Source organism: Streptomyces sp. NPDC049915 (genome assembly GCF_040656475.1).
Lineage (GTDB): Bacteria > Actinomycetota > Actinomycetes > Streptomycetales > Streptomycetaceae > Streptomyces.
Genome location: NZ_JBFAMH010000021.1, coordinates 2,060 through 58,772, shown reverse-complemented (window position 1 = coordinate 58,772; position 56,713 = coordinate 2,060). Strand labels below are relative to the sequence as shown.

Annotated in this window: 50 protein-coding genes; 25 read left to right on the top strand and 25 right to left on the bottom strand. The window is 71.6% G+C overall.

Annotation, left to right across the window (positions count from 1 at the left end; all coding sequences use genetic code 11):
• Positions 1-363: 363 nt before the first annotated feature.
• The 5 genes from AB0J12_RS28905 to AB0J12_RS28885 all read left to right on the top strand — a co-directional run bounded on the left by AB0J12_RS28905 (position 364) and on the right by AB0J12_RS28885 (position 6,163).
• The gene (locus tag AB0J12_RS28905; protein WP_363267435.1) at positions 364-978 is read left to right on the top strand and encodes a hypothetical protein; all 615 of its coding nucleotides are present in this window, start codon (positions 364-366) and stop codon (positions 976-978) included.
• 128 nt (positions 979-1,106) lie between these two features.
• Positions 1,107-1,880 carry an isoprenyl transferase gene (locus AB0J12_RS28900; protein ID WP_363267434.1) on the top strand — a complete coding sequence of 258 codons (774 nt, stop codon included), beginning with the start codon at positions 1,107-1,109 and terminating at the stop codon, positions 1,878-1,880.
• 367 nt (positions 1,881-2,247) lie between these two features.
• Entirely contained in the window at positions 2,248-3,573 is a 1,326-nt protein-coding gene (locus AB0J12_RS28895) for a PhoH family protein (RefSeq protein ID WP_363267433.1), read from the top strand.
• A 389-nt stretch (positions 3,574-3,962) separates the two neighbouring features.
• Positions 3,963-4,676 (top strand): transglycosylase SLT domain-containing protein, encoded by a 714-nt coding sequence (locus AB0J12_RS28890; protein WP_363267432.1) that lies wholly within the window; start codon positions 3,963-3,965, stop codon positions 4,674-4,676.
• A 140-nt stretch (positions 4,677-4,816) separates the two neighbouring features.
• Positions 4,817-6,163 carry an AI-2E family transporter gene (locus tag AB0J12_RS28885; protein WP_363267431.1) on the top strand — a complete coding sequence of 449 codons (1,347 nt, stop codon included), beginning with the start codon at positions 4,817-4,819 and terminating at the stop codon, positions 6,161-6,163.
• A gap of 69 nt (positions 6,164-6,232) precedes the next feature.
• On the opposite strand, the gene AB0J12_RS28880 is transcribed toward AB0J12_RS28885, so the two are convergent.
• Both AB0J12_RS28880 and AB0J12_RS28875 read right to left on the bottom strand, forming a co-directional pair.
• Positions 6,233-6,766: an alkyl hydroperoxide reductase gene (locus tag AB0J12_RS28880; protein WP_363267430.1), complete on the bottom strand. Its 534-nt coding sequence runs from the start codon at positions 6,764-6,766 to the stop codon at positions 6,233-6,235.
• A 3-nt stretch (positions 6,767-6,769) separates the two neighbouring features.
• Entirely contained in the window at positions 6,770-7,324 is a 555-nt protein-coding gene (locus AB0J12_RS28875; protein WP_363267429.1) for a peroxiredoxin, read from the bottom strand.
• Between the two features lie 148 nt (positions 7,325-7,472).
• On the opposite strand from AB0J12_RS28875, the gene AB0J12_RS28870 reads away from it, so the two are divergent.
• Positions 7,473-8,429: a LysR substrate-binding domain-containing protein gene (locus AB0J12_RS28870; RefSeq protein ID WP_363267518.1), complete on the top strand. Its 957-nt coding sequence runs from the start codon at positions 7,473-7,475 to the stop codon at positions 8,427-8,429.
• Positions 8,430-8,752: 323 nt separating this feature from the next.
• On the opposite strand, the gene AB0J12_RS28865 is transcribed toward AB0J12_RS28870, so the two are convergent.
• From AB0J12_RS28865 to AB0J12_RS28845, 5 genes are all read right to left on the bottom strand, one after another.
• Positions 8,753-11,083, bottom strand: coding sequence for an FtsX-like permease family protein (locus AB0J12_RS28865; protein WP_363267428.1), 2,331 nt, complete (start codon positions 11,081-11,083; stop codon positions 8,753-8,755).
• Positions 11,080-11,769, bottom strand: coding sequence for an ABC transporter ATP-binding protein (locus AB0J12_RS28860; protein WP_363267427.1), 690 nt, complete (start codon positions 11,767-11,769; stop codon positions 11,080-11,082). Before AB0J12_RS28860 ends, AB0J12_RS28865 begins: the two co-directional genes overlap by 4 nt.
• Complete coding sequence (locus AB0J12_RS28855; protein WP_361634454.1) at positions 11,766-12,293, bottom strand: PadR family transcriptional regulator; 528 nt, start codon at positions 12,291-12,293, stop codon at positions 11,766-11,768. The genes AB0J12_RS28860 and AB0J12_RS28855 overlap by 4 nt, the downstream gene beginning before the upstream one ends.
• 525 nt (positions 12,294-12,818) lie before the next feature.
• The gene (locus AB0J12_RS28850; RefSeq protein WP_363267426.1) at positions 12,819-13,037 is read right to left on the bottom strand and encodes a hypothetical protein; all 219 of its coding nucleotides are present in this window, start codon (positions 13,035-13,037) and stop codon (positions 12,819-12,821) included.
• 77 nt (positions 13,038-13,114) lie between these two features.
• The gene (locus tag AB0J12_RS28845; protein ID WP_363267425.1) at positions 13,115-14,044 is read right to left on the bottom strand and encodes an SPFH domain-containing protein; all 930 of its coding nucleotides are present in this window, start codon (positions 14,042-14,044) and stop codon (positions 13,115-13,117) included.
• 220 nt (positions 14,045-14,264) lie between these two features.
• Here AB0J12_RS28845 and AB0J12_RS28840 point away from each other — a divergent pair, with 220 nt between their 5' ends.
• Complete coding sequence (locus AB0J12_RS28840) at positions 14,265-16,565, top strand: transglycosylase domain-containing protein (RefSeq protein ID WP_363267424.1); 2,301 nt, start codon at positions 14,265-14,267, stop codon at positions 16,563-16,565.
• Positions 16,566-16,622: 57 nt separating this feature from the next.
• Here AB0J12_RS28840 and AB0J12_RS28835 read toward each other — a convergent pair whose 3' ends face one another.
• The 4 genes from AB0J12_RS28835 to AB0J12_RS28820 form a co-directional block, all read right to left on the bottom strand.
• Entirely contained in the window at positions 16,623-18,713 is a 2,091-nt protein-coding gene (locus tag AB0J12_RS28835) for a SpoIIE family protein phosphatase (RefSeq protein ID WP_363267423.1), read from the bottom strand.
• Positions 18,714-18,940: 227 nt separating this feature from the next.
• Complete coding sequence (locus tag AB0J12_RS28830) at positions 18,941-19,639, bottom strand: DUF402 domain-containing protein (RefSeq protein ID WP_363267422.1); 699 nt, start codon at positions 19,637-19,639, stop codon at positions 18,941-18,943.
• Between the two features lie 72 nt (positions 19,640-19,711).
• Positions 19,712-21,118, bottom strand: coding sequence for a class II fumarate hydratase (locus tag AB0J12_RS28825; protein WP_363267421.1), 1,407 nt, complete (start codon positions 21,116-21,118; stop codon positions 19,712-19,714).
• 40 nt (positions 21,119-21,158) lie between these two features.
• Positions 21,159-21,854: a TetR/AcrR family transcriptional regulator gene (locus AB0J12_RS28820; RefSeq protein WP_363267420.1), complete on the bottom strand. Its 696-nt coding sequence runs from the start codon at positions 21,852-21,854 to the stop codon at positions 21,159-21,161.
• Positions 21,855-21,964: 110 nt separating this feature from the next.
• Between AB0J12_RS28820 and AB0J12_RS28815 the strand changes: the two genes are divergently transcribed.
• Positions 21,965-22,357, top strand: coding sequence for a cupin domain-containing protein (locus AB0J12_RS28815; RefSeq protein WP_363267418.1), 393 nt, complete (start codon positions 21,965-21,967; stop codon positions 22,355-22,357).
• Between the two features lie 68 nt (positions 22,358-22,425).
• On the opposite strand, the gene AB0J12_RS28810 is transcribed toward AB0J12_RS28815, so the two are convergent.
• The gene (locus AB0J12_RS28810) at positions 22,426-24,096 is read right to left on the bottom strand and encodes a fumarate hydratase (protein WP_363267417.1); all 1,671 of its coding nucleotides are present in this window, start codon (positions 24,094-24,096) and stop codon (positions 22,426-22,428) included.
• A gap of 167 nt (positions 24,097-24,263) precedes the next feature.
• Between AB0J12_RS28810 and AB0J12_RS28805 the strand changes: the two genes are divergently transcribed.
• Positions 24,264-24,977: a DUF1707 domain-containing protein gene (locus AB0J12_RS28805; RefSeq protein ID WP_363267416.1), complete on the top strand. Its 714-nt coding sequence runs from the start codon at positions 24,264-24,266 to the stop codon at positions 24,975-24,977.
• A 125-nt stretch (positions 24,978-25,102) separates the two neighbouring features.
• Positions 25,103-25,474 carry a WhiB family transcriptional regulator gene (locus AB0J12_RS28800; protein WP_363267415.1) on the top strand — a complete coding sequence of 124 codons (372 nt, stop codon included), beginning with the start codon at positions 25,103-25,105 and terminating at the stop codon, positions 25,472-25,474.
• Positions 25,475-25,554: 80 nt separating this feature from the next.
• On the opposite strand, the gene glpX is transcribed toward AB0J12_RS28800, so the two are convergent.
• Positions 25,555-26,589, bottom strand: coding sequence for a class II fructose-bisphosphatase (gene glpX / locus AB0J12_RS28795; RefSeq protein ID WP_361638860.1), 1,035 nt, complete (start codon positions 26,587-26,589; stop codon positions 25,555-25,557).
• 128 nt (positions 26,590-26,717) lie between these two features.
• Between glpX and AB0J12_RS28790 the strand changes: the two genes are divergently transcribed.
• Positions 26,718-27,248, top strand: a complete 531-nt coding sequence (locus AB0J12_RS28790; RefSeq protein WP_363267414.1) for a DUF4245 domain-containing protein — start codon at positions 26,718-26,720, stop codon at positions 27,246-27,248.
• A gap of 79 nt (positions 27,249-27,327) precedes the next feature.
• Here AB0J12_RS28790 and AB0J12_RS28785 read toward each other — a convergent pair whose 3' ends face one another.
• The 4 genes from AB0J12_RS28785 to AB0J12_RS28770 form a co-directional block, all read right to left on the bottom strand.
• A complete protein-coding gene (locus tag AB0J12_RS28785; RefSeq protein WP_363267412.1) occupies positions 27,328-27,918 on the bottom strand; it encodes a malonic semialdehyde reductase in 591 nt (196 codons plus the stop codon).
• 126 nt (positions 27,919-28,044) lie between these two features.
• Positions 28,045-28,266, bottom strand: coding sequence for an exodeoxyribonuclease VII small subunit (locus AB0J12_RS28780; protein WP_363267411.1), 222 nt, complete (start codon positions 28,264-28,266; stop codon positions 28,045-28,047).
• Positions 28,267-28,275: 9 nt separating this feature from the next.
• The gene (gene xseA / locus AB0J12_RS28775) at positions 28,276-29,484 is read right to left on the bottom strand and encodes an exodeoxyribonuclease VII large subunit (protein WP_363267410.1); all 1,209 of its coding nucleotides are present in this window, start codon (positions 29,482-29,484) and stop codon (positions 28,276-28,278) included.
• Between the two features lie 54 nt (positions 29,485-29,538).
• Positions 29,539-30,903, bottom strand: coding sequence for an APC family permease (locus AB0J12_RS28770; protein ID WP_363267409.1), 1,365 nt, complete (start codon positions 30,901-30,903; stop codon positions 29,539-29,541).
• Between the two features lie 65 nt (positions 30,904-30,968).
• On the opposite strand from AB0J12_RS28770, the gene AB0J12_RS28765 reads away from it, so the two are divergent.
• Both AB0J12_RS28765 and ppgK read left to right on the top strand, forming a co-directional pair.
• Positions 30,969-31,985 carry a 4-hydroxy-3-methylbut-2-enyl diphosphate reductase gene (locus AB0J12_RS28765; protein ID WP_363267407.1) on the top strand — a complete coding sequence of 339 codons (1,017 nt, stop codon included), beginning with the start codon at positions 30,969-30,971 and terminating at the stop codon, positions 31,983-31,985.
• Positions 31,986-32,043: 58 nt separating this feature from the next.
• Positions 32,044-32,790 (top strand): polyphosphate--glucose phosphotransferase, encoded by a 747-nt coding sequence (gene ppgK, locus AB0J12_RS28760; protein ID WP_363267405.1) that lies wholly within the window; start codon positions 32,044-32,046, stop codon positions 32,788-32,790.
• A 15-nt stretch (positions 32,791-32,805) separates the two neighbouring features.
• Here the strand turns inward: ppgK and AB0J12_RS28755 are convergent, their stop codons facing one another.
• On the bottom strand, positions 32,806-33,459 hold the full coding sequence (locus tag AB0J12_RS28755; RefSeq protein WP_363267403.1) for a DUF6542 domain-containing protein: 654 nt from the start codon (positions 33,457-33,459) through the stop codon (positions 32,806-32,808).
• Between the two features lie 176 nt (positions 33,460-33,635).
• Between AB0J12_RS28755 and ychF the strand changes: the two genes are divergently transcribed.
• Entirely contained in the window at positions 33,636-34,724 is a 1,089-nt protein-coding gene (gene ychF / locus AB0J12_RS28750) for a redox-regulated ATPase YchF (protein WP_363267402.1), read from the top strand.
• Positions 34,725-34,784: 60 nt separating this feature from the next.
• On the opposite strand, the gene AB0J12_RS28745 is transcribed toward ychF, so the two are convergent.
• Positions 34,785-35,366 (bottom strand): Uma2 family endonuclease, encoded by a 582-nt coding sequence (locus tag AB0J12_RS28745; protein ID WP_363267400.1) that lies wholly within the window; start codon positions 35,364-35,366, stop codon positions 34,785-34,787.
• A 43-nt stretch (positions 35,367-35,409) separates the two neighbouring features.
• Positions 35,410-36,339, bottom strand: coding sequence for a LysR family transcriptional regulator (locus AB0J12_RS28740; protein ID WP_363267399.1), 930 nt, complete (start codon positions 36,337-36,339; stop codon positions 35,410-35,412).
• Positions 36,340-36,416: 77 nt separating this feature from the next.
• Here AB0J12_RS28740 and AB0J12_RS28735 point away from each other — a divergent pair, with 77 nt between their 5' ends.
• The 7 genes from AB0J12_RS28735 (at position 36,417) to AB0J12_RS28705 (ending at position 44,491) form a co-directional block, all read left to right on the top strand.
• Positions 36,417-37,247 (top strand): oxidoreductase, encoded by an 831-nt coding sequence (locus AB0J12_RS28735; RefSeq protein WP_363267398.1) that lies wholly within the window; start codon positions 36,417-36,419, stop codon positions 37,245-37,247.
• A gap of 433 nt (positions 37,248-37,680) precedes the next feature.
• A complete protein-coding gene (locus AB0J12_RS28730) occupies positions 37,681-38,916 on the top strand; it encodes a DUF4190 domain-containing protein (RefSeq protein ID WP_363267397.1) in 1,236 nt (411 codons plus the stop codon).
• Positions 38,917-39,098: 182 nt separating this feature from the next.
• Positions 39,099-39,851, top strand: coding sequence for a GntR family transcriptional regulator (locus AB0J12_RS28725; RefSeq protein ID WP_363267396.1), 753 nt, complete (start codon positions 39,099-39,101; stop codon positions 39,849-39,851).
• A gap of 369 nt (positions 39,852-40,220) precedes the next feature.
• A complete protein-coding gene (locus AB0J12_RS28720; protein ID WP_363267394.1) occupies positions 40,221-40,421 on the top strand; it encodes an SPOR domain-containing protein in 201 nt (66 codons plus the stop codon).
• A gap of 30 nt (positions 40,422-40,451) precedes the next feature.
• Positions 40,452-40,862, top strand: coding sequence for a (deoxy)nucleoside triphosphate pyrophosphohydrolase (locus tag AB0J12_RS28715; RefSeq protein WP_363267393.1), 411 nt, complete (start codon positions 40,452-40,454; stop codon positions 40,860-40,862).
• Positions 40,863-41,151: 289 nt separating this feature from the next.
• On the top strand, positions 41,152-41,577 hold the full coding sequence (locus AB0J12_RS28710) for an ATP-binding protein (RefSeq protein WP_363267517.1): 426 nt from the start codon (positions 41,152-41,154) through the stop codon (positions 41,575-41,577).
• 265 nt (positions 41,578-41,842) lie between these two features.
• The gene (locus AB0J12_RS28705) at positions 41,843-44,491 is read left to right on the top strand and encodes a SpoIIE family protein phosphatase (protein WP_363267392.1); all 2,649 of its coding nucleotides are present in this window, start codon (positions 41,843-41,845) and stop codon (positions 44,489-44,491) included.
• 224 nt (positions 44,492-44,715) lie between these two features.
• Here the strand turns inward: AB0J12_RS28705 and AB0J12_RS28700 are convergent, their stop codons facing one another.
• Positions 44,716-46,257: a hypothetical protein gene (locus tag AB0J12_RS28700; protein WP_363267391.1), complete on the bottom strand. Its 1,542-nt coding sequence runs from the start codon at positions 46,255-46,257 to the stop codon at positions 44,716-44,718.
• Positions 46,258-46,339: 82 nt separating this feature from the next.
• Between AB0J12_RS28700 and AB0J12_RS28695 the strand changes: the two genes are divergently transcribed.
• Entirely contained in the window at positions 46,340-47,431 is a 1,092-nt protein-coding gene (locus AB0J12_RS28695; protein ID WP_363267390.1) for a hypothetical protein, read from the top strand.
• 17 nt (positions 47,432-47,448) lie between these two features.
• Positions 47,449-47,754: a hypothetical protein gene (locus tag AB0J12_RS28690; RefSeq protein WP_363267389.1), complete on the top strand. Its 306-nt coding sequence runs from the start codon at positions 47,449-47,451 to the stop codon at positions 47,752-47,754.
• Here AB0J12_RS28690 and AB0J12_RS28685 read toward each other — a convergent pair.
• From AB0J12_RS28685 to AB0J12_RS28670, 4 genes are read right to left on the bottom strand one after another with little or no spacing between them, the layout of a single operon-like run.
• Entirely contained in the window at positions 47,735-48,505 is a 771-nt protein-coding gene (locus AB0J12_RS28685; RefSeq protein WP_363267388.1) for a succinate dehydrogenase/fumarate reductase iron-sulfur subunit, read from the bottom strand. The genes AB0J12_RS28690 and AB0J12_RS28685 overlap by 20 nt on opposite strands.
• Entirely contained in the window at positions 48,502-50,433 is a 1,932-nt protein-coding gene (locus tag AB0J12_RS28680; RefSeq protein WP_363267386.1) for a fumarate reductase/succinate dehydrogenase flavoprotein subunit, read from the bottom strand. The genes AB0J12_RS28685 and AB0J12_RS28680 overlap by 4 nt, the downstream gene beginning before the upstream one ends.
• Before the next feature lie 22 nt (positions 50,434-50,455).
• Positions 50,456-51,280, bottom strand: a complete 825-nt coding sequence (locus AB0J12_RS28675) for a hypothetical protein (RefSeq protein ID WP_363267385.1) — start codon at positions 51,278-51,280, stop codon at positions 50,456-50,458.
• 20 nt (positions 51,281-51,300) lie between these two features.
• The gene (locus AB0J12_RS28670) at positions 51,301-51,588 is read right to left on the bottom strand and encodes a hypothetical protein (protein ID WP_363267384.1); all 288 of its coding nucleotides are present in this window, start codon (positions 51,586-51,588) and stop codon (positions 51,301-51,303) included.
• 301 nt (positions 51,589-51,889) lie between these two features.
• Between AB0J12_RS28670 and AB0J12_RS28665 the strand changes: the two genes are divergently transcribed.
• Together AB0J12_RS28665 and typA are read left to right on the top strand one after the other, a co-directional pair.
• A complete protein-coding gene (locus AB0J12_RS28665; protein WP_363267383.1) occupies positions 51,890-54,100 on the top strand; it encodes an ABC transporter family substrate-binding protein in 2,211 nt (736 codons plus the stop codon).
• A gap of 616 nt (positions 54,101-54,716) precedes the next feature.
• Positions 54,717-56,624, top strand: coding sequence for a translational GTPase TypA (gene typA, locus AB0J12_RS28660; RefSeq protein WP_363267382.1), 1,908 nt, complete (start codon positions 54,717-54,719; stop codon positions 56,622-56,624).
• Positions 56,625-56,713: the final 89 nt, after the last annotated feature.

The window sequence follows — 56,713 nt, the reverse complement described above, 5'->3', positions numbered from 1 at the left end:
CAGGTGCCTCACATAGGTTCAGACCAAGGCGATTCGCGTGAGCAAAGCTGCGCGGGCGGTACCGCGCAGTGGAGGGGGCTGCGCGGTACCGGCGCCGTCAAGGGCGGGGACACGCCGGTTCGCCCATCGGAGGGACGGCCGCAGAGATGTTCGCCACCGTCCCGAAAACACCGCCCACCACGCCTTCGTCCGCCAGCCGCCTGTTGCCGGGTGGATTCGGAGAGTAGTTGTGGCACGCCGATGCACACACCTGCCCTTACGAAGGGTTATGGTGGAAACCCCCCCTCGGGCCGGTCCGTATCCCCCCCACGGACCGGCCCGTTTTCTTTTCCCCCATCGCCCGCCCTGGCTAGAGTCCGGCCCATGTCGAACGATCATCCGACACCGCCCGGCTCCTACGGCCCACCCGGCGGACCCCAGGGCCATCCCGCCCAGCCCGGGCCCTACGGCCACCCCGCCCCGCAGCCAGGCCCCTACGGCGGGCCCGCCCCGTCGCCGTCCGGCCCCTACGGCGGACCCGCCCCGCCGCCGCCCGGGCCCTACGGCCACCCGGGGATGCCGCACGGCTACCCCTACGCCCCGCCCGTGCCGTACGCCATGCCCGGAGCCGTCCGGGCCGCACAGGTGCTGAACTTCGTCATGGGCGGCCTCGGCATTCTCTTCACGGTCCTCGCCGGCGCCCTCGTCAGCGGCTACGCGGCAGGGCGGGTCCTCGCGCCGTTCCTCACCGCCTGTGTGCTGTTCGTACTGGCGTTCCTCTACCCCAAGGCCGGCAACGGCGTGAGAATCGCCTCCCTTGTGCTGGCCGGCGTGCAGATCCTTATCGCCCTCGGCGCCACCGCGAACGGCACCCCCGGCGGCATCGTCCCGCTCGGCGGTGCCATCGCCGTCATCGTGCTGCTCAGCCGGCGTTCCGCGACCCAGTGGTTCGGGCGCCCGCGCACCCCCGCGGTGCCGCCGCAGCCGCCGTACGCGTGACACCCGTTGGCGGTCCTCCACGCCGGCGGGGGTAGGCTTCGCCATCGGGGACCGCCATACGGACAGGTGTCGCGCCCGGCCGAGCCCGGCGCGCATGTCCGATCCGCACCGGAGGGGCTGACAATCACGTGAACCTGCGCGACAAGCTGCGCGGCCTGCTCGTCAAGCTGTACGCGCGGCGGGTGGAAGGCCACCTGGACCACGCTCAGGTGCCCAAGCACATCGGCGTCATCATGGACGGCAACCGGCGCTGGGCGAAGGCCGCGGGCTCCACCACCGCGCAGGGCCACCAGGCCGGGGCGGACAAGATCGAGGAATTCCTCGGCTGGTGCAGTGAGACCGATGTCGAGGTGGTCACCCTCTGGCTGCTGTCCACGGACAACCTCAGCCGTCCGGAGGACGAGCTCGGCCCGCTGCTCGGCATCATCGAGGGCGTCGTGCGCACCCTCGCCGCCGACGGCCGCTGGCGCGTGCACCACGTCGGCACCTCCGACATCCTCCCGGCCGGCATGCAGCGCACCCTGAAGGAGGCCGAGGAGGGTACCGCGCACGTCGACGGGATAGTGGTCAACGTCGCCATCGGCTACGGCGGCCGCCAGGAGATCGCCGACGCCGTCCGCTCCATGCTCTTCGACGCCCACGAGCGCGGCGTGGCGATGGACGACCTCGCCGAGCAGGTCGACGTCGACATGATCGGCCGTCATCTGTACACCAGCGCCCAGCCCGACCCCGACCTCGTCATCCGCACCAGCGGCGAGCAGCGGCTGTCCGGTTTCATGCTGTGGCAGACCGCGCACTCGGAGTACTACTTCTGCGAGGTCTTCTGGCCGGCCTTCCGCAAGGTCGACTTCCTGCGCGCCCTGCGCGATTACGCGGCCCGCCACCGCCGTTACGGCGGCTGACACGGCAACACGCCACCGACCCCCCCGGGGAAACTCCCCGTGTACCCCGTTCCTCGCGGAAGTAACACGGAGTTCACCGCTGCGCCGCCCTGTCTTGTGGCATGGCGGCGCATTTTCGAGGGCATAAGGCAAGCAGGTCGACACCCGAACCACGGGCGTCGTATCTCAGCGGACGGCTCGGGGCCGTCCGCCCGGGAGGCCCTTTGCACCAGCCCGACCGTGCGGTGACGGCACGGAAGCAGCCGCGGCGGGCCGGTTCCCGGCCCTCCGCACGCGGAGGCCGGCCACCGGCCGTATTTGCCCCGCCCTCCCGGCCCGGCATCCACCTCGTCGCTCCCCGACCTCATCCGAGGGGGTACGTCCTTCCGTGGTGACCAGCACAAAGCGCCCCAAGCCAGACCGGCGCACCTATGTTCTCGACACCAGCGTCCTGCTGGCCGACCCGAACGCCCTGAGCCGCTTCGACGAGCACGAGGTCGTGCTCCCCATCGTCGTGGTCACGGAGCTGGAGGCGAAGCGGCACCATCCCGAACTCGGGTACTTCGCCCGGCAGGCCCTGCGTCTGCTCGACGACTTCCGGGTCCGGCACGGCCGCCTCGACGCCCCCATTCCCACCGGGGACCTCGGCGGGACGGTACGGGTCGAGCTCAACCACTCGGACCCCAGCGTGCTGCCCTCCGGCTACCGCCTGGGGGACAACGACTCCCGCATCCTGGCGGTGGCACGCAACCTGCAGGCCGAGGGGTTCGACGTCACCGTCGTCTCGAAGGACCTCCCGCTGAGGATCAAGGCGTCCTCGGTGGGCCTGCTCGCCGAGGAGTACCGGGCCGAACTGGCCATCACGGAGAACTCCGGCTGGACCGGGATGAGCGAACTCACCCTGCCGGCCGAGCAGGTGGACATCCTCTTCGAGGAAGGGCATCTGTACGTCCCGCAGGCGGCCGACCTGCCCGTGCACACTGGGCTGACCGTCCACTCCGAGCGCGGCAAGGCCCTCGGTCGCGTCACGCCGGAGGGCAACGTCCGTCTGGTGCGCGGTGACCGGGAGGCGTTCGGCATCAAGGGCCGCAGCGCCGAGCAGCGCATCGCGCTGGACCTGCTGCTCGACCCGGACGTCGGGATCGTGTCCATGGGCGGCCGGGCCGGCACCGGCAAGTCGGCGCTCGCGCTGTGCGCCGGCCTGGAGGCGGTCCTGGAGCGCCGCCAGCACCAGAAGGTGATGGTCTTCCGCCCGCTGTACGCGGTCGGCGGCCAGGAACTGGGCTATCTGCCCGGCTCCGAGGCGGAGAAGATGAGTCCGTGGGCGCAGGCCGTCTTCGACACGCTGTCGGCGGTCACCTCGCGCGAGGTCATCGAGGAGGTCACCGCGCGCGGGATGCTCGAGGTCCTGCCGCTCACCCACATCCGCGGCCGCTCGCTGCACGACGCGTTCGTGATCGTCGATGAGGCCCAGTCGCTCGAACGGAACGTCCTGCTGACCGTGTTGTCCCGGATCGGGGCGAATTCCCGGGTCGTACTGACCCATGACGTGGCACAGCGGGACAATCTGCGGGTCGGGCGCTACGACGGTGTGGTCGCCGTCGTGGAGAAGCTGAAGGGGCATCCGCTCTTCGCGCACGTCACGCTGAACCGGTCCGAGAGGTCCCAGATCGCGGCGCTTGTGACCGAAATGCTCGAAGACACCGGTATCTGACCGTCCGGCAGACTATCGCCGTCAACCGGCGCCGTCCCGCAAAGGCGAAGAGCCTAGCGGGGCGGCGCCGCCGTATGTGGGCGTTCGATGAAATCCCAGGGGCCAAACGGGATGTGAGCTTTCACACGCAACGCAGAATTGCGGTGTGGCGTCGGGTTACGGCAGAGTCTCACTCCTGTCAGGCCCCGCATACGACACATCTGTACCGCCAGCGGTATGGCACCACAGCAGGACACCAACTCCATAGCAGCCGTCGTATGCCGCCCGAGCACCTCGCGGCGCTCCCGAACAGGGAGTTGCCCACCGGGCCCGCGCCTCCCGTGACCCCGCAGTTGGGGAGGCCAGTGTCAGGGGCACGATTGCGTCCGCCAGGGTCACCGAAGCGGGCGATGCTGGAAGGAAACCGTGTGAGCCGGATTTCGGTCCGGGGATTCGCAGTGGCCTCCGCCACCGCGGTCACCGCTGTCGGAAGCGTCGTCGGCGTTGCCTCGGGCAGCACCGCGCAGCCCAACGACGCCGAGGCGGTGGCATCCGACGTCACGCTTCTCGCGGACATACCCGCGGGTCAGCAGGCGCAGGTGCAGACCGCGTCCCTCGCGCAGCAGGCCGACGCACAGGCCATCGCCGCCGACGCGAGCGCCAAGAAGACCGCCGAGGAGGCGGCCCGCAAGGCGGCCGCCGAGACCGCGATCGCGAAGAAGGAAGCCGCCGAGAAGGCGGCGAAGGAAGCCAAGGAGCGCGAGGAGGCCAAGAAGGCCGCCAGCCGCAGCGCCATCCGGGACGCCTCCACCTTCGCCGTGCAGAGCTCGTACACGGTCTCCCAGATCCAGGCGATGGCGCGTCAGATGGTCGGCGGCGGCCAGTTCCAGTGCTTCAGCAACATCGTGGACCACGAGTCCAGCTGGAACTACCAGGCCGTCAACGCCTCCTCCGGTGCCTACGGTCTCTTCCAGGCCCTGCCCGGTTCCAAGATGTCGTCCGTCGGAGCCGACTGGCAGACCAACCCGGCCACCCAGATCAAGTGGGGCCTGAACTACATGAACAGCCGGTACGGCAGCCCGTGCGACGCGTGGTCGTTCTGGCAGGCCAACCACTGGTACTAGGCCCCCGCCCCGCCAACCGGCCTTCGCTCAACCTCGCGCAGCCCCTCCCCGTCCTAGGGGGAGGGGCTTTCGCCCTGTACGGTCGTACGCGACGGCTCCAGGGGGGAGTGGTGAGGAGAGACGGGGGAAGAGGACGGATCATGTCGCGAGTGCCAGGGTGGCTCGGTCGGCTCGGCGCCGGACTGACCGGGATAAGCGAGCGGCTCGACGAGCGCCGCGCCGAGTTCGAGCGGGAAGACGCCGACCACGAACCCGTCGCACCGCCCGAGCACGTACCGGCGCCCCCCGACTACGCGCCCGATGTCCCGGCCCGCCCGGACCCCGCGCAGGCCGTTCCCTGGGGCGTCCGCGTCGCCGCCGAGGCCGGCTGGCGGCTGCTCATCCTCGCGGGCACGCTCTGGGTGCTGATGAAGGTGATCAGCGCCGTCCAGCTCGTCGTCCTCGCGTTCGTCGCCGCCCTGCTCATCACCGCGCTGCTCCAGCCGACGGTGGCCCGGCTGACCCGCATGGGCGTGCCGCGCGGCCTCGCCACGTCGATGACGGCGATCCTCGGCTTCGTCATCATGGGGCTGATCGGCTGGTTCGTGAGCTGGCAGGTCATGGAGAACATCGACAACCTCTCCGACCAGATCCAGGACGGCATCGACGAGCTGCGCAAGTGGCTGCTCAACAGCCCCTTCCACGTCACCGACAAACAGATCAACCAGATCGCCAAGAACCTGCGCGAGGCGATCGGCGCCAACACCGACCAGATCACCTCGGCCGGCCTGGAGGGCGTACAGGTCGTGGTGGAGGCCCTCACCGGCATCCTGCTGACCGTCTTCTCCACGCTGTTCCTGCTCTACGACGGCCGCCGCATCTGGGAGTGGACGCTGAAGCTGGTCCCGGCCGCCGCCCGCCCGGGCGTCGCCGGCGCCGGCCCGCGCGCCTGGCGCACCCTCACCGCGTACGTGCGCGGCACGGTGATCGTCGCCCTCATCGACGCGATCTTCATCGGCCTCGGCATCTACTTCCTCAACGTGCCGATGGCCGTGCCGCTCGCGGTGTTCATCTTCCTGTTCGCCTTCATCCCGCTCGTCGGCGCGGTCGTCTCGGGCGCCCTCGCGGTCGTGGTGGCGCTCGTCACGCAGGGCGTGTTCACGGCCGTGATGACGCTCGTCGTCGTGCTCGCCGTGCAGCAGATCGAGGGGCACATCCTGCAGCCGTTCATCCTCGGGCGGGCCGTGCGGGTGCATCCCCTCGCGGTGGTGCTGTCGGTGGCGGCCGGCGGCATGATCGCCGGGATCGGCGGCGCGGTGGTGGCGGTGCCGCTGGTGGCGGTGACCAACGCGGTGGCCGGGTATCTGCGGGCGTACTCCCGTGAGGCGGCGCTGCGGCACACGCCGCGGCCGCGCGGGGCGACGGCGTCGGACGTGGCGGCGGCGAAGGCGGCTGCCGCGGAGCCGGCCGCCACGCAGGAGCCCGCGCAGGAGACGCCGTCGGTCTGAGCCGGGCGAAGGCGAAGGCCCCGCCCACCCGATGGTGGACGGGGCCTTGCAACAGGCGCGGTGCGGGCCCTACTCGGCCAGGACCGCCTCCGCCTCCAGCGTGACGCCGACGGCCTGGACGACCGAGGCGATCTTGAAGGCCTCCTGGACGACCTCGCGCTCGACACCGGCCTTGCGCAGCACCTGCTCGTGCGAGTCCAGGCACATGCCGCAGCCGTTGATCGCGGAGACCGCGAAGGACCACAGCTCGAAGTCGGTCTTGTCGACACCGGGGTTGCCGATGACGTTCATCCGCAGGCCCGCGCGCAGGTTGCCGTACTCGTGGTCCGACAGCAGGTGGCGGGTGCGGTAGAAGACGTTGTTCATCGCCATGACGGCGGCGGCCGACTTCGCGGCCTGGTACGCCTCCGGCGTCAGGTTCGCCTTGGCCTCCGGCTCCAGCTCACGCAGCACGATCGGGGAGCGCGAGGCGATGGCGGTCGCCAGCACCGTGCCCCACAGCTGCTGCGCGGGCAGGTCGGAGTTGCCGATGACCGAGCCCAGGTTGAGCTTCAGGTCCTTGGCGTAGTCCGGTACGCGGGACTTCAGGGAGTCGAGGGACATGCCTCACTCACCAGCCAGCAGCTTGACCGGGTCCAGGGTCTCTTCGCCCTTGCTCCAGTTGCACGGGCACAGCTCGTCGGTCTGCAGGGCGTCCAGGACCCGCAGGACCTCCTTCGGGTTCCGGCCGACGGAGCCCGCGGTCACCATGGTGAACTGGATCTCGTTGTTCGGGTCGACGATGAAGACGGCGCGCTGGGCGAAGCCGTCCTCGCCCTCGATGCCGAGGTCGCGCATCAGCTCGTGCTTGGAGTCCGCCATCATCGGGAACGGCAGGTCCGTCAGGTCCGGGTGGTCCTTGCGCCAGGCGTGGTGGACGAACTCGGAGTCACCGGAGAAGCCGAGGATCTGCGCGTCGCGGTCGGCGAACTCGTCGTTCAGCTTGCCGAACGCGGCGATCTCGGTGGGGCACACGAAGGTGAAGTCCTTGGGCCACGCAAAGACGACCTTCCACTTGCCCTCGTAGGTCTTGTGGTTGATCGTGTCGAACTCCTTGCCCTTCTCCAGCGAGACGCAGGCGGTCAGTTCGAACTCGGGGAACTTGTCACCGACAGTGAGCACACGCTCTCCTTGCAGCGAAGAAACACCCCTTTTGAGGGCGTTTCCCATGGGTTGGACGCTGTTGATGTTGGCACACCGTGCATTGATTACGGAAATAGCTACACTCGGTCGAGTTGATCGGAGGGAGCTATCAGTGAGCGTCACCAGCGTGACCGGCGGCGCCGGGGGCAAACGGAAGCAGCCCAGCCTGGCGCAGTTGCGGGCGTTCGCCGCCGTCGCGGAGCATCTGCACTTCCGGGACGCCGCCGCGGCGATCGGCATGAGCCAGCCCGCCCTCTCGGGCGCCGTCTCGGCCCTGGAAGAGACACTCGGTGTCACCCTCCTCGAGCGTACGACGCGCAAGGTGCTGCTCTCGTCGGCCGGTGAACGGCTCGCGGTGCGCGCCAAGGCCGTCCTCGACGAGGTCGGGGCGCTGCTGGAGGAGGCCGAGGCGGTGCGCGCGCCGTTCACCGGGGTGCTGCGGCTCGGGGTGATCCCGACGGTCGCGCCGTATCTGCTGCCGACGGTGCTCCGGCTGGTGCACGACCGGTACCCCGACCTCGACCTGCAGGTCCACGAGGAGCAGACCGCGAACCTCGTGGAGGGCCTGGGCTCCGGGCGGCTGGACCTGCTGCTGCTCGCGGTGCCGCTCGGGGTGCCCGGGGTGGTGGAACTCCCACTGTTCGACGAGGACTTCGTGCTGGTCACGCCCATGGACCACGGGCTCGGCGGGCGGGAGGGGATTCCCCGCGAGGCGCTGAAGGAGCTGAACCTGCTGCTGCTGGACGAGGGGCACTGTCTGCGGGACCAGGCGCTCGACATCTGCCGCGAGGCGGGGCGCGAGGACGCGCCGGTGACGACGACGGCGGCCGGACTGTCCACGCTGGTGCAACTGGTCGCCGGGGGACTGGGCTGCACGCTGCTGCCGCGGACGGCGCTGAAACTGGAGACGGCTCGCAGCAGTCAGCTGCTCACCGGGTACTTCGCCTCCCCGGCGCCTACGCGGAGGGTGGGGCTGACGATGCGGGCCGGGGCGGCTCGCTCCGCGGAGTACGAGGAGCTGGCCGGGGCGTTGCAGGGGGCTCTGGGGGCGTTGCCGGTGCGGGTTGTCTCCGACGGGGACTAGCGTCTGCGGGTGGTTTTTGGCGCGGGTCAGCGTCTGCGGGTGGCTTTTGGCGGGGTCAGCGTCTGCCGGGCTGGGGTTGTCGGGTCTGTGCGGGTTCGTTGTGGCTCGTCGCGCAGTTTCCCGCGCCCCTTGAATGCCTGCGGCGGCCCGTTGCTGTCCGGTGGACGGTTGCGGTAGCGCCTGCGGTTTCGTTGTGGGGCGGGGCCGGGGTGGGGGGTGTCCGTCCTCGGTCCGGCCGCCCGTTTCCGACGGTCTCACCGTGTGCCGGTGCCGGCCGCTGCGGGCGGACACCCCCCACCCCGTCCCCTTCCCGCCGCGGGCGGCTATTCCGTGCGCAGGCCGTCCGGGCGCATCAGTTTCCACAGGGGTGGGAGGCTGAGCAGGGTCACCGCCAGGACGATGGCCGCGCCCACGCCGGTCATCGACAGGACGCTGGGCCAGTCGAGGTGGATCGGGGTGGCCGTCATCCGGAGCAGGACCGCGCCCAGGGTCATCCCCACCGCCGCTGCCAGCAGCAGGCCGAGGGCGATCGGGATCGCCGTCTGCCACAGCACCGACAGGCTGAGGGTGCGGCGCCGGGTGCCGAAGGCGACCAGGGACGACAGCAGTTTGCGGCGCTCGCGCAACTGCTCCAGCTGGGAGACCAGCAGGCTCGCCCCGATCAGGGCCAGCACGCAGGTCGCGCCGACGAAGAGGCCGGTGCGGATGGCGGCGAACTTCGGGGACTGCAGGGTCGCCGACCACAGCATCGCGTCGGCCATGGGGTCGATCCGGGCCGCGGTGTTGCGGGCGTGCTCCACGGCGTCCGGCACCGAGGGGTCGAAGCCGAGGAAGAGCTGCCCGGTCATGGCCGGTGCCGCCCGCTCGGGCAGGGCGCTCGGCGTGAGGAGGAAACCGGAGCGCTTGATGCCGTTCGGGTCCTCGATCGAGTCGGCCTGCTTCAGACCCGCCGGGACGTGCCAGGGGATCTCCCGGCCGTGGGTGTCGGCGTAGGACGGGTCGAGGTACAGCGTGCTGCCCGGACGGGCGAGCTTCGCCGTCTGCCCCTCGTCGTACTCGCCGCCGCGCAGGGCGAAGACGTCGCCGTCGCGGCAGGAAGGCAGTGCGGCCAGCTCCCGCAGGGCCGCGCAGTCGCCGACCATGAGCTCGCTGCCCTGGCCGGGATCCTTGCGGCCGTCGCCGACGCTGACCTGGGACACCGCCGTCACCTGGCGCACCCCTTCGGTCCGCCGGAACTTCTGCGCCGTATCCGCGAGCGCGTCGCCGGCCGGCAGCGTCACCTGCATCTGAGCCCGCGTCACATCCTTGCCGGAGGAACGGGTGTAGTCGCCTTCGACGCCCGCGAACAGCATCTGCAGGGCGATCGCACCGGCCACCGCCACCGCGATCCCGTTGACCATCCGGGCCGCGCTGCCGCTGCTCAGCTGAAGGCGGCGGACGGCCAGTTGCCAGGCGATGCCGCCGGAGCCGAGCCGGGCGACGACCGTCTCCACCACCCACGGCAGCAGCGCGGTCACGCCGACCAGGAGCAGCAGCACACCGCCCGAGACCAGGTACTGGTTGAAGTCTCCGTGGTCCCGGCCCTGGCCGACCATCGGGTAGAGCATCGCGAGACCGGCCAGCGGCAGCAGCAGCCGCCACCACAGCCGGCGCCGCGCGGGCTTGGCCGTTCGGATCACGCCCAGCGGCTCGATGACGACCCCGCGCAGCGCGAACAGCGTGACGAGCACGGCGGCCGCGGGCACCGCCACGGCGACCAGGAGGGCGAGCAGCGGGGAGGGGTTCAGGGAGCTGGGGAAGACGCTGATGTCCAGCACGTCCATGGCCCCGGTCAGTTGCCGGCCCAGCACGAAGAAGCCGCTGCCGAGGACCAGTCCGAGCAGGGCGCCGCCGAGGGCCTCACCTGCCGCGATGCGCCGGGTCATGCCGCCGTCGGAGCCGACCAGCCGCAGCGCGGCCAGCCGCCGGTCGCGCTGCTCACCGCCGAACCGTACGGCCGCCGCGATGAACACGGCCACCGGCATCAGCAGGATGAGGAAGATGACGAGGACGAGCAGCAGCAGGACCGGGTCCATCCGCTCGGGGGTGGCGTCGGGGTTGCCGAAGCGTTCGAGGCGGGTCACCCGGCCGCCGTCGACCTGGGACGAGAGCCCGTCGGCGCCACGGTAGAAGAGGAGTTCGGCAGGCCCGAGCAGCCCGCTCTCGCCGATGGTCCCCACGATCCGCTCCGGCAGCCGCTCCCGCAGCAGCCGGCCCCCGTCGGACTCGAGCAGCTTCTTCAGCGCGGGCGAGACCACCATCTCGCCCTTGGCCGGGAACGCGTCCACTCCGGGCGGCAGCGGCGCGTGCGGGCCCTCGGGCTGCACCGCGCGCCCCAGGACGTCCTTGTCCCGGAACGACGTCCCGGCGTCCGCGACCACGAGGGAGCGGTCCGACTTCTTCACACCTTCACCGGTGTAGAGGCTGGCACGCGCCTCGCTGCGCTCGTGCCGTACGGCCAGCGCGCTCGGGATCGCGGTGGTGAGCAGCAGCAGCGCCACGCCCAGTCCGACACCGACGGCCGTCAGTACGGCCCGGATCCATCCCTCGCGCCCGCCGCCGTAGGCGAACCGCACCCCCATGGCCAGATCCCTGGCCCACTGCCGCATGCTCATACGATGCGCTCCATGTCCCGGGACTTGCCGTCGCGTACGACGACCTCGCGGTCGGAGTAGGCGGCCACCCGGGCTTCGTGCGTGACGAGGACGACGGCGGCGTTGGCCGAACGGGCCGCCTCGGTCAGCAACTCCATCACGCGCTCGCCGTTGAGGGAGTCCAGGGCGCCGGTGGGTTCGTCGGCGAAGACGACACGGGGGTTGGTGACCAGCGCACGGGCGACGGCGACGCGCTGCCCCTGCCCACCGGACACCTCACCGGGCCGTTTCTTCTTCAGGTCGTCGACCTCGAGCCGCTCCATCCACCCGAGGGCGGCCCGCTCGGCGTGCTTGCGGGAGGTGCCGTTCAGCCGCAGGGGCAGCGCGACGTTCTCGACACAGGTCAGCTCGGGCACAAGCTGCCCGAACTGGAAAACGAACCCGAACTCGCTCCTGCGCAGCGCACTGCGCTGGGCGTCACTCATCGCCGACAGCTCGCGCCCGGCGTACGTGATCGTGCCGGAGTCGGGCGGGACGATCCCGGCCAGACAGTGCAGCAACGTCGACTTGCCGGACCCCGAGGGGCCCATGACGGCGACGACCTCACCGGGATGGATGGAGAACGAGGCACCGTCCAGAGCGACGGTGGGCCCGTAGACCTTGCGCAGCTCATCGGCGGCGAGCAGGGAACCGGCGGGGGCGTTCACTGGGCCACCACCGCCTGACGCAGCTTGTCCAGACGGGCGGCGGTCAGCTCGAGCCAGCGCAGGTCGGCCTCCAGGTGGAACAGGGCGTGGTCGCAGATCAACTGATCCGCCAGATCGCCCTTGCGCTTCCTCTCCGTCAGGATGCGCATGCTGCGCAGGTGCTCGGAGCGCTGCGTGTCGAGGATGTCGGCGGCGTCGCGGTGGGTGAGCAGCGCGAGGACGACCTTGGTGTAGAGCGTCGACTGCAGATACGGCTCGGGCTTCTCCGGCGTCGCGAGCCACCGCTCGACGTCGGTGATACCGGCCTCGGTGATCGCGTACCGCTTGCGCTCGGGACCGCCGCCGGCCTCGATGCCGTCGACCTCGACGAGACCGTTCTTCAGCAGGCGGGACATCGTCGAGTAGACCTGGCCGTAGTGCAGCGGCCGGTCGTGACCGAACTTCTCGTCGAAGGCCCGCTTGAGGTCGTATCCATGACGCGGACCGGACTCCAGGAGCCCCAGAAGGGTGTGACCGATGGACATGCCGCCGACTCTACACACTGTGTATACCCCTCGTGTATACACGGAGTGCGGAGCGCACAGCACTGCGTGCGCCACACCAGGTCGGAGCGGATTGTCACGCTTCAGCAACAGGTCGGGCGACTGCTGCGAGGGGGCGAGCTGACGGGCGTTGTGGCTGGCCGGGGTGGGTGCGCTCACCGGCGCTGGCGAGGTGCCCCCCAAGCTCTTCGATGCGCCCCCGCGGCACGACTGCCCCCAGCCATGCCGGTCGATGGCACGCGCCACGGCGTTGCTGCACTCGCCGACGGCAGGAAGGGGACGGGGTGGGGGGTGCCCGCCCGCAGCGGCCGGCACCGGCGGAGGGTGCCGTCGTCGGGTACGGGCGGCCGGACCGAGGACGGACACCCCCCACCCCGGCCCCGACCCACAGTGAACGGCAGGCGCGACACGAGCCACGACGCAACCGCAACGGGCCGCCGCAGGCCTATAAGGGGCGCGGGGAACTGCGCGAGCAACCACCCACCCACCCGCAGACGGAGAGCCCCCTCAAGACCCCCCTCGCGGCCGCCCCCTCCGCCGCATCGGCCCCGCGTCCCGCGGCAACCGCCCCGCCTCCAGCAACGCCTTCCGCAGCACAAACTCGATCTGCGCGTTCGCCGACCGCAACTCGTCCGACGCCCACCGGGCGAGCGCGTCGTACACAGACGGGTCCAGCCGCAACAGCACCTGCTTGCGCTGCTGCGGCTTCCGCCGGCCCACCGGCACCCCCGAGGACTCAGAGGAGTCAGAGGAGTCAGAGGACTCAGAGGAGGACTCAGGGGGCTCAGGCGACTCGGAAGACGTCACTGGTAGAGCGACCCGGTGTTCAGCACGGGCTGCGGCGCCCGGTCCCCGCACAGCACCACCATCAGGTTCGACACCATCGCCGCCTTACGCTCCTCGTCCAGCTCCACGATCCCCTGCTCGGCGATCCGCGCGAGCGCCGCCTCCACCATGCCGACCGCCCCGTCGACGATCTCCCGACGCGCCGCGACGACCGCGCCGGCCTGCTGCCGCTGGAGCATCGCGGAGGCGATCTCCGGAGCGTACGCGAGGTGCGTGAACCGGGACTCGATGATCTCCACGCCGGCCGCCTCCACACGCGCGTGCAGCTCGGCGGCCAGCTTCTCCGTGATCTCCTCGGCGTTGCCGCGCAGCGAGAGCCCGTCCTCGTCGTGGGCGTCGTAGGGGTACTCGATGGCGATGTGCCGCACGGCCGCCTCGGTCTGCGTGGCGACGAACTCCAGGTAGTTGTCGACCTCGAACGTCGCCTGCGCGGTGTCGTTCACCTTCCACACCACGACAGCGGCCAGCTCGATCGGGTTGCCGTAGGCGTCGTTGACCTTCAGCACGGCCGTCTCGTGGTTGCGCACCCGCGTCGAGATCTTCTCGCGCGAGGTGAACGGGTTCACCCAGCGCAGCCCGTCCTCGCGGATCGTGCCCCGGTAGCGCCCGAAGAGCTGCACCACCCGAGCCTCGCCCGGCGCGACCGTGTTCAGGCCGCACAGCGACAGGAACGAGGACAGGCCGATCACCACCCCCACGGCGATCAGCGTGCCCTTCGCGGCCACCGCCGTGGCGACCGCCCCGCCCGCGATCGCGCCGGCCGCGACGAGCAGCCCCACCAGCCCGAGCAGCAGCGCGAGCCCGCCCCCGATGCTGTGCGCGGCGAACTCCCGTACACGAGGTGCGGGCATTTCAGGCATATCGACTGAATCTATAGGCGCGGACATGAGGTCCCCCGTTCTCAAAGCTTTCGTGTGTACATCTAAGTGATATCACTTTTCTCTGTCAGGGCAACCCTCAACCACCCCTGAACGTCGGTTCTCAGGGCAGGGGTGCTCATTGTCACGTCCGTAAAAGACCGGATCGGACGCCCTTTGTCACAACCAGCGGTGTTAGCTTTCTGAGCTGACCTGAGCCCCCGGAACGAGCGGAGCGAGGAAGCACCCCATGGGACGAGCGGAAGAGAGACGAGCGCGGCAGCGCGCGGGCCGCCGCGCGGCGCCGGGGCGCCGCCGTTCGTCACGGGCGGGCGGCAAGAGCGGCATACGCCGGCTGTTCACCTGGAAGAAGATCCTCGGCACCATCCTCGGTCTCTTCCTGCTCGGCATCGGCGCCTTCGTCGTGCTCTACATGGTGATCGACATCCCCGAGGGGAACGCCGAGGCCAAGAAGCAGAGCAACGTCTACAAGTACAGCGACGGCTCGATCATGACCCGCGACGGCGACGTCAACCGTGAGGTCGTGGACCTCGCGCACGTCCCGAAGAAGGTGCAGCGCACCTTCGTCGCCGCCGAGAACAAGACCTTCTACAAGGACTCCGGCGTCGACCTGAGGGGCACCGCGCGCGGCATCCTCAACACGCTCTCCGGCAAGGGCGCGCAGGGCGGCTCGACGATCACCCAGCAGTACGTCAAGAACTACTACCTGACCCAGGAACAGACCGTCAGCCGCAAGCTGAAGGAAATGGTCATCTCGCTGAAGCTGGACCGCGAGAAGTCCAAGGACTACATCCTGGCCGGGTACATCAACACCAGCTACTACGGCCGCAACGCCTACGGCATCCAGGCCGCCGCGCAGGCCTACTACGGCGTCGACGCCGGCCAGCTCAGCGTCGAACAGGGCGCCTACCTCGCCGCCCTGCTCCAGGCGCCGAGCCAGTACGACTGGGCCTCCGCCACCGACACCGGCAAGAAGCTGGTGAAGCAGCGCTGGAACTACGTGCTGGACAACATGGTCGAGGAACACTGGCTGGACGCCTCCCAGCGCCAGGCCATGCAGTTCCCGATCCCCAAGGACCCCAAGCCCTCGCCCGGCCTCAGCGGCCAGAAGGGCTACCTGGTGGCGGCCGCCAACAAGGAGCTGGAGAAGCGGCTCGTCGTCCAGGGCACTGCCGCGAACATGAAGGAGGCCGAGGACCTCGTCGGCCGCGGCGGCTGGACCCTCACGCTCAACATCAGCAAGAAGAAGCAGGCGGCGCTGGAGAACTCCGTCAAGGAGCAGCTGACCAGCAAGCTGAAGCCGAAGACCCGCAAGGTCGACGGGGACGTCCAGGCCGGCGGGGTCTCGGTCGACCCCAAGACGGGCGCGGTCGTCGCGATGTACGGCGGCGTGGACTACTACAAGCACTACACGAACAACGCCACCCGCACCGACTACCAGCCCGCCTCCACCTTCAAGCCGGTCATCCTGGCCGCCGCGATCGACGAGGCCGCGACGACCCAGAAGGGACAGGCGATCGGTGCCGACACGATCTACGACGGCACCAGCAAGCGCCCCGTCCTGGACCACGGCACCCCCGTCGGGTTCGCCCCGGAGAACGAGGACGACCAGGACTACGGACCGATCACCGTGCAGAACGCGATGAACCAGTCCGTGAACTCCGTCTTCGCGCAGATGGGTGTCGACGTCGGCATGCCGAAGGTGATGGAGGTCGCCGGCAAGCTCGGCATGGACACCAAGGACCTGCAGGCCGTGCCCGCGCAGACGCTCGGCTCGATGGGCGCGAGCCCGCTGCAGATGGCCGGTGTCTACGCCACCCTCGACCACCACGGCAAGAAGGTCACCCCGGCGCTGCTGAAGAAGGTCGAGTCCAGCGCCCACACCGTGGAGCTGCCCGACCCGATCGGCGACCAGGTCATCAGCCGCAACGCCGCCGACTCGGTCACCTCGGTCCTCACCGGTGTGATCGGCGACGGTACGGCCCGCGAGTCGGTGCGGAACAACCCGCTGCGCAACGGGCAGAAGGTGGCGGGCAAGACCGGTACCTCCGACGACAACAAGTCGGCCTGGTTCACCGGTTACACCCCGGACCTGGTCACCTCGGTGGGCCTGTTCGGTGAGGACGCGAAGACGTTCGCGCACGTCTCGATGCACGGCGCCGCCGGCCTGAAGCGCATCAACGGCGGTAAGTTCCCGGCGCTGATCTGGGCCGACTACACGTTCGGCGTCCAGAAGGAGGTCAGCGAGTTCGACCTGGACACCGACCAGGGCGCCGCGGTCGAGCCGTCGTTCACGCCGACCCCGTCCTCGACGCCGACGACCCAGCCGCCGTCGCAGACGCCGACGACCCAGCCCCCGTCCCAGACGCCGACGACCCAGCCACCATCGCAGACGCCGACGACCCAGCCCCCGTCCCAGACGCCGACGACCCAGCCGCCGTCGCAGACGCCGTCCGGGACACCGAGCGGCCAGCCGGAGAACCCGATCTTCGGCGGGACCGGCGGCGGCAACGGCGCCAAACGTCCATGACATGAGAGAAGGGCGCCCGGTCGACACCGGGCGCCCTTCTTCGTCGTACGACCGCGCTCAGCGGTTCAGCTCGAACCACACCACCTTGCCCGTGCTGAGCCGGGTCGCGCCCCAGCGGCGGGCCATCCGGTTCACCAGGTACAGCCCGCGCCCGCCCTCGTCCGTGGCGCGCGCCTGCCGCAGCCGGGGCAGTTGCGGCACGTCGTCGCCGACCTCGCAGCGCAGCACGTCGGTGCGCAGCAGCCGCAGGGTGACCGGGCGGGAGGCATACCGCACGGCGTTCGTGACGACCTCGCTGACCAGGAGCTGCACCGAGTCGATGTGCTCCTCCAGGCCCCAGCGCTCCAGCTGGCGGCGGGCCAGCCGGCGCGCCTTGCCCGGAGCCGCGTCCTCCGGCTCCAGGAACCAGTACGCCACGTCGCTCGGCGCGATCCCGTCGAAGCGGGCGGCGAGCAGCGCGATGTCGTCGTCCCGGTCGCCCGGCCCGAGCATGTCCAGCACCTCGTCGCACAGCGCTTCCAGCGGCGGCGGATGGTCGGGGCCCGTCAGCGCCGCGGTCGCGGCGAGCTTCTCGCGCAGCTGCTCGATGCCGGTCCACACGTCCCGCAGCCGCGACTCCACCAGCCCGTCGGTGTACAGCAGCAGCGTCGCCCCGGCGGGCGCGTCCAGCTCGACGGCCTCGAAGTCCACGCCGCCGACGCCGATCGGGGCGCCCGCGGGCACCCGCAGCACCTCCGCCTCGCCGCCCAGGTGCAGCAGGACGGGCGGCGGGTGGCCGGCGTTGGCGATGGTGATGCGATGCGAGACCGGGTCGTAGACGGCGTACAGGCAGGTCGCCATGCGGTCGGTGCCCAGGCGCTGCGCCTGTTCGTCGAGGTGGTGCAGCACCTCCTGCGGCGGCAGGTCGAGCCCGGCCAGGGTCTGCGCGGTGGTGCGCAGCTGGCCCATGATCGCCGCGCTGGTCATGGAGTGGCCCATGACGTCGCCGACGACGAGGGCGACGCGGCTGCCGGGCAGCGGGATCGCGTCGTACCAGTCGCCGCCCACCCGCGCGGTCTCCGCCGCCGGCAGGTACCTGGACGCCAGCCGGACGCCCGTGGGGCGGGGCAGGGTCTCCGGCAGCATCGTGCGCTGCAGCTCGTCGGCGATGTACGCCTCACGGCCGTACAGCACCGCCTTGTCGATGCCGAGCGCGCTGTGCGTGGCGAGCTGCGCCGCCACCAGCAGGTCGTCCGTCTCGAACGCGATGCGGTCGGGGCGGCGCAGGAACACCGCCGCGCCGATCACCCGGCGCCGCCCGCGCAGCGGCGCGAGGATCGCCCGCTGCCCGCTGGGGATGACGAGGTCGCCGCCGGCGCCGAGGAGTTCGGGGAGCGCGGCGCGCGCGGCGGGCGCGTCGGCGAACACCGGGCGCACCCCGCGCAGGACTTCGGCCAGCGCGCCACCGGGGCGCACCTCGCACAGCTCGGCCGTCACCGACGCCAGGTCCGCCAGCTCCCACGGCTCCGGCTGCTGGGACTGCGGAAGTGGCGCGAAACCGCCCTCGGTGTCCCGGTCCTCCGGGATCCGGTCGGTACGGCGCAGCCGCAGCACGACGGGACCCATGGGCCGTTCGTCACCGACGGGCAGCGGGTCGCGCAGGTAGACCAGGATGGCGTCGCTGAACGTGGGCACGGTCGCCCGGCACAGCCCCATCACGATCTCGTCCAGGTCCAGGCCCCGGGCGATGCGCCGGGTCGCCGCGCCGACGAACCGCAGCCGGTCGCCGTCCCGGCGCATCGGCGTGGGCCGGCCCGGTGCGGGACCCTGCCCGGTACGCCGCTCCTGCCCACCGTGCACGCCCTGCTCACCTCCCGGCTGCAGCGGTATGGCCTCCGGTACCGGGCGCGGCCGCAGCGTGTCCGGCTCGGCGGCCGCCGCGGGCTGCGCGTGCTCCGGGCCGGGGCCGGCCGGCTCCGGCCCGCTCGGCCTGGCCGTGCCGGGGGTGTCCCCGGCACGGGCCTGGGCGCCCTGCAGCGGTAAGGCCCCCGCGCCGGGCGCACGCGCCGGCGTCGAGGTACGCAGAAGCGCCCCACGGGGGTCCGTGGGGTCGACGCCCTGCTGGGGACGTTCGTAGGTGGGGTGCTCCGTCACGCGTGTCGCATCCATCCGTCCGGGGCTGCGCGCCGGGCACGCAGTTCCGCCCGCCGACATGCCGATACCCGCAATACATGCCCCAGGAACGGAATTCCGGCGGCGCCCTGGTTCCCCTCGCTCACGTCCTGCCCGCCCCTCGGTGACGTCGGATCAGACTCGGTACGCGCGCCCGTGGTTGCTGCTGCGCGCCCTTGCGGAGGACGATCCTACGTTTCCTGCCCGGGGGCGCATCAAGGGTCTCATGAGGACACATGCGCGGGCGTACGATCCCAGTCGTCCGGCAGCTTCGGCACCGGCCACGACGGATCGGGCCGCCAGTGCTGCCAGCCGTCCGAGAACGGCGGCCCCCAGGCGCGGATCGCCTCGACCGCGTCCTGACCGGCCGCCCGGACCCGCTCGGCGAGTTCGGCGCCCATCAGCCCGTCCTGCTGGGCCTGCGCGAACTCGTCCTCGTCACGCCACTGCCAACCGCCGTCCGGCCGCACCTCGATGTCCAGGAAGTGGTCGGTGGAGTCCACCCCGCCCGCCCAACGGGCCAGCGGGTCCTCCAGGTTGACGTAGAAGTTCTTGAACCGCCAGCCAGGCTCCCAGAACAGCCACACCGACCACGGCTCGCCCGGTCTGGCCAGTTTCAGCACGCCCGTGCCGAACCACCGGTCGCGCTGCACCGTGCGCGGCTTGGTGTACCGGGTCGCCAGCGGCTCCCGGTGGACCGGCGTGCCGTCGGCGAGGACGGGCTTGACGCACTCGGTGCCCGGTGCCATCCAGGCGGCGAGCAGCTCCTCGTCGTCGCGGACGACGGTGACGGGCCGCGCGATGTGGAAGCCCTCGCCGCCGTTGTCCCGATAGCGCCACAGGACCTGTGTCCCGGGCGCCCAGAAACCCGCCGCAGCACCGCCGTCCGTGTCCACGCGTCTCATCACATCACCGTCTGCCATGCACAGATATTAGGTGTCATGGCCATCCGATGCTGCGGTTCGCGTCACGGTTCGCCAACGCGGCCCCGCCTGTTACGGCCGGGTCATCCGCAGGACATCCAGTGCCTCGTCCAGTTGCTCCTCGGTCAGCTCGCCCCGCTCGACGTAGCCGCTCTCGAGGACGACCTGCCGGATCGTCTTGCGGTCCGCCAGCGCCTTCTTGGCGACCTTGGCGGCCTCCTCGTACCCGATGTACTTGTTCAGCGGGGTCACCACCGACGGCGAGGACTCGGCATACTCCCGGGCGCGTTCGCGGTGCGCGACGATCCCGTCCACCGTGCGGTCGGCGAGCAGCCGGGAGACGTTCGCGAGCAGCCGGATCGATTCGAGGACGTTCTTGGCGATGACCGGCAGCATCACATTGAGCTCGAAGTTGCCGGCGGCGCCCGCGGTGGCCACCGTGGCGTCGTTGCCGATCACCTGCGCGGCGACCATCAGGACGGCCTCGGGAATGACCGGGTTGACCTTCCCCGGCATGATCGAGGAGCCGGGCTGCAGATCCGGCAGGGAGATCTCGGCGAGGCCGGTGCGCGGGCCGGAGGACATCCAGCGCAGATCGTTGGCGATCTTCGTCAGGCCGACCGCGATCGTGCGCAGCTGCCCGCTGGTCTCGACGATGCCGTCCCGCGCGCCCTGCGCCTCGAAGTGGTCGCGCGCCTCGGTCAGCGGCAGTCCGGTGGCCTGGGCGACCTCCTCGATGACGGCGGCGGAGAAGCCGGGCGGGGTGTTGATGCCGGTGCCCACGGCCGTGCCGCCGAGCGGGAGTTCCGCGAGCCGGGGCAGGGAGGCCTTCAACCGCTCGACGCCGTAGCGGACCTGTGCGGCGTAACCGCCGAACTCCTGGCCCAGGGTGACGGGCGTGGCGTCCATCAGGTGCGTACGGCCGGACTTCACCACGTCCGCGAACTCCTCCGCCTTGCGGGTCAGCGCGGCGGCGAGATGGCCGAGGGCCGGGATCAGGTCCCGGGTGACGGCCGCGGTGGCCGCGATGTGGATCGAGGACGGGAAGACGTCGTTGGACGACTGGGAGGCGTTCACGTGGTCGTTGGGGTGTACGTCCCGGCCGAGCCGCTCGCTGGCGAGGGTGGCGATGACCTCGTTGGTGTTCATGTTGGACGAGGTGCCGGAGCCCGTCTGGAAGACGTCCACCGGGAAGTGGTCGTCCCACTTCCCCTCGGCGACCTCCTGCGCCGCCTCCTGAACGGCCTCGGCGACATCCTTGTCGAGGACCCCCAGCCGCGCGTTCACCTTCGCCGCGGCGCCCTTGATCCGCGCCAGCGCCTCGATGTGGGCGCGCTCGACGCGCTGCCCGGAGATGGGGAAGTTCTCCACGGCCCGCTGCGTCTGCGCCCGCCACTTGGCGTGCGCGGGGACGCGGACCTCGCCCATGGAGTCGTGCTCGATGCGGTAGTCGGTGCCGCTGCTTCCGGTCGTCGTCATCGTCGTACCTCCACCAAGATCAGCGCGGGCCGGGGGACGCCTATTCCCCGTTCCCGTACGGTGTTCCCGCCCGGCCCGCACTCAGCAGTCCGTCGACCAGGGCGCGCAGGCCGGCGGCGTAGGTGTCCGTTGCCGTCAGCTCCGCCCAGCGCGGGCCGAGCGCGGCGAGGCGGGGCAGGGCGGCCGGATCGAGGCCGGCGAACACCTGGTCACGGTAGGTCGGCCTGTCGTCGGTCGCACGCCGGCGGGCGGCCGTCGCGCGGACGATCAGTTCCCCGGCCGTGTAGTACCAGATCGACCGGTAGGCGTGCACGGCCTGCTCCGGGCTGAGGCCGCAGGCGATCGCCGCGTCCACGACCTGCTCCACGAACCACAGCGCGGAGGGGGCCAACAGGTCGTCGGCGGTGAGGACTTCGACCAGCCACGGGCACCGGGCCAGCAGGTCCCGCATGGCGGTCGCCGCGGCGAGCAGCCGCTCGCGCGGATCGGCCGGCAGCGACGGCCGGGGCGCCTGTCCGGCGTAGTCCTCCAGCAGGAGCAGCAGCAGCTCCTCCTTGTCCCGCACGTGGTGGTAGAGGGCCATCGGCGTGCTGCCGATCTCCTTGGCCAGGCGCCGCATGGTGAGCTTCGCGACCCCCTCCTCGTCGATGATCCGGCGCGCCGCCGTGACGATCTCCGCGCGGGAGAGCCGGGGCGGCCTGCCGGGGCGGCCGGGGTGCGTGGGGGCGGTGGACATGGGCCCCATGATGGCGCACCGGCCGGAGGGGGGTGGACGTGCGGGGGAGTGGCGGGCTAATTTTCTTACGTGTACAAAAATCTGTCGAGCCGACCGGAGGGACTTCCGTCATGACCACGCTCACCCCGATCGACCTGTTCACGGCCGCCGTCCACGTCGGGCCCGGCCCCGGTGTCTCCGCCGGCGAGCGCCGGATGACCGAGGGCCGCCCCGGTTCCTGGCAGCTGGCGGCCTTCCACGCGGCGTCGGACGCCGACGTCCACGCCGACCACTGGGAGATGCACCCCGAGGCCGACGAACTGGTCTGCGTGCTCAGCGGCCGGGTGCGCTTCTTCCTCCGCCCGGACACCGCGGACGCGCCGGAGCAGACGGCCACCCTCACCGGCGGTACGGCGGTCGTCGTGCCGCGCGGCAGGTGGCACCGCATGGAGGTCGACGGCCCGGTCCGGCTGCTGTCCCTGTCACCGCGGGAGGGAACGCGGCTGGAGCCGGTGCTGCCCTGACCCCGGGGACGGGAACGGCCCCCGCCCGTTGCCGGGTGGGGGCCGTCGCGACCTGCGTCAGGGATGCGTCACGCGAGACCGGGGCCGCGCACCGGGATGGACGTGAACGTCGGCTGCGGGGCCGGGTCCTGGAAGAAGTCGTTGCCCTTGTCGTCAACGACGATGAACGCCGGGAAGTCCTCGACCTCGATCTTCCAGACCGCCTCCATGCCCAGCTCCTCGTACTCCAGGACCTCGACCTTCTTGATGCAGTCCTGGGCGAGACGCGCGGCCGGGCCGCCGATGGAGCCGAGGTAGAAGCCGCCGTGCGCGTGGCAGGCGTCGGTGACCTGCTTCGAGCGGTTGCCCTTGGCCAGCATCACCTTGGAGCCGCCCGCGGCCTGGAACTGCTCCACGTAGGAGTCCATGCGCCCGGCGGTGGTCGGGCCGAAGGAACCGGAGGCGTAGCCCTCGGGGGTCTTCGCCGGGCCCGCGTAGTACACCGGGTGGTCCTTCAGGTACTGCGGCATCTCCTCGCCCGCGTCCAGGCGCTCCTTGATCTTGGCGTGCGCGATGTCGCGGGCCACGACCAGCGGGCCGGTCAGCGACAGGCGGGTCTTCACCGGGTACTTGGTCAGCTCGGCGAGGATCGTGTCCATCGGCTGGTTGAGGTCGATCGTGACGACGTCACCGGCCTCGTCGAGGTGCTCGTCCGTCGTGTCCGGCAGGAAGCGCGCCGGGTCGGTCTCCAGCTGCTCCAGGAAGACGCCCTCGGCGGTGATCTTCGCGACGGCCTGGCGGTCCGCCGAGCAGGACACGGCGATGGCGACCGGGCAGGACGCGCCGTGCCGCGGCAGGCGCACCACGCGCACGTCGTGGCAGAAGTACTTGCCGCCGAACTGCGCGCCGATGCCGATCTTCTGGGTCAGCTCGAAGACCTTCTCCTCCAGCTCCTTGTCCCTGAAGCCGTGGCCGAGCTCCGAGCCCTCCGCCGGGATCTCGTCCAGGTAGTGCGCGGAGGCGTACTTCGCGGTCTTCAGCGCGTACTCGGCACTGGTGCCGCCGACGGCGATCGCCAGGTGGTACGGCGGGCAGGCGGCCGTACCGAGCGAACGGATCTTCTCCTCCAGGAACTTCATCATGGAGGCCTCGTTCAGGACGGCCTTGGTCTCCTGGTAGAGGAAGGACTTGTTGGCGCTGCCGCCGCCCTTCGCCATGAACAGGAACTTGTAGGCGCCGCCGTCCGTCGCGTACAGCTCGATCTGCGCGGGGAGGTTGGAGCCGGTGTTCTTCTCCTCCCACATGGTGAGCGGAGCCATCTGCGAGTAGCGCAGGTTGAGCCTGGTGTAGGCGTCGTAGATGCCGCGGCTCAGCGCCTCCTCGTCGCGGCCCGCCGTCAGCACGTTCTGTCCGCGCTTGCCCATCACGATCGCCGTGCCGGTGTCCTGGCACATCGGCAGCACGCCCGCCGCCGCGATGTTCGCGTTCTTCAGCAGGTCCAGCGCGACGAACTTGTCGTTGCTCGACGCCTCGGGGTCGTCGATGATGCGGCGCAGCTGGGCGAGGTGGGCCGGGCGCAGGTAGTGCTGGATGTCGTGGATGGCCTCCTCGGCCAGCTTGCGCAGCGCCTCCGGCTCCACCTTGAGGAACGTCCGCCCGTCCGGTCCCTCGACCGTCGAGACGCCCTCGGAGGTCACCAGCCGGTAGGGGGTGGTGTCCTCGCCCTGGGGGAGCAGATCGGTGTACGCGAACTCAGGCATCTCAGCCCATTCCTCACTCTGACGGACGGCGCCCGCCGACGCTGGCGGGCCCCACCAGCGTAGAACCTGCCGCCGACACGGAGTCTGTGAGGTAAGGCTCAGTTCGTCTCTCGGTTCGCCCTCGGTTCACCCTCGAGCGGGGCTATCGCGATCTATCGTGTTTCGCTATGCTGCTGCTCGTGGACCTTCAGAAGCAGGTGGACCCGCACGCGCAGACCGCCGCCCCCGCCGCCGAGCTGCGCGCCTCCGACGCCGACCGCGACCGCATCGCCGACATCCTGCGCGAGGCGCTTGCCGAGGGCCGGCTCACCGCCGAGGAGCACGCCGAGCGCGTCGAGGGCGCGCTCGCCGCGAAGACGGTCGGCGAGCTGGAGGTCTACGTCCGCGATCTGCCCGCGGGCCGGCGTCCGGCCGCACCGGCCCACGCCGCCGCCCCGCAGCGCCTGGCCCCGGGCGTGGTCCCGGCCGACCCCGACGAGAACCTGGTCGCCGTCTTCAGCAGCTCCGTGCGCCGGGGCCGCTGGCGCGCGGGCCGCCGCATCCACGCGTACGCGATCTTCGGCAGCGTCGAGATCGACCTGAGCGAGGCCCTGTTCGAGTACCAGCAGGTCGTGGTCAAGGCGATCTCGGTCTTCGGCAGCGTCGAGGTGCGCGTCCCGGAGAACGTCTCGCTGCGCGGCACCGGCGGCGGCGTGCTGGGCAACTTCGAGGTGGACACCCTCGACTCCACCGAGGCCGACGCCCCGGTCGTCTACGTCGACGGCTGGGCCGTGCTCGGCAACATCGAGGCGCGGGCCAAGCGCGGCAGGCTCGTCGCGGACATCCTCGACAAGGTCCAGCGCAAGGTCGACCGGGGTCTGCGCAGGCATCTGGATCACTGACGGCCGTGCATTCCGAGGCCGGCACCGACCGTACGGTCCGGAACTCAGTGCATAGGCGCGCGTACAGCGGGTAGGGCTTGCTGCATCGTCTCTCGCTCGCGAAGCCGTCTCGTCAGGAGAAGACCGTGCTGCAACCGCCGCATTCGTCTCTGCAGGTAGCTGCCGTTCCGGCCCAGCGAGGGCCGCGAGACAGGGACCAAGACGCCCCCTGGCACACCGAGGCGGTGTGCCGGCGCGACGAGGCCGGCCTGTTCTTCGCACCGTCCAAGGAGCCCACCGCGGCCCGGCTCTCCCGCGAGGAGGCCGCCAAGCGGGTCTGCGCCCGCTGCCCGGTCATGGTCGAGTGCCGCGAGCACGCCCTGCTCCAGCCCGAGCCGTACGGCGTCTGGGGCGGCCTGACGGCAGCGGAACGCCGCGTGGTCCTGGCCCGGCGCCGCCGCCGCGAGGTGGAACTGAAGAAAACGGCGACGACGGGCCGCATAGCGGCAGCGGGCTGAGCCCTACGGACACGCCAAGAGGCGCCCCCTCCGCACAGGGGGCGCCTCTTGGGTGCCGGCGTGGGGCCGAAGCAGGGGCCCTACTTCGCCCGGTCGAAATCGATCGCGCTGTACGCCCGCAGCTTCCGCAGCCGGTGCTCGGAGTCGATCTTGCGTACCGTGCCCGACTTCGACCGCATCACGATCGACTCGGTCAGCGCGGTGTCCGACCGGTAGCGCACGCCGCGCAGCAGCTCACCGTCGGTGATACCGGTCGCGACGAAGAACACGTTCTCCCCGGACACCAGGTCGTCGGTGGTGAGGACCCGGTCCAGGTCGTGCCCGGCGTCGATCGCCCGCTGCCGCTCCTCGTCGTCCTTGGGCCACAGCTTGCCCTGGATCGTGCCGCCCAGGCACTTCACGGCACAGGCGGAGATGATGCCCTCCGGCGTGCCGCCGATGCCGAGCAGCAGGTCGACGCCGGTGCCCTCGCGCAGCGCGTAGACGGACCCCGCCACGTCGCCGTCGGAGATCAGCTTGATGCGCGCGCCGGCCTCCCGGACCTCCTTGATCAGGCCCTGGTGGCGCGGCCGGTCGAGGATCACGACGGTGACGTCCTCGGGCGTGGCCCGCTTGGCCTTGGCGATCCGGCGGATGTTGACCGCGACCGGCGCGTCGATGTCGACGAAGTCGGCGGCTTCCGGGCCGGTGACCAGCTTGTCCATGTAGAAGACGGCGGACGGGTCGAACATGGCGCCGCGCTCGGCGGCGGCCAGCACCGCGATGGCGTTGGGCATGCCCTTCGCGGTCAGCGTGGTGCCGTCGATCGGGTCGACGGCGATGTCGACCTCGGGCCCGGTGCCGTCACCGACGCGCTCGCCGTTGAAGAGCATCGGCGCCTCGTCCTTCTCGCCCTCGCCGATGACGACCACGCCGTTCATCGACACGGTGGAGACGAGGGTGCGCATCGCGCGCACCGCGGCACCGTCGGCGCCGTTCTTGTCGCCGCGTCCGACCCAGCGGCCGGCGGCCATGGCCGCAGCTTCGGTCACCCGGACGAGTTCCAGGGCGAGGTTGCGGTCGGGGGCCTCGGACGGGACGTCCAGCTCGGACGGCAAGTGATGATGCTCGGTCATCGGAGCGCACCTTTCTGATACGACGACGGCCGGATGAGGGTGTTCGACCTCGACTCTATCGTCAGTCCGACAAAATGAGCAGGGGACCCCACGGATGAGCGGACCGGGCACCTGCGACGATAGGGGGCATGGCAGGTTCGAACGGCAAGCAGAAGACGGCCCGGGACATGATCCTCTCCCTGGCCGTGATCGGGATCGCGGCGTTGGTCGTCTACTTCTTCGCCATCCCGCACGACGATCACGCTCCCGATCTCAAACGGGTCGACTACAGCGTCGAGCTGGCCACGGCGCGCCGCGCGGCCTCGTATCCGGTGGCCGCGCCCGAGGGGCTGCCGGGCAGCTGGAAGGCGACCTCGGTCCGCTTCCGGGGTGATCAGTCCGACGCCTGGCATCTGGGCTTCAACGCCCCCGACGGCCAGTATGTGGCCGTCGAGCAGTCCACGCAGAAGCGCTCGGCGTTCATCGCCGAGGCGAGCCAGGGCGCGAAGGCCACGGACGTCACCGAGAAGATCGCCGGCCGCACCTGGATCCGCTACACCGGCGGCCGCTATGACGCGCTGGTGCTGCAGGACACCCCCGGCGGCTCGACCACCCTGGTCGCGGGCACCGGTTCCTTCACCCAGCTGACCGAGATGGTGAAGGCCCTGAAGCTGGCCTGAGCCCGCGCACGGTTCCCGGCACGCGAAAGAGGCCCCCGGCGGTGCTGGGGGCCTCTTGCCGTGCGGGAGAACGACGGCGTCAGACGGTGGTGACGACCTCGTCGTACGCCAGGCGCGGGGCGCGCGGGTAGGAGGCGTTCTCGCCGGGGTTGCCGATGTTGACGATCATCAGCGGGGTGTGGTCGTCGTCCAGGAACTCCTTGCGCACGCCCTCGGCGTCGAAGCCGGTCATCGGGCCGGCGGCCAGACCGGCGGCGCGCACGCCGACGATGAAGTACGCGGCCTGGAGGGCGGCGTTGAGCAGCGCGGAGTTCTCCCGGACCGGACGCTCGGCGAAGAAGACGTCCTTGGCCTGCGGGAACGCCGGGAAGAGGGCCGGCAGCTCCTCGTGGAACTCGTTGTCCGCGGCGAGGATCGCGACCAGCGGGGCGGAGGCGGTCTTGGGCTGGTTGCCCTCGGCCATGTGCTGCACCAGTCGCTCGCGGGCCTCGGGGGAGCGGACCAGGGTGATGCGCAGCGGGGTCTGGTTGAAGGCGGTCGGGCCGTACTTGACCAGGTCGTAGATCGCCTGCATCTGCTCGTCGGTCACCGGCTCGTCGGTGAAGGCGTTCGCGGTGCGGGCCTCGCGGAAGAGCAGGTCCTGGGCGGCGGGGTCAAGAACGAGAGACATGCGTGAACTTTCTCTGGGGTGCGTCCGGATCCGGCATGCCGGACCGTCTGACGTCCTCGACGGTACGCCAGAGAAGGTTCAAGTTTCAACAACAGGGGGCGTGAGCGCCTTCACACCCGCCGCGGGCTACTCCCCGGCCTTCTCTTCCTCCTCCGCCAGCGCCGCGTCCAGCCGCGCCCGGGCGCCCTCCAGCCAGCGCCGGCACACCCTCGCCAGCTCCTCCCCGCGCTCCCACAGGGCGAGGGACTCCTCCAGCGTCCCCCCACCGGCCTCCAGCCGCCGTACGACGTCGATCAGCTCGTCCCGTGCCTGCTCGTACCCGAGCGCCTCATCCACCTTGCTGGTCATCCACCCAACCTAAACGTCGACTCGGACAGTGAACTCACCCTCGGCCACCCGCGCCCGCAGCGGCTCCTCGGCCTCCACCTCGGCGGGATCGCGGACCACGTGCCCGTCGGCCTTCTGCAGCACCGCGTACCCGCGCTTCAGCGTCGCCGCGGGGGACAGCGCCACCACGCGTGCGTGCGTGTGCGTCAGCTCGGAGTCCGCGCGGTCCAGCAGATGGCCCAGGCACCGCCGGGAGCGCTCCACCAGGGACTCCACCTGGTCGGTCCGCTCGTCCAGCATCCGGTGCGGATCCTGTATCACCGGCCGCGCCAGCGCGTGCGCCAGCCCGCGCTCCTCCCGCTCCAGATACGCCTCCACGCACCGCCGGGCCCGCCCCCGCAGCATCCGGACCCGCTCCAGCTCCTCGCCGACGTCCGGCACGACCTTCTTCGCGGCGTCCGTCGGGGTGGAGGCGCGCAGGTCGGCGACATGGTCCAGCAGCGGGTTGTCCGGCTCGTGCCCGATCGCCGACACCACCGGTGTACGGCACGCCGCCACCGCGCGCACCAGCTGCTCGTCGGAGAACGGCAGCAGATCCTCCACGCTGCCGCCACCGCGCGCGACGATGATCACGTCGACCTCGTCGAGCGTGTCCAGCTCCTTCACGGCCTGCACCACCTGCGACACCGCGTGCACCCCCTGCACGGCGACGTTGCGCACCTCGAAGCGCACGTGCGGCCAGCGGTGCCGGGCGTTCTCCAGCACGTCCCGCTCGGCGGCCGAAGCCCGGCCGCACACCAGCCCGATCAGCTGCGGCAGGAAGGGCAGCGGCTTCTTGCGCTCCGGCGCGAACAGCCCCTCGGCCGCCAGCGCCTTCTTCAGCTGCTCCAGCCGAGCGAGCAGCTCCCCGACGCCCACGGGCCGTATCTCGGCGGCCCGCAAGGACAGCTGCCCCCGCGGCGCGTACCACTCCGGCTTGGCCAGGACGACGACCCGGGCGCCCTCGCCGACGACGTCCGCGACGGTGTCGAACACCTGCCGGTAGCAGGTCACGCTCACCGAGATGTCGTACGACGGGTCGCGCAGCGTCAGGAACACCACGCCGGCGCCTGGGCGGCGCGACAACTGCGTGATCTGCCCCTCGACCCACACCGCGCCGAGGCGGTCGATCCAGCCGCCGATCAGTCGGGACACCTCACCGACGGGGAGCGGGGTTTCGGGGGACGAGGAGACAGCCATGCGGTCGAGAGTAATGGCCGCCACTGACAGCGCCGCGGATGACGGCCCGCGCAGCTATGAACGCGGCCGCACCCTGCCCCGCTGTCCCAGCAGCACCAGCAGGCCGAGCACCAGCCACACCGCACCCACCACCTGGGCCGTGCCCGACGCCTCGACGATGACCGCGAGGGTGATGGCGGCGCCGACGACGGGCACCAGCACATGCCGCCACCAGCTCAGCTCGCCCCGCCGCCGCCCGAAGTACCCCACCACGCTCGCGTGCAGCAGCGTGAACGCCGTCAGCGCGCCGATGTCGACCACCGACACCAGCTTGTCCAGGCCGTCGTCGCGCCGCGCCGCCCAGCCCGCCGCGACCAGCGTGATCACCGCCGCGCACAGCAGCGCCACCCGCGGCACCCCGCCGTCGGTGCGCGCCAGCGCCTTCGGCAGCCGCCGCTCCCGGCCCATCGCGAACAGCAGCCGCCCGGCCGCAGCCTGCCCGGCCAGCGCCGCGAACGCCGCCCCGATGGCCTTGCTCACGGCGACCAGGTCGTGCAGCCAGCCGCCGACGGAGGAGTCCACCGCGTCGTAGAACGCCGAGCCCTGCTTGACCGGATCGGCGGCCAGTTGCTCGGACGTCATGGGCTCCAGCAGGGCCACCAGATAGGTCTGCGCGACGAAGAGCACACCGGCCAGCGCCAGGCAGAACAGCAGCGCCCGCGCCACTTTGCGCGACCCTCCGGTCGTCTCCTCCGCGAACGTGGCGATCGCGTCGAAGCCGAGGTACGACAGCACCGCCACGGACACCGCCCCGACGACCGCCGACAGCGCGAACGCGCCCTGCGAGCCGTCCCCGGACAGCGGCGACAGCACGTCCCGCTGGGCGCCGTCCCGCGCCAGGACCACGAGCGCGGCCACCATGAACACCAGCAGCACCACGATCTCCATCGCCAGCACGAGGAAACCCGCCAGCGCCGCCGTGCGCACCCCCCACAGGTTCAGCAGCGTCGTGACGACCACCGCAAGCGCCGTCCACACCCAGCGGGACACCTCGGGGACCAGGGAGTTCATCGCGATCCCGGAGAACAGGTAGGCCACCGCCGGGATGAGCACGTAGTCCAGCATCGCCATCCAGCCGGCCACGAACCCGGCGCCCTCGCCGAGCCCCGCGCGCGCGTACGCGAACACCGAGCCCGCGAGGGGGACGACCCGCACCATCTGTGCGTAGGAGAAGGCGGTGAACGCCATGGCGACGGTCGCCACCACGTACACCAGCGCCACCGCCCCGTGCGACTTGGCGTCCAGCGTGCCGAAGACGCCGACGGGCGCCATGGGGGCGATGAAGAGCAGCCCGTAGACCACCAGGTCGCGAAAGCCCAGGCTGCGACGCAGCCGGTCGTGGGCCTCGGCCGGGGATGCCGTCGCCTCCGTGTCGGACATGGAAACCAGTTTTCCCCCGGCGCCCCGCGCGACGCGATCTCTGTGCCGCCGAACGCACCCTTACGATGGGACCCATGACTGCTTCGCCTGGCCGCCGTGTCCTGCTCGCCGCCCCCCGGGGCTACTGCGCGGGTGTGGACCGCGCCGTGATCGCCGTCGAGAAGGCCCTGGAGCAGTACGGGGCCCCGGTCTACGTCCGGCACGAGATCGTCCACAACAAGTACGTCGTGCAGACCCTGGAGAAGAAGGGCGCCGTCTTCGTCGAGCGCACGGAGGAGGTGCCGCCGGGCAACATCGTGATGTTCTCGGCACACGGCGTGGCCCCGACCGTCCACGAGGAGGCCCGGCAGGGCCGGCTCGCCACCATCGACGCCACCTGCCCGCTGGTCACCAAGGTCCACAAGGAAGCCGTTCGGTTCGCGGACGAGGACTACGACATCCTGCTGATCGGCCACGAGGGCCACGAGGAGGTCATCGGCACCTCCGGCGAGGCCCCCGACCACATCCAGCTCGTCGACGGTCCCGGTGACGTCGACAAGGTCGAGGTCCGCGACCCGTCGAAGGTGGTCTGGCTGTCCCAGACCACGCTGTCCGTGGACGAGACCATGGAGACCGTCGACGCGCTGAAGACGAAGTTCCCCGGGCTCGTCTCCCCGCCCAGCGACGACATCTGCTACGCCACGCAGAACCGTCAGCAGGCCGTGAAGCAGATGGGCGCCGAGGCCGACCTCGTCATCGTCGTCGGCTCGCGCAACTCCTCCAACTCCAAGCGCCTGGTCGAGGTCGCCAAGCTGGCCGGCGCCCGCGCCGCGTACCTGGTGGACTTCGCCGACGAGATCGACGAGGCGTGGCTCGAGGGCGTCGGCACGGTCGGCGTCACCTCCGGCGCGTCCGTGCCCGAGGTGCTGGTCGAGCAGGTGCTGGCCTGGCTCGCCGAGCGCGGCTTCGAGGACGTGGAGATCGTCAAGGCAGCCGAGGAGTCCATCACCTTCTCGCTGCCCAAGGAGCTGCGCCGCGACCTGCGGGAGGAGGCGACCGCCCTGGTCGCCGAGCGCGGCGGATCCGGTCCGGCCGAGGCGTGACGGTCCGATCCGGTCGGCCCGTGGCGTGACCGTCAGTGGTCCGTCGTAACGTGGAGCCATGCAGATCTTCGGCGTGGACATCGGCGGATCCGGGATCAAGGGTGCCCCTGTCGACCTGGACAGGGGCGACCTCGCACAGGAGCGCCACAAGGTCCTGACCCCGCACCCGGCGACACCGGACGGCGTGGCCGACGGCGTGAAGGAGGTCGTCGACCACTTCGGCTGGAGCGGCCCGGTCGGCCTCACCTTTCCGGGCGTGGTCACCGGCGGAGCCATGATCCGCACGGCGGCCAACGTCGACCCCGGCTGGATCGACAAAGACGCGCGAGCCCTGTTCGCCGAACGGCTCGGCGGGCTGCCGGTGACCGTGGTCAACGACGCGGACGCGGCGGGCGTCGCCGAGATGCGCTACGGCGCCGGCAAGGACCGCCGGGGCACCGTGATCATGCTGACCTTCGGCACCGGCATCGGCAGCGCGGTCTTCACCGACGGCGCCCTGGTCGCCAACACCGAGCTGGGCCACCTGGAGCTGAACGGCCACGACGCGGAGAAGCGCGCCTCCAGCAAGGTCAAGGAGGACCACGACCTGTCGTGGGAGCAGTGGGCCCACCGGGTGCAGAAGTACCTCGCGCACGTGGAGATGCTGTTCTCGCCGGAGCTGTTCATCATCGGCGGCGGCGTCAGCCGCAAGTCCCACAGGTTCCTGCACCTGATCGAGGGCATCAGAGCCGACATCGTCCCCGCCCAGCTGCAGAACAACGCGGGCATCGTGGGCGCGGCGATGCGCGCGGCGGCCCGCAGCTAGGGTCCGTCGTCCGGATCAGGCCGGCCCCGTCCATCCGCGCCCCGTGGCCTGCCGCCGGCGGTGGTGGGCCACGGCGAAGCGGCGGCTGACGGCGATGGCGCCGGCGGTCAGGGTGCCGGCGTACAGCCAGCCCGCCTCGGTCGCCAGGGCCGTGACCAGGTTCATCAGCCGTGCGCCGAGTCCGTCACCGCTGTCGACCAGGGGCACCAGCCCCGCGGCGAAGGCGATGGGCAGCACGACGGGGGCGGTCAGCAGATCCCCCTTGCGCACCCACACCGTGGTGAGCACGCACACCGGCAGGAAGAGCACGCCGTACGCGGTCGGCGTGGCGGACCAGGAGCCGAACAGCACCCGCAGGGCCAGCCCCAGCACAATCATCACGGCACCGCAGAACAGCCCGCTGCCGAGCCCGGTCAGCCGCGGGTTGGGCAGCCCGCGCGCGGGCCGGGCGAGTGGGGGAGCGGGCCGCCGCACGGTGACCGCACTGCGCTGAGCCGCCCCCGCGTCGCGGCCTGCGTCGGCCCGGCGGTCGGCCCCCGCAGCCGGCCGGCCCGGGCGTCCGCCGTCCGGACCGGGCCTCCCGCGCCGCGCCTGCGGCGGCAGCGGCGACGGTGCCGGCGTGCGGCGGCGCGGTGCGGACTGGGCGTGTCGCGTCCTGTGCTGCTCCATTGGACCAACTTAGGTCGGTTCGCGTGCCCGCTCACACCCCGGACACGCCGTTCGGCGGAGCCCGGCCAACCGTTCGAGACGACCTCGGGTCCCGGCGCACTCACCCCGTAGACTGGTGGATCGGCCCCGCCCCGGGACCCGCCGCCCTCCACCCTCACGTAACGGGAAGTCGCAACGTGTCGCTCACGATCGGAATCGTCGGTCTGCCCAATGTCGGCAAGTCGACCCTGTTCAACGCCCTGACCAAGAACGACGTGCTGGCGGCCAACTACCCGTTCGCCACGATCGAGCCGAACGTCGGCGTGGTCGGCGTGCCCGACCCCCGCCTGGCGAAACTGGCCGAGATCTTCTCCTCCGAGCGGGTCCTGCCCGCCACCGTCGACTTCGTCGACATCGCCGGCATCGTGCGCGGCGCGTCCGAGGGCGAGGGCCTGGGCAACAAGTTCCTCGCGAACATCCGCGAGTCCGACGCGATCTGCCAGGTGATCCGCGCCTTCAAGGACGAGAACGTCGTCCACGTCGACGGCAAGGTCTCGCCGAAGGACGACATCGAGACGATCAACACGGAGCTGATCCTGGCGGACCTCCAGACGATCGAGAAGGTCCTCCCGCGCCTCCAGAAAGAGTCCCGGATCAAGAAGGACGTGGCGCCGAAGGTCAAGGCCGTCGAGGAGGCGAAGGAGATCCTGGAGAAGGGCGACACGCTGTTCTCCCAGGGCATCGTCCAGGGCACCGAGCGCGCCGAGCCCCTCCACGACCTGCACCTGCTGACGACGAAGCCCTTCCTCTACGTCTTCAACGTCGACGAGGACGAGCTGGTCGACGAGGACTTCAAGAACGAGCAGCGCGCCCTGGTCGCCCCCGCCGAGGCGATCTTCCTCAACGCCAAGCTGGAGGCGGACCTCGCCGAGCTGGACGAGGAGGAGGCGATGGAGCTGCTGGAGTCCGTCGGCCAGCACGAGCCGGGCCTCGCCACCCTCGCCCGCGTCGGTTTCAACACCCTGGGCCTGCAGACCTACCTGACGGCCGGCCCCAAGGAGTCCCGCGCCTGGACAATCAAGAAGGGCGCCACCGCCCCCGAGGCCGCCGGCGTGATCCACACCGACTTCCAGAAGGGATTCATCAAGGCCGAGGTCATCTCCTTCGACGACCTGGTCGCCACCGGCTCGGTGGCCGAGGCCCGCGCGAAGGGCAAGGCCCGCATGGAGGGCAAGGACTATGTGATGCAGGACGGGGACGTGGTGGAGTTCCGGTTCAACGTGTGAGCGCGGCAGAAGGGGTCGGACTCTCCCGAGTCCGACCCCTTCTGTTTTCCGTGCTGACGCCTACTTGCTCCCCGCCGGGGTGAGCTTGTCGAGATCCAGACTGATCTCGAAAGGCACAGGCCGCTTCAGACTGCCCCGGAAAATGCCGGCGGGCGCGTAGACACCGGTCGGTTCGTCGAGTTCGTAGACGTGGACGACGGGGGTGCCGTCCTCGTCAGCGATGCACCAGTAGTGCGGGATGCCGGCCTCGGCGTACTTGCGCAGCTTGACCGTGCGGTCACGGTGCGCGGACTCCGGTGAGACGACCTCGATGACGAGGCGCACCTCATCAGGGGTGAACCAGGTGCGGTCGCCGTCGTAGGCGGCCGTCGTCAAGAGCAGATCGGGCTCGGGCCGGTTTCGCTCGTCGAGCCTTATGGTCATCTCGCGGCCGACTCTGACATCGCTGGGCGCCTGCTCCATGAGGGCGACAGTGAGCATGGTGACGAGGTGGCCATGCCACCATCGCTGGGGCGACGTCATGAAGACGAGGGCTCCGTCGATCAGCTCGGTGTGGCGGGGTGCCTCGGGGAGGCGGTCCAGGTCCTCCGCGAACCAGCCTTCCTCGCGCGGCGGGCGCATCCAGTCGGGCAGTGCGGTCATGGGGTAAACGGTAGCGACTGGCGAGGTCCGGGCCACGAGATCGTCAACGAGCGACCGCGGTGCCCCCCGCCCGCACCGCCTCCCGCGCCGCCCGGGCGTACGCCCGGACCAGTGGTCGGTCCGCGTCCGCTCGCCGCCACGCCAGTACGTACCGGCTGGGGGACAGTCCCCGTACCGGGCGGGTGGTCACTCCGCCCAGGGTGATCAGGGGGGCGTTGCCCGCTGCGACCAGGCAGATGCCGAGGCCGGCGACCAGGGCTTCGTAGGTCTCCTCCGTGCCGGCGATCTCCGCGGCGATGCGGGGCGGGCGGCCGGCGCGCTCGGGCAGGGCGAGCCAGTGGTCGCGCAGGACGCCGGCGCTCGGCGGCAGGGCGAGGAACGGCTCGTCCGCCAGGTCCGCGAAGTCGATCTCGGGCCGGTCCGCGAGCGGATGGGTGTCGGGGAGGGCGACCAGGCGGGGTTCCTCCGCGAGCACCGTCCAGCCGTAGCGGGTCTCGTCGGGCAGCGGCAGCCAGACGAACGCCACGTCCGCCGTGCCGTCCGCGAGTCCCGCCGTCGGGTCGTCCCAGCCGACCTGCCGCAGCCGCGGCGTCACCTGCGGGTGGGCCGCGGTGAAGCGGGAGCGGATCGCCGGGAGCAGACCCCCACGGCCCGGACTGGTGCTCATGCCCACCACCAGCGTGCTGCGCTGCGCGGCCCTGGCCGCCTCCAGCGCGGCCGAGCCCTCCTCCCACGCGGCCAGCACGTCCCGCGCGTGCGGCAGCAGGGCCTCGCCCGCCGGCGTTAGGGACACGCCGCGCTGATCGCGGTGCAGGAGTTGCACACCCACCTGCCGCTCCAGCGCCCGGATCTGCTTGCTCAGCGCGGGCTGCGACACGTACAGCCGCTCGGCGGCACGGGTGAAGTGCAGCTCCTCGGCGACGGCCAGGAAGTAGCGCAGGTCCCGCACGTGGACGTCCGTGGTCATGCCCATCGGTTATCACCGGAGGTCTTGGACGCACAACTCCCCACACCGGCAGGCTGGTTTCAGGACGAGAGCGAGGAGAGGTCATGAACAAGGTGTGGCTGGTGACCGGGGCGAGCAGCGGGTTCGGGCGGGCGATCGCCGAGGCGGCCGTCGCCACCGGTGATGTGGTCGTGGGCGCCGTGCGGCGCCCCGAGGTGCTGGACGACCTCGTCGCCGCGCACCCCGACCAGGTGGAGGCGCTGCGCCTGGACGTCACTGACACCTCGGCAGCCGCCGCGGCCGTCGAGGACGTCATCGCCCGGCACGGGCGGATCGACGTGCTGGTGAACAACGCGGGCCGCACCCATGTCGGCGCCTTCGAGGAGACCGGCGAGGCCGAGCTGCGCGAGCTGTTCGAGGTGCACGTCTTCGGGCCGGCGGCCCTCACCCGCGCGGTGCTGCCGCACATGCGCGAGCGGCGCTCGGGCGCGATCGTGCAGATGAGCAGCATGGGCGGGCAGATGTCCTTCGCCGGCTTCTCGGCGTACAGCGGAACGAAGTTCGCCCTGGAGGGGCTGTCGGAGGGACTCGCCGACGAGGTGCGGGAGTTCGGCATCAAGGTGCTGATCGTGGAGCCCGGCGCCTTCCGCACCGCGCTGTTCGCCGAGGGCCGCGCGGGCGTCAGCGCCGACAGCGGGCTCTACCCGAAGGTGAGCGCGACACGCGGGCTCGTCGAGGGCGGCGACGGCACCCAGCCGGGCGATCCGGCCAAGGCCGCCGCGCTTATCCTGGACGCCGTGAACGCCGAGGAGACCCCGCTGCGTCTGCCGCTCGGCGAGGACGGCGTCGACGCGGTCCTCGGCCACCTCGACCAGGTCCGCACCGACATCGCCGCCTGGGAGAAGCGGACCCGGGCCACGGCGTTCGACGCGTAACCGGCAGTCAGACCGAGCGCACCGCCGAGCCGGTCCCGGACGGACGCGTGGCGGCCCGCACCCGAGGCGGAAGATGCGACGGCCCGCAGCCGCCGACGGCGGGAAGGGGCCGGGGTGGGGGGTGTCCGCCCGCAGCGGCCGGCACCGGGCAACAGCACCCCCGTCGGATACGGGCGGCCGGACCGAGGACGGACACCCCCCACCCCGGCCCCGACCCACACCGAACGGCAGGCGCGACACCAGCCACGACCCAACCGCAACGGGCCGCCGCAGGCACAAAAGGGGCGCGGGGAACGGCGCGAGCAACCACAACGAACCCGCAGACAAAGAACCGGCCCAGTCGCCCAGCCACCCCCGGCCACCACCCGCCACCGACGCATGCGACTATCCGAGTCACACCCGCTCGCCCGCCCGAAGCAGGAGCACGGCACCCGTGTCCATACCGCCCCCGCCCCCCGGCCCCCAGCAGCCTTCGACCACGCCGGGGCCGTACCAGGCACCCCCGCCGCAGGGGCCGTACGCGGCACCGGGCGGCTACCCACCGCCGCCGTATCAGCCTTGGGGGCAGGGCTACACCCCGTTCAACCGGCCCGCTCCGGTCAACGGCGTGGCCATCGCCGCCCTGGTGCTCGGTGCGCTGTGTTTCCTGCCCGCCGTCGGTCTGGTGCTGGGCGTCATCGCGCTGGTGCAGATCCGCAAGCGGGGCGAGCGGGGCAAGGGGCTGGCGATCGGCGGCGCCGTCCTGTCGACGATCGGGCTCGCTCTGTGGGTGCTGGCCCTCGCCACCGGCGGCGTCGCCGACTTCTGGCAGGGCATGAAGGACGGCGCCCGTGACAGCGCGACCTTCTCGCTGCACAAGGGCCAGTGCTTCGACGAGCCCGGCGCGCTGGGCGGCGCCACCTACGACGTCGACGAGGTGCCCTGCGCGGGCCGGCACGACGGCGAGGTGTTCGGCACGTTCAACCTCCCGGCCGGCTCCCACTACCCGGGCGAGCGCGCCATCGACACCGCGGCGGAGAGCCGCTGTTATCCGCTCGCGGACGCCTACGCCATGGACAGCTGGGCGTGGCCCGACGATGTCGACGTCTACTACTTCAGCCCCAGCAAGGACAGTTGGGCCCTCGGCGACCGCGAGGTGGCCTGCGTCTTCGGCAACACGGACGAGCACGGCACGCTCACCGGCTCGCTGCGCGCCGACGCGACCACGCTGGACGCGGACCAGGTCGCCTTCCTGACGGCCGCCCAGGAGGTCGAGAGGGCACTGGACGACGAGCCCGAGGACCTGGCCGAGGACGACCTCGAGGGCAACCGAACCTGGGCGCGCGAGATGAAGAGCGCGCTGGACCGGCAGATCTCCCAGCTCGAGTCGTACGGCTGGGGGGCCGGCCACCGGCAGCAGGTCGCCGCCTACGTCGAGGAACTGCGGGCCGCCCGCGGACAGTGGGCGAAGGCCGCGAGCGCCACGGACCCGGACACCTTCGACGCGCACTACGCCGCGGGGTTCAAGGCCGTCGACGGCGCCCCGGCGGTGGCCGTCCGCAAGGCCCTGAAGCTCGCCACGACGCCACCGTCGGACACCTACGGCGACTCGGGCGGGACCGACTCGGGCGGGACCGGCGACTCCGGTGACCTCGGCGGCTCCGGCGGTGGCGGCGGACTCGATGTGTGATCCCGTCCGGAGCGGGGAGAAAGTGCCTGCGTGACGCCTGGTTGAGGTCTCGAGCAGTGCCCTGCGCGACGCCTCACCACACCCCCTTTCATCACTTCGAGTGATTCTCTGGCCTTCGCTTGCACCGCCGAACCCACGGTTGCCACGCTGTTGCTGTCTGTACAAGCTGATGGGAGCGGCCAGTGACATTCGGTGAGCAGCCGGCGTACCTGCGCGTCGCGGGTGATCTCCGCAAGAAGATCGTCGACGGCTCGCTGCCACCGCACACCCGGCTGCCCTCCCAGGCCCGCATCCGCGAGGAGTACGGCGTCTCCGACACCGTCGCGCTGGAGGCCCGCAAGGTCCTGATGGCCGAGGGGCTGGTCGAGGGCCGTTCCGGCTCCGGGACGTATGTGCGCGAGCGGCCGGTGCCGCGCCGTATCGCGCGCTCCGGCTTCCGGCCGGAACGGGGCGCGACCCCGTTCCGGCAGGAGCAGTCGGACGCCGAGGCGCGCGGCACCTGGGAGTCCAGCAGCGAGCAGGCGCAGGCGAGCCGCGCCGTGGCCGCGCGGCTCGGCATCGAGCCCGGCGAGCGGGTGATGCGCACCCGGTACCTCTTCCGCGAGTCCGGTGAGCCGATGATGCTGTCCACCTCCTGGGAACCGCTCGCGGTCACCGGGCGTACGCCCGTGATGCTGCCCGAGGAGGGGCCGCTCGGCGGGATGGGCGTGGTGGAGCGGATGCGCGCCATCGACGTCATCGTGGACAACGTCACCGAGGAGGTCGGCGCCCGCCCCGGTCTCGCCGAGGAGCTGCAGGCGCTCGGCGGTGTGCCCGGCCATGTCGTCCTGGTCGTCCAGCGCACCTACTACGCCTCCGGCCGCCCGGTGGAGACCGCCGACGTCGTCATCCCGGCCGACCGCTACCGGGTCGCGTACCACCTGCCGGTGAGGTAGCGCACACCTTTGCGGTATGCGCCCCGGCCGCTCCCCGGGGCCCGGTCCGCGCGGTCGGCGCCCGGCTGTGGGCCGCCCGCGCGAACCGTAGCGTTTCGGTCGTCTTCGCAGGTCGTCCCCGTTGTGGCTCCGCAGGCCCGGCAACGCGCCGAGCGGGCGTGTCGTGCCGCGCGCACGGCGCATTCGTCCTCGTGCGCCCCTTCCGTACTGGCCGGTTGCCTACCTCTTCGTGAAAACCCGTGTTCGCTGCGTAAAGGTTGGGCGTAGGGTCGGGCATATGCGGATTGCGGTTTCCTTATCGGGCGGGGACCGGTTCGCGCCGCGGACGGGGCGCGGACGAGCCGGGGTGGGAAGGAGCGGTGGGGTGTGATGAACGAGAGCACGATCTTCCTTCCCTGGCTGGTCATACGGCAGGACGACAACGGCAACCGCTACCGCGTGGGCCGGTACGCGACCCGGGCGGAGGCCCAGAGGGTCGCCGACGGCCTCGATGCCACCGGCCACAAGCAGCTCTACTGGGTCGAACGGATCGGCCAGCACGCCCAGAGCGCCGACGGCACCCGGAACTGACCCGGGGGGCCCTGACATAGGCTCCGGCGCATGACGGATCGGATCGTGGTCGTCGGCGCCGCCCTGCTCGACGGCGGCCGGCTGCTCGCCGCGCGCCGCAGTGCGCCCCCGGAGCTGGCCGGCCGCTGGGAGCTGCCCGGCGGCAAGGTGGAGCAGGGCGAGGCGCCCGAGGCGGCGCTGGTGCGCGAACTGCGCGAGGAACTGGGCGTCGACGCGGAGACGGTCGGGCGCGTGCCGGGACAGTGGCCGCTCAGGGAGCCGTACGTACTGCAGGTGTGGACCGCCCGCCTGCTGCCCGGCTCGCCCCCGCCGCGCCCGCTGGAGGACCACGACGCGCTGCGCTGGCTCGGATCCGGCGAGATGTGGGACGTCGACTGGCTGGATCAGGACGTCCCGGCGGTACGGGCAACGCTGTCGGCGTTGGATTCCGGGGTGCGTTGACGCCATCCCACCGCCCAGCCCCCTACCCGGCGGGGCTGACGCCGTCCCACCGCCCACCCCCAGCAGGGCTGACGCCATTCCCGCGCCCAGCCCCCACTCGGCAGAGCTGACGCCTCCCCACCACTCAACCCCGGCAGGGGAAGGGAAAGCCGGCCGGCGCCCCACGTCGGCCGCCCCGCGAGCGTCTTTACGCCGTTTGTGCCACAGTGCGCCCGCGCGAGCGGTACCGGGTGCGGGATATCGGGTATGTGCCCATTAACCCCACGAAACCGGACAGGGTGGGAGACCGCTGGCCTGGGAAGTGATCGGCGTGATCGACACCGAAGGCGACTGCGTCGAGTGGACGTTCCCCGCTGAGCCGGGCGCCGTGCGCGCCGCCCGCTCCGTGGTGCGGGCGCGGCTGCACACCTGGGACCTGGACAGCCTCGGCGATACCGCCGCCCTGCTGGTCAGCGAACTCGTCACCAACGCGCTCCGGCACGCCACCGGCCCCATCGGTGTCCGCCTGGTGCGGCTCGCCGGGCACGACGGCCAGGGCGTGCTGCGGGCGGAGGTCTCCGACCCGCTGCCCGATCCGCCCCGCGAACGCACCCCGCACCCCGACGACGAGAGCGGCCGCGGGCTGCAACTGGTGGCATCGGCCTCCCGGCGCTGGGGCACCCGGCCCGGCGAGGGCGGCAAGACCGTGTGGTTCGAGCTCGCGCTCCCCGGGTGAACGCCCGGCGGACGCACGACGTGTTCGCGACCGGGCGTGGCCGGCGCCGGGGCCGTACCGGTCGTGACCAATGCCGAACTGCGGGATTCGAGTACCTGCCGCCCGGTTAGAAGACAGGAAGTGTTGTCGCAGGACGGACCAAAAAGGGCCTGGACCGTGCTGTGATCGTGAACACCGTGTCGTGCGGCGCCGTAGTGCTGGATACTGCGGGCAGCCGCTGCCGGTGACCGATGCCGGACGCGGTGAGCTGGAGGGGACGGTTCGCGTGAGCGAGATACCAGCGAAGGCCACGGAGTCCGAGGACCCGTCGGACGGCGCGAGGGCAACAGCCGCGGGCGCGCTCGCCTCCGATACGGAGCGGACCGGTGACACGCTGTGGCAGAGCAGCCCGCCCGGCTCCATCTACGACTACATCAAGGTCGCGTCCTTCTGCATCGGCCCCGACGGCCTCGTCGACCAGTGGAGCCTGCGCGCCGAGCAGATCTTCGGCATCCCCGCCGAACGCGCCGTCGGCATGGACCCCATCGAGGCGTTCGTCGACCCCGACCTGCGCGACCGCAGTCAGCGCAAGATGGCCGAGATCCTCGACGGCCGCGAGTGGACCGGCGTGGTCCCCTTCCGTGTGCCCCGCACCGAGGACGACGCCGTCGGCGGCCCGCCCGGCACCGGGGACGGCGGGCGCGGAGTCGACGGCCTCGCCGAGGTGTACGTCATGCCGACGCGCACCAAGGAAGGCGAGAGGGCCGCCGTCTGCATCGTCGTGGACGTACGCACCCTGCGCAGCATCGAAACCGACCTCGCCGCCTCGCAGGCCATATTCGGCCAATCTCCGTTCGGCTTCCTGCTCATCGACACCGAGTTGAAGGTGCGCCGCGCCAATCAGCGGTTCGCGTCCACCTTCGGCGGCACCCCCGACGACCACCGCGGCAAGGGGGTGCACGACTACCTGCCCCGGCCGGAGGCCGAGCGGGTCACCGCGACGCTGCGCCGGGTCCTGCAGACCGGCGACTCCATCACGGACATGCACGTCACCGGGTATGTGCCCGGCTCCGACGAGCGCCGCCACTGGTCCGTCAACCTCTATCGCGTGCACAGCGGTTCCGGCCGGCCCATCGGTGTCGCCTGGCTCGGCACCGACATCACCGCCCGCCGCGCCGCCGCCCGCGAGGCCGCCGCCGCGCGGCGCAATCTCGCCCTCCTCAACGAGGCGGGCGCCCGCATCGGCAACTCCCTCGACCTGGAGACCACCGCCCGCGAACTCCTCGACGTCGTCGTCCCCGGCTTCTGCGACCTCGCCACCGTCGACCTCTACCAGGGCCTGCTGGCCGGCGACGAGACCCCGCCCGGCCTCGCCGACGGCAGCGCGGAGATGCGGCGCGTCGCCTACGCCAGCGCCGTCGCCGACACACCGTTCCGGGGCGGCTCCGGCGAGAGCGTCGAGGTCGGCGCGGTCCACCACTACCCGTTCAACTCGCCCTGCGCCGAAGCCCTGCGCACCGCCCGCCCGCAGCGCGTGCCGGGCGAGGACGGCGACCTGGTGCAGTCCGTGCTCGCCGTGCCGATGGTCGCCCACGACACCGTCGTAGGACTCGCGCTGTTCGCGCGGACCAAGGGCAGTGAGCCGTTCGGCGACCGGGACCGGGATCTCGCCGTCGAGCTGGCGGCGCGGGCGGCGGTCTGTATCGACAACGCCCGCCTCTACCGGCGTGAGCACGAGCGGGCGTTGATACTGCAACGGTCCCTGCTGCCGCCCGGCGACCCGGTGGCCTCCGGGCTGGACATCGCCTGCCGCTACCTGCCCGGCAACGTCTCCACCGGGCGGCCCAGCGAGGTCGGCGGCGACTGGTTCGACGTCATCGAACTGCCCGGCCACCGCACGGCACTGGTGGTCGGCGACGTGATGGGGCGCGGGCTGCGCGCCGCCGTCGCCATGGGCGAACTCCGCACGGCCGTACGCACACTGGCACTGCTCGACCTCGAACCCGCCGAAGTCCTCTCCGCGTTGGACGAGATCGCCCGCGGCCTCGGCACCCCCGGCGGCGTCCAGCAGGCCACGCGGGCCGCCCGGCGCCCGCGCGAGGCGGACCTGTCCGAGGTGTACCTCGCGACCTGCGTGTACGCCGTCTACGACTCCGTCACCCGCCGCTGCACCTTCGCCAACGCCGGCCATCTGCCGCCGGTGCTGGTCGAACCCGGCGAGGCGGCGCTGATGCTCGACGTGCCGCCCGGGATGCCGCTCGGCGTCGGCGGGGAGCCGTTCGAGGAGGTCGAGGTCGAGCTGCCGGAGGGCGCGCTGCTCGCCCTGTACACCGACGGGCTCGTCGAGTCCCGCGACCACCCCCTGGACGAGGGCCTGCAGGCGTTCGTCGGCGCGCTGACCGACCCGGCGCTGCCCCTGGAGGACGTCTGCGACCAGGTCCTCAACACCCTCGACACCCACCACGGCGAGGACGACATCGCCCTGCTGATGGCCCGCGTCCAGGGCCTGCCCGCCGACTCCGTCGGCGACTGGACCCTGCCGCGCGAGCCGCGCAGCGTGGGCCGGGCCCGCGAGTACGCGCGCTCCCAGCTGCTCGCCTGGGACCTGGAGCCGCTCGTCGACACCACCGAACTGCTGGTCAGCGAGCTGGTCACCAACGCGCTGAGATACGGCGAGGGCGAGATCCGGCTCCGGCTGCTGCTGGACCGCACCCTGGTCTGCGAGGTCTGGGACTCCGGCCTGGTCCAGCCGCGCCGCCGCCGCGCCCGCGACACCGACGAGGGCGGCCGTGGCCTGCAGCTCGTCGGCCTGCTCTCCGCGTCCTGGGGCTCACGCCGCACCCCACGCGGCAAGACGGTCTGGTTCGAACTGGCCCTCCCCGACGGCGAGTCCGGCCCGGTGGACCCGGCGGAGGCGTTGCTGAGCCTGTTCTGACCCCGGCCCTGTTGACAACGCTCGTGATCAATACACCTAGGCCCTGTCGTTTGGATCAGGCCGGCTGTGAGATGCGGTGCCTTTCGGCCGACCCGAGCGGGGTCTGGTGCGTGCAGCTGCAAGGCGGAGGAGGGCGCCAACGCGGTGGGGGTCCCCCCTGCTCGAAGAGCTCGGGGGAGTGCGTGCCAGACCCCGCGACGCCGGGATGATCCAAACGAGCGGGCCTAGCCGGCGCTGTCGAGGCGGCGGCGCGTCGCGGGCCCGCCGTAGGCCGCCGGCTCCGGTTCCTGCGGCGGGCCGTGCACGCGGACGTCCTGTTCGGCGTGGTCGCGAGCCGCGGCCGCCAGGGTGTCCGCGCCGACCAGGCCGGGCAGCGTGTCCGACGTGAGAGCCCGCTCGGCCGCCGCCAGCCGGGTGCGCGCCTGGGCGCCGACCACACCCCGGTGCGTGGCGACGAAACCGTCCGCCGCGGCCACCGCGCTGTGCGCCGTCAGCCGCGCGGCCGCCGTCAGCACCCCCGCCCGCCCGGTGCTCACCGGCGCCAGCGCCCGCACGATCCGCCGCAGCTCCGCCAGCGGGTCGTAGGCCCGACCACCGGTCAGCTCCAGGCGTACGGACGCCAGCACCGCGTCCGCGTGCGCGATACGGGAGTGCAGCTCACCGGGCGGCACATCCGCCGGGGCGGTCCGGCGAGCCGCCGTCAGCTCCGCCTCCGCGCCGGTCAGGGCCGCCGGAAGCATCTGCCGGGCCGCCGTCAGTTCACGCGCCAGCCGGTCGACCGCGGTGACGAAGACCTCCGCCTGCGCCACGGCCCCCTGACCCGACCGCAGCCGTGCCGCCGCGCGGTCCCTCTCGCCCCGGTCGGCGGCCTGCCGGGCCTCGTTGAGCCGGGTGGTGGCCGTCACCAGGCGGTCCTTGGCCAGCTCGACGTACCCGGTGACCGGATCGAGCGCGCCGGCCGCGAACGTACCGTGCAGGTCCGCGAGCGTGTCCTGCGCCTGCCCGGTGCGGGCGGCCAGCGCCCGGAAACGGGCCTCCGCGACCGCGAGCGCGTCGGCCCCCGCGGTGTCCACCGCGCGGAGTTCTCCGAAGGCGGCCGCCGTCGCGTCCAGGAGGCGGCCCGCCTCCGCGCACCGGCCGACGATCCCGGCGAGCGTGTGCCGCCGCGCCGGTTCGTCCTCGCGCGGCAGGCCCTCGTCGTCACGCTGCCGCAGCGCGAACGCGGCCGCCAGCTCGCCCTCCGCCTCCCGCAGGGCCCGCGTGAACGGCTCCAGGCGCGGCTCGTCGTACAGCTCCCGCGCGAAGTCCAGCTCCTCCCGGCTGGCGCGTACACAGTCGTCGGCCTCCACCAGCGCCGCCTGTGCCTGCCGGTCGAGTTCGCCGGGGCTCGGTGTGTAGGGGTGGGACGGCAGGACGCCGGAAGAGGCGGCCGGGGGTGGGGCCGCGGTCGCGGGCGTCGTACGGGTGCGGGAGCGCCGGACGATGCGCACATAGCCGTAGCCGGCGAGCACTCCGGCCGCCGCCACGGCGGCCACCGGCAGGACGAGATCCGTCGGGGACGTCTCGTCCTCACGCGGCTGCGCCGCCGCCGTGCGCGCGGCCGGTGCGGGACGGGTGATCGCAACCGGGGGTTCGCCGGCCGTCGTCATCCCCGGCAACAGCAGCCACACCACGCCCGTGGTGCCACCCAGCAGCGCATGCGCCACCCGCACGGATATGTGCGACGTGGCGTGCCGCGGCCGGCCCCTGGGCGAGGATGACGTCACGTTTCGGAGCGTATGGCCCGGTATGACGGGCCGCGAGCCGGGCGCGTCCGGTGGGGCGCACGGACGAGGGAGGGGTACGGGGATGGAACAGCCGCAGCGTACGAAGGACCCGGAGGCGATTTCCGGGGAGGGCGGCGAGCCGGAGCCGACCGCGCCCCGCCCCGCGCGACGCCGGTGGCGCCTGGCCCGGCGTAGCGCCCTCGTCGTCGTGCTGGTCCTGCTGCTGCCGGTGCTCGCCATCCAGATCGCCCTGCGCGTGAACTACACCGGCGACCCCGCCGACGGCACCCGCACCCGCGGCCGGGACGCCCTGTGGCTCGGGCACGCCTGGGTCGACGGCCGCATGAAGGACGCCGACGTCACCGCCCTCGCCCGCCGGCTCGCCGGCACCGGCATCCGCGACCTGTATGTGCACGCCGGGCCGCTGGAGCACGACGGGACGCTGCCCGCGTCGGCGTACCCGCGGGCGCGGTGGCTGGTCGCGGCGGTGCACCGGGAGCTGCCGGGGGTGCGGGTGCAGGCCTGGCTCGGTGACGTGCTGGCCACGGAGGGGCCGGACGGGCTGCGCCTGGAGCGGGCCGCGACCCGGGCGGCGATCGTCGGCTCCACCCGCGCGATCCTCGGCGCCGGCTTCGACGGCGCCCACTTCGACCTGGAGCCGCTGCACTCCGGCGACCGCGACTACCTCGGCCTGCTGGACGCCCTGCACCGCGAGACGACCGCCCGCGGGGCGCTGCTGTCCGTCGCCGCCCACCAGATCGACCCGCTGCCGGGCCTGCACTCCGTCATCGGCGCGGTCTCCGGGCACCCCAAGTGGTGGTCGCAGGAGTTCTTCGGTCAGGTCGCCCGCCGCGTCGACCAGATCGCCGTCATGTCGTACGACACGATGCAGCAGTGGGAGAGCGCCTACGGCGGTTACGTCGCCCAGCAGACCTCCCTCGCCCTCGAGGTGACCCCGCCGTCCACCGACCTGCTGATGGGCCTGCCCTTCTACCACGAGAACCGCTTCGGCCACCGCGGCGCGGCGGAGACGGTCCCCGCGGGCGTACGCGGCGTCCGCCTCGGCCTGTCCCGCACCGACGCCGACCGCGGGAACTTCGGCGTCGCCCTGTACGTGGACTTCGCGGCGACGGAGGACGACTGGCAGGCGTACCGTGACGGCTGGTTGCGCTGAACGAAGGGGTGGGGGAGATGGATTACTCGTGGGTGGCGGCTCTGCTGGCCACCGCGGTGGTCGCCGCGCATGGTGTGGTGACGCTGACGATGGGATGGGTGGCGCCCTGGGCGCGGGGCAGGATCGTCCGCCCGGCGCTGTGGGGCGCCGGGGCGCTCCTGTTCGCCGCGGGCATGGCGACGGGCCTCTCGACGCGGTTCTTCGACGTGTCCCTGGGCCTGGGCGACGGCCTGGCGGTGGCCACGCTGGTGCAGATCCTCGCCGGAGGCCTGCTCCAGCACCGCGCCCAGCGCCCCCGCCCCGCTACGACGAACGCCTCCTGATCTTCGAACCGAGCCACACCAGTGGGTCGTACTTGCGGTCCACCGCCCGTTCCTTCAGCGGGATCAGGGCGTTGTCCGTGATCTTGATGCCTTCCGGGCAGACCTCCGTGCAGCACTTGGTGATGTTGCAGTAGCCGAGGCCGTGTTCGTCCTGGGCCGTGCGTTTGCGGTCCAGGCCGCTCTCGGCGGCCGCGTCCAGGGGGTGCATGTCGAGTTCGGCGATGCGCATCAGGAAGCGCGGGCCGGCGAACGCCGTCTTGTTCTCCTCGTGGTCGCGCACGACATGGCAGGTGTCCTGGCACAGGAAGCACTCGATGCACTTGCGGAACTCCTGCGAGCGGTCCACGTCCTCCTGCATCATCCGGTACTCGCCGGGGCCGAGGCCGGGTGGCGGGACGAACGCCGGGACCTCGCGGGCCTTGGCGTAGTTGAAGCCGACGTCCGTGACCAGGTCCCGGATGACGGGGAAGGCGCGCAGGGGCGTGACGGTGACCGTCTCGGCCTCGCCGAACACCGACATACGGGTCATGCACATCAGCCGGGGACGGCCGTTGATCTCCGCGGAGCACGAACCGCACTTGCCGGCCTTGCAGTTCCAGCGCACCGCGAGGTCGGGCGCCTGCGTCGCCTGGAGGCGGTGGATGATGTCGAGGACGACCTCGCCCTCGTTCACCTCGACGGTGAAGTCCTCCAGGCCGCCGCCGGCCGCGTCCCCCCGCCACACCTTGAACCGTGCCTGGTAGCCGCTCATTCGTACAGCTCCTCTTCGGCGAGGTACTTGACCAGCTCCTCCTTCTCGAACAGGGCGAGCAGGTCGGGGCGGATGGGCTCGGTGCTCCCATGGACCAGGGTGATCTGACCGCGCGCGGGGTCCGACGCCGCGAGCGTGCCGGTGGGGTCGGTGAGCCGGCACAGCAGGTTCACCCGGCGCCAGGTGCGGTCCATCGACGGGAAGTCCTCCCGGGTGTGGCCGCCGCGCGACTCGGTGCGCTCCAGCGCCGCCCGGGCCACGCACTCGCTGACCAGCAGCATGTTCCGCAGGTCCAGCGCGAGGTGCCAGCCCGGGTTGAACTGCCGGTGGCCCTCCACCCCGGCCCGCCGGGCCCGCGCCCGCAGCTCACCGAGCTTGCGCAGCGCCTGCTCCATCTCGCCCTCGCGGCGGATGATGCCGACCAGGTCGTTCATGGTCTGCTGGAGCTCCTGGTGGAGGGTGTACGGGTTCTCCGGCGGCCCCTCCTCGCCCTCCGTCTCCGCCGAGAACGGCCGCAGCGCCTCCGCCGCCGCCGTGTTGACGTGGGCGTCGTCGACCCGCGGCCGCTCGTAGGCCAGCGCTCCCGCGTACTCGGCGGCGTGCAGGCCCGCACGGCGGCCGAACACCAACAGGTCGGACAGCGAGTTGCCGCCGAGCCGGTTCGAGCCGTGCATGCCGCCGGCGACCTCACCGGCCGCGTACAGCCCGGGCACCCCGCGCGCGGCGGCCGTGTCGGAGTCGACGGCGATGCCGCCCATCACGTAGTGGCAGGTCGGCCCGACCTCCATCGCCTCCGCGGTGATGTCGACGTCGGCCAGCTCCTTGAACTGGTGGTACATCGACGGCAGCCGCCGCTTGACGACCTCCGCCGGCATCCGCGTCGACACGTCCAGGAAGACCCCGCCGTGCGGAGAGCCGCGGTCCGCCTTCACCTCGGAGTTGATCGCGCGGGCCACCTCGTCGCGGGGCAGCAGTTCGGGGGGACGCCGGTTGTGGTCCGGGTCGTCGTACCAGCGGTCGGCCTCCTCCTCCGTCTCGGCGTACTTCTCCTTGAAGACGTCGGGGATGTAGTCGAACATGAACCGCTTGCCCTCGGAGTTGCGCAGGACCCCGCCGTCGCCGCGCACCGACTCGGTGACGAGGATGCCCTTCACCGACGGCGGCCAGACCATGCCGGTCGGGTGGAACTGCACGAACTCCATGTTCAGCAGCGGCGCGCCCGCGAGCAGGGCGAGGGCGTGCCCGTCACCGGTGTACTCCCACGAGTTCGACGTGACCTTGAACGACTTGCCGATGCCGCCGGTGGCGATCACGACGGCGGGCGCCTCCAGCACGAAGAAGCGCCCGCTCTCGCGTTCGTAGCCGAAGACCCCGCTGACCCGGTCCCCGTCCTTCAGGACCCTGGTGACCGTGCACTCCTGGAACACCTTCAGACCCGACTCGTAGTCGCCGGTCTCCCGGTGGTCGGCCTGCTGGAGCGCCACGATCTTCTGCTGCAGGGTGCGGATCAGCTCCAGGCCGGTGCGGTCGCCGACGTGCGCCAGGCGCGGGTACTCGTGGCCACCGAAGTTGCGCTGGGAGATCCGGCCGTCCTTCGTACGGTCGAACAGCGCGCCCCAGGTCTCCAGCTCCCAGACCCTCTCCGGGGCCTCCTTGGCGTGCAGCTCGGCCATGCGCCACTGGTTGAGGAACTTCCCGCCGCGCATCGTGTCGCGGAAGTGGACCTGCCAGCTGTCGTGTTCGTTGGCGTTGGCCATCGCCGCCGCGATGCCGCCCTCGGCCATCACGGTGTGCGCCTTGCCGAACAGCGACTTGCAGATCACCGCCGTACGGGCGCCCCGCTCGCGCGCCTCGATCGCCGCCCGCAGCCCGGCGCCGCCGGCACCGACCACGACGACGTCCCACTCCTGCCGGTCGACCACGGACATCGGTCAGTCCTCACTTGAGTCACTAGAAGAACCGCGGATCGTCGAAGACCCCGGACGCGACGAGGTACACGTAGAAGTCGGCGAGGGCCACGCTCAGCAGGGACGCCCAGGCGAGCTGCATGTGCCGGGCGTTGAGCCGGCCGACGAACTGCCACATGCGGTAGCGCACGGGATGCTTCGAGAAGTGCTTGAGCTTCCCGCCGACGATGTGCCGGCAGGAGTGGCAGGACAGGGTGTACGCCCAGATCAGCACGATGTTGGCGAGGAACACCAGGGTGCCCAGACCCATGTGTCCCCAGCGGTAGTGCGGGTCGCGGAAGGCGAGCACGGTGTCGTACGTCAGCACGCCCGCGACCAGCAGCGCCGCGTAGAAGAAGTAGCGGTGGACGTTCTGCAGGATGAGCGGGAAGCGGGTCTCGCCGGTGTACTTCGCGTGCGGCTCGGGCACCGCGCAGGCCGGCGGGGACGCCCAGAACCCGCGGTAGTACGCCTTGCGGTAGTAGTAGCAGGTCAGCCGGAAGCCCAGCGGGAAGATCAGGATGATGATCGCCGGCGAGATGCCCCACCAGCTGCCGAAGAGGTCGGCGTTGGGCCCGGCGTGCATGGTGCGGCAGTTCTCCGCCAGGCACGGCGAGTAGAACGGCGAGACGTACGGCGCCGCGTAGTAGTCGGAGTTGGCGAAGGCCCGCCAGGTCGAGTAGACGACGAAGGCGAGCAGACCGGCCGCGGTGGCGGCGGGGGCCAGCCACCAGCGGTCGGTGCGCAGGTGCGCGGCGGCAATGGCGGCGCGGGTCGTCGACCGGACGCCGCCGCTGCTGCTCGGACGGGGTTCCGTACCAGTGGCCACCGTTTACGGCTCCCGTCCGGTCAGGGGGCGTGCCGGTCGCGGGCGCCGAGGCCCTCGTCGTCGGAGTCGGTCCACAGGGACCCGTCGTAGGGGGTGTCGGGGATGCTGACGACCTCGGGCCGGGCGGCCTGGGCGGGGGAGATCGCCGAGCGCAGCAGCGAGATGCTCTCGCGCAGATGGTCGGCGTCCATCCGGGCCCGGCGCATCTCCAGGCTGCCGCTGCCGAGCTGCTTCTCCAGACGCACCAGCGACCGGTAGAGGTCGTCGAGGCTGCGCTGGACTGACGTCAGTTCGTCGTGCACGGACATGACTTGCCCTCACTTCCGCGGGTCTTTCAGGCCCTGGGTGGCAACGCTCATGCGCCTGCGAGTGTTGCGCGTCACACCACGCGCTGTGAAGGGACGTGCACCGATTGGCGGAGGCGTACGGATGCATCGCCGGTTGCGTTGCGCCGCACGGGTGGCTTTACGGGCCGTCGCCGTCGTGTCGCTGGCTGTGTCCGGATCCTTTCCTCTTCAGTGGCTCCATCAAATCTGCATACGTGTGATCAGCTCCATATACCGCCAAACGTGATCATAACGCCCGCGGCTTTCCGGAGGTACTCCCAAGATGTCCCACGACGTCGTCGGACCGCGCGCCGTCATGCGCTCGGTCGCCTTCCTCACCGCGGGCGCGCTCGCGGTGACCGTGCTCACCGGCTGCAGTTCCGAGGACAAGGCCGGCAAGCCCCTCGCCGGGCAGGACATCGCCCGCGCCGCCCGCGCCCAGATCGCCGACGGCGGCACGCTGCGCTGGGCCGTGGACGCGGTCCCCGAGACGCTGAACACCTTCCAGTCCGACGCCGACGCCACCACCTCGCGCGTCGCGCAGGCCGTGCTGCCGTCGATGTACCGGCTGGACGCGCAGGGCCGGCCGCAGCGCAACGCCGACTTCCTGGAGTCGGCGAAGGTCGTCGACACCGAGCCCAAGCAGGTCGTGCTGTACAAGCTGAACCAGCAGGCCGTCTGGAGCGACGGCCGGGAGATCGGCGCCGCCGACTTCGCCGCGCAGTGGCGCGCCCTGTCCGGCAAGGACTCCGCCTACTGGACCGCCCGCAACGCCGGGTACGACCGCATCGAGAAGATCGAGCGCGGCGCGAACGACCTCGAGGTCAAGGTCACCTTCGCCAAGCCGTACGCCGACTGGCGGTCGCTGTTCTCACCGCTGTACCCGAAGGACGTCACGGGGACGCCGGACGCGTTCAACGACGGGGCGCGGCGCAAGCTGAAGGTCACCGCCGGGCCGTTCAAGGTGCAGACGGTGGACACCAAGGCCAAGGACGTCGTCCTCACCCGCAATCCGCGCTGGTGGGGGCACCCGGCCAAGCTGAACGAGATCGTGCTGCAGGCCGTGCCGCGCGACAAGCGGGCGCAGGCGCTGGCCGCGGGCAGCGTCGACATGGCCGAGATCGACCCGTCCGACGCCCAGCGCGTCACCGGCAGCGCCGGGGGCGCGGCCGGTCCGCTGCAGGGGCCCGGCGGCCGTACGGCGGTCAAGGCGCTGCGCACCTGGGCGGCGCAGCACGGCGCCGACGCCGAGCCCGGTGACGAGGAGCTGCGGGCCTGGGAGAAGCTGACCAAGGCGGTCGCCCAGGAGCAGAAGGAGAAGGAGGAGCTGCGCGCCTTCGAGGTGCGCAAGTCCTTCGAGGCGGCGTACACGCAGCTCGCGCTCAACGGCTCCGAGGGTCCGCTGGCCGACGAGCGGGTGCGGCGGGCGGTGGCGCGGGCGCTGGACCGGAAGCAGCTGGCCAAGCTGGTGCTGAAGCCGCTGGGGCTGCCGGCGGTGCCGGTGGGCAGCCATCTGGCGGTGTCCGGGCAGCCGGCGTATGCCGACAACAGCGGGGCGCTCGGCGACCAGGACACCGCGGAGGCGCAGTCGCTGCTCGCGGACGCGGGATGGGTGCCGGGCGGGCCGGTGGACGAGCAGAAGAAGGGGGAGAAGGCGGCCGGCGCGGAAGGGGACAAGCACGGGGCGTCGGAGGACAAGCCGGGCCGCGGCAAGCCCGACCCGGACGTGTCGGGGGGCGGCGACGACGGCACCTACATCGTCGGCCAGGACGACAAGGCCGGGTGGCAGCCCGGACACGGCGAGGACGGCGGACGGCACCTCGCACAGGACGGCCGGCCGCTCGCCGAGTGGCAGCTGCGGCAGGGCGGGGCGCCGGGGGCGTACGCGCCGAAGGGAACGGCGGCGCCCGCGGGAACGGGGTCGCAGGTGCTGGCGAAGGACGGCAAGCCGCTGACGCTCCGCTTCGTGCTGCCGTCGGGGGCGGGCTCGCAGACGCTGCGGCAGGTCGCGGACCGGATCTCCGCGATGCTGGCGAAAGTCGGGATCCGGACCGACATCACCAAGGTGTCGGACGAGAGCTACTTCAAGGACCACATCGCGACCGGCCAGTACGACCTGGCCCTGTACTCCTGGCCGGCCTCCGCCTTCCCGGCGACCGACGCTCGCCCGATCTACGCGAAGCCGGTACCGGCCGCCGACGGCTCGCTGACCGTGGAGCAGAACTACACACGGGTCGGTACGGACCAGGTCGACCAGCTCTTCGACCAGGCGATCGCGACGCTGGACCAGGACGAGGAACAGGACCTGATCCGCAAGGCGGACTCCCGCATCTGGGCCGCTGCAGGATCGATTCCCCTCTTCCAGCGCCCGCAACTGGTGGCCACGCGCACGTCCCTCGCCAACGCGGGAGCGTTCGGCTTCCAGACGCCGGTGTACGAGGACATGGGGTACCTGAAGAAGGGCGAGAAGATCACGGCGAGCCCGTCGTCGTAACGGGACGGGGTGGGGCGGACGCTCTTGGTCAGGAGGGGCCGCCGCGGGCTCTGCCCGGCCCCCCGGGCACCGTCCTGGTGCTGCACACCGGCAGTTCTTCGGCTGAGCCCGGGAGCCCCTGCTGCGGGTCTTCGGCCAGTGAACCGCGCCGAGGCTCAGGAGCTGCCCCCGTGGCCCGGCGACTCCCGGGGGACAGAGTCCCCGCCGGGGCCCGGGGCGGAGCCCCGTGTCGGAGGCTCCTGGCCGACCGAGTTGGGTGGGTGGGCGAACCCCCGGGGTCCAGGGGCGGAGCCCCTGGCGGGGTCTGGGGCAGAGCCCCAGGGACGGCACCCCCACCACCCCCACCCGGGCGGAGCCCGCGGTACCTGGCCGGAGCCGACTCATCTCCGGGCGGAGCCGACTCACCCCCGGGCGGAGCTCACCCACCCCGGACCGGAGCCCACCCACCCCACGGCGGGCCCTCGGGAAGGCCTCCGCGGAGGCGTGAGCTGCGGGGATGTAGGTCGCCAAGCCGCCCGGGCGGAGGCCCCGTACCATGGGGTGAGGCCGTGGCATGTTCAGCCCGGCAGGGCCCGCGCAGCAGGGCCGTCCTCACACTCCGGGAGATCGCCGCAATATGGCCACGCGCCACGACATCCGCAATGTCGCCATCGTCGCCCACGTCGACCACGGCAAGACCACCATCGTCGACGGCATGCTGAAGCAGGCCGGCGCCTTCGCCGCCCACCAGCTCGAGGGCGTCGACGACCGCATGATGGACTCGAACGACCTGGAGCGTGAGAAGGGCATCACGATCCTCGCCAAGAACACGGCGGTCAAGTACCACCCGAAGGACGGCGGGGACCCGATCACGATCAACATCATCGACACCCCCGGCCACGCCGACTTCGGCGGCGAGGTCGAGCGCGGTCTGTCGATGGTCGACGGTGTCGTGCTGCTGGTGGACGCCTCCGAGGGCCCGCTGCCGCAGACCCGGTTCGTGCTGCGCAAGGCGCTCCAGCAGCGCCTGCCCGTCATCCTGTGCATCAACAAGACGGACCGCCCGGACTCCCGGATCGACGAGGTCGTCAACGAGACCTACGACCTCTTCCTGGACCTGGACGCGGACGAGGAGCAGATCGAGTTCCCGATCGTCTACGCCTGCGGCCGTGACGGCATCGCCTCGCTGACCAAGCCGGACAACGGCACGGTCCCGGCCGACAGCGACAGCCTGGAGCCGTTCTTCTCCACCATCCTGGAGCACATCCCGGCCCCGTCGTACGACGAGGACGGGCCGCTCCAGGCCCACGTCACCAACCTCGACGCCGACAACTTCCTCGGCCGTATCGCGCTGCTCCGCGTCGAGCAGGGGGAGCTGCGCAAGGGCCAGACGGTCGCCTGGATCAAGCGCGACGGCTCGATCAGCAACGTCCGCATCAGCGAGCTGATGATGACCGAGGCGCTCACCCGCAAGCCCGCCGAGAAGGCCGGCCCGGGTGACATCTGCGCCGTCGCCGGTATCCCGGACATCATGATCGGCGAGACCCTGGCCGACCCGGAGAACCCGGTCGCGCTGCCGCTGATCACGGTCGACGAGCCGGCGATCTCGATGACGATCGGCACGAACACCTCGCCGCTGGTCGGCCGCGGCGGCACCGGCAAGGGCGCCGACGCCAAGGCGGCCGTGAAGGACCGCAAGGTCACCGCCCGCCAGGTCAAGGACCGCCTGGACCGCGAGCTGATCGGTAACGTCTCGCTGCGGGTGCTGGACACCGAGCGTCCGGACGCCTGGGAGGTCCAGGGCCGTGGTGAGCTGGCGCTCGCCATCCTGGTCGAGCAGATGCGCCGCGAGGGCTACGAGCTGACCGTCGGCAAGCCTCAGGTCGTCACCAAGGACGTCGACGGCAAGACCTACGAGCCGGTCGAGCGCATGACGATCGACGTGCCCGAGGAGCACATGGGCGCCGTCACCCAGCTCATGGGCGTCCGCAAGGGCCGGATGGACAACATGTCCAACCACGGCTCCGGCTGGGTCCGCATGGAGTTCGTGGTGCCGTCCCGTGGTCTCATCGGCTTCCGCACCGAGTTCCTGACCCAGACCCGTGGCACCGGTATCGGCCACTCCATCCACGAGGGCTTCGAGCCCTGGTTCGGCAACCTGACGACCCGCAACAACGGCTCGCTGGTCGCCGACCGCGCCGGTGCCGTCACCGCCTTCGCGATGACGAACCTGCAGGAGCGCGGCGTGCTGTTCGTGGAGCCCGGTACCGAGGTGTACGAGGGCATGATCGTCGGTGAGAACTCCCGCGCCGACGACATGGACGTCAACATCACCAAGGAGAAGAAGCTCACCAACATGCGGTCTTCCTCGGCCGACTCGTTCGAGGCGATCGTCCCGCCGCGCAAGCTGTCGCTGGAGCAGTCCCTGGAGTTCTGCCGCGACGACGAGTGCGTCGAGGTGACCCCGGAGGCCGTCCGCATCCGCAAGGTGAACCTGGACGCCCGCGAGCGCGCCCGTGCCGCGAGCCGCGCCAAGCACGGCTGACACACCGGCAGCGACGAGCCGGGCCCCCGCGCGGTTGCGGGGGGGGCGGGGGGAGCGGGTGGGGGGACGAAAAGAGTGGGGGCGGGGGA

Excerpts from the sequence above, each read along its gene's own strand:
- AB0J12_RS28905 (WP_363267435.1), top strand. The coding sequence starts at position 364 with ATGTCGAACGATCATCCGACACCGCCCGGCTCCTACGGCCCACCCGGC.
- AB0J12_RS28890 (WP_363267432.1), top strand. The coding sequence starts at position 3,963 with ATGCTGGAAGGAAACCGTGTGAGCCGGATTTCGGTCCGGGGATTCGCA.
- AB0J12_RS28885 (WP_363267431.1), top strand. The coding sequence starts at position 4,817 with ATGTCGCGAGTGCCAGGGTGGCTCGGTCGGCTCGGCGCCGGACTGACC.
- AB0J12_RS28880 (WP_363267430.1), bottom strand. The coding sequence starts at position 6,766 with ATGTCCCTCGACTCCCTGAAGTCCCGCGTACCGGACTACGCCAAGGAC.
- AB0J12_RS28865 (WP_363267428.1), bottom strand. The coding sequence starts at position 11,083 with ATGAGCATGCGGCAGTGGGCCAGGGATCTGGCCATGGGGGTGCGGTTC.
- AB0J12_RS28855 (WP_361634454.1), bottom strand. The coding sequence starts at position 12,293 with ATGTCCATCGGTCACACCCTTCTGGGGCTCCTGGAGTCCGGTCCGCGT.
- AB0J12_RS28845 (WP_363267425.1), bottom strand. The coding sequence starts at position 14,044 with ATGTCCGCGCCTATAGATTCAGTCGATATGCCTGAAATGCCCGCACCT.
- AB0J12_RS28840 (WP_363267424.1), top strand. The coding sequence starts at position 14,265 with ATGGGACGAGCGGAAGAGAGACGAGCGCGGCAGCGCGCGGGCCGCCGC.
- AB0J12_RS28835 (WP_363267423.1), bottom strand. The coding sequence starts at position 18,713 with ATGGATGCGACACGCGTGACGGAGCACCCCACCTACGAACGTCCCCAG.
- AB0J12_RS28830 (WP_363267422.1), bottom strand. The coding sequence starts at position 19,639 with ATGGCAGACGGTGATGTGATGAGACGCGTGGACACGGACGGCGGTGCT.
- AB0J12_RS28825 (WP_363267421.1), bottom strand. The coding sequence starts at position 21,118 with ATGACGACGACCGGAAGCAGCGGCACCGACTACCGCATCGAGCACGAC.
- AB0J12_RS28820 (WP_363267420.1), bottom strand. The coding sequence starts at position 21,854 with ATGTCCACCGCCCCCACGCACCCCGGCCGCCCCGGCAGGCCGCCCCGG.
- AB0J12_RS28815 (WP_363267418.1), top strand. The coding sequence starts at position 21,965 with ATGACCACGCTCACCCCGATCGACCTGTTCACGGCCGCCGTCCACGTC.
- AB0J12_RS28810 (WP_363267417.1), bottom strand. The coding sequence starts at position 24,096 with ATGCCTGAGTTCGCGTACACCGATCTGCTCCCCCAGGGCGAGGACACC.
- AB0J12_RS28805 (WP_363267416.1), top strand. The coding sequence starts at position 24,264 with ATGCTGCTGCTCGTGGACCTTCAGAAGCAGGTGGACCCGCACGCGCAG.
- glpX (WP_361638860.1), bottom strand. The coding sequence starts at position 26,589 with ATGACCGAGCATCATCACTTGCCGTCCGAGCTGGACGTCCCGTCCGAG.
- AB0J12_RS28790 (WP_363267414.1), top strand. The coding sequence starts at position 26,718 with ATGGCAGGTTCGAACGGCAAGCAGAAGACGGCCCGGGACATGATCCTC.
- AB0J12_RS28785 (WP_363267412.1), bottom strand. The coding sequence starts at position 27,918 with ATGTCTCTCGTTCTTGACCCCGCCGCCCAGGACCTGCTCTTCCGCGAG.
- AB0J12_RS28780 (WP_363267411.1), bottom strand. The coding sequence starts at position 28,266 with ATGACCAGCAAGGTGGATGAGGCGCTCGGGTACGAGCAGGCACGGGAC.
- xseA (WP_363267410.1), bottom strand. The coding sequence starts at position 29,484 with ATGGCTGTCTCCTCGTCCCCCGAAACCCCGCTCCCCGTCGGTGAGGTG.
- AB0J12_RS28770 (WP_363267409.1), bottom strand. The coding sequence starts at position 30,903 with ATGTCCGACACGGAGGCGACGGCATCCCCGGCCGAGGCCCACGACCGG.
- AB0J12_RS28765 (WP_363267407.1), top strand. The coding sequence starts at position 30,969 with ATGGGACCCATGACTGCTTCGCCTGGCCGCCGTGTCCTGCTCGCCGCC.
- ppgK (WP_363267405.1), top strand. The coding sequence starts at position 32,044 with ATGCAGATCTTCGGCGTGGACATCGGCGGATCCGGGATCAAGGGTGCC.
- AB0J12_RS28755 (WP_363267403.1), bottom strand. The coding sequence starts at position 33,459 with ATGGAGCAGCACAGGACGCGACACGCCCAGTCCGCACCGCGCCGCCGC.
- AB0J12_RS28745 (WP_363267400.1), bottom strand. The coding sequence starts at position 35,366 with ATGACCGCACTGCCCGACTGGATGCGCCCGCCGCGCGAGGAAGGCTGG.
- AB0J12_RS28740 (WP_363267399.1), bottom strand. The coding sequence starts at position 36,339 with ATGGGCATGACCACGGACGTCCACGTGCGGGACCTGCGCTACTTCCTG.
- AB0J12_RS28735 (WP_363267398.1), top strand. The coding sequence starts at position 36,417 with ATGAACAAGGTGTGGCTGGTGACCGGGGCGAGCAGCGGGTTCGGGCGG.
- AB0J12_RS28720 (WP_363267394.1), top strand. The coding sequence starts at position 40,221 with ATGAACGAGAGCACGATCTTCCTTCCCTGGCTGGTCATACGGCAGGAC.
- AB0J12_RS28715 (WP_363267393.1), top strand. The coding sequence starts at position 40,452 with ATGACGGATCGGATCGTGGTCGTCGGCGCCGCCCTGCTCGACGGCGGC.
- AB0J12_RS28695 (WP_363267390.1), top strand. The coding sequence starts at position 46,340 with ATGGAACAGCCGCAGCGTACGAAGGACCCGGAGGCGATTTCCGGGGAG.
- AB0J12_RS28690 (WP_363267389.1), top strand. The coding sequence starts at position 47,449 with ATGGATTACTCGTGGGTGGCGGCTCTGCTGGCCACCGCGGTGGTCGCC.
- AB0J12_RS28685 (WP_363267388.1), bottom strand. The coding sequence starts at position 48,505 with ATGAGCGGCTACCAGGCACGGTTCAAGGTGTGGCGGGGGGACGCGGCC.
- AB0J12_RS28680 (WP_363267386.1), bottom strand. The coding sequence starts at position 50,433 with ATGTCCGTGGTCGACCGGCAGGAGTGGGACGTCGTCGTGGTCGGTGCC.
- AB0J12_RS28670 (WP_363267384.1), bottom strand. The coding sequence starts at position 51,588 with ATGTCCGTGCACGACGAACTGACGTCAGTCCAGCGCAGCCTCGACGAC.
- AB0J12_RS28665 (WP_363267383.1), top strand. The coding sequence starts at position 51,890 with ATGTCCCACGACGTCGTCGGACCGCGCGCCGTCATGCGCTCGGTCGCC.
- typA (WP_363267382.1), top strand. The coding sequence starts at position 54,717 with ATGGCCACGCGCCACGACATCCGCAATGTCGCCATCGTCGCCCACGTC.